Origin of the sequence: Streptomyces sp. NPDC056231, from assembly GCF_048270745.1 — a bacterium.
GTDB lineage: Bacteria > Actinomycetota > Actinomycetes > Streptomycetales > Streptomycetaceae > Streptomyces.
Window position 1 is genome coordinate 67,085 of sequence record NZ_JBLVKW010000023.1, and the last position, 43,061, is coordinate 110,145.

Here is a 43,061-nt window from a genome sequence, read left to right on the forward strand (position 1 = left end):
CCCGATGACCCCGCCCCCCGCCCGCCGTCGCCGGACCGGCGCGAACGACGCCGCACCTGCCCACAACCTTCCGCGACGTGGTGCGGTCCGCCGCGCCCAGGCGATCACCACGTACGGCGTCGGGTCGCTCATCGCCGTCGACCATGAGTCCTTCGTCGTCTCGGGGCTCGACGGGGCCGAGCAGAGCTGGAGCCTCCATGAGTCCCCGCGGATCCACGAACGGCGCCTGGCCCGACTGCTCGACGTCGACTACTTTCGGCTGCCGCCCGCTTCCGACGACACCAGCAAGGACGGTCTCCGGGTCCGACGATTCCCCTTGATGCACTCCTGTCCCGAGTGCAACGACCTGCAGCGGCACCGCGACTTCAACCCGCCCGCCGGTAGAAGCGTCTGCGGCACGTGTGAGGTCGACCTGGTCCCATCCCGTTTCGTCGTCGCCTGCGAGGCAGGACACCTCGGCGAGTTCCCGTACTGGCAGTGGGTGCACCGCTCCACAGACCGTGGTGCCACGACGGCGGCACAGTGCGGGGGGAAGCTCAAGCTGCGCACGTCCGGGCGCACTTCCTCGCTCCGCTCCATCCTCGTCTCCTGCACCTGTGGGCAGGCTCCCGAGGTCTCGATGGAGGGCTCCTTCCGCAGGAGCGCGCTCAAGGACCTGGGCCTCAAGTGCCTCGGCCCCCGCCCGTGGCTCGGTGCGTCCGCCCCCGCTCAGGAGTGTGGACTCCCCCTGCGCACGCTGCAGCGCGGTTCGTCGGCGGTGTGGCAGCCGGTACTGAAGTCGGCGCTCTCCATCCCTCCGTGGAGTGACGGCCGCGCGGATCCGCTCGCCGAACACTGGGATGCGCTCCGTGAGTACGACGAACGCGAGCACGTCGAGATCTATCTCAGGGGTGTTTTCAAGGGGAAGTGTCCGGTACCGCTGGACGAGGTGATGGCGCTCCTCGACGCGGAGCGTGAGGAGGACCCCGACAGTGAGGCGGCTCCCACCTTCGACCACCGCTACCGCGCCCTGCGCAACAAGGAGTACGAACGTCTCCGCTCGGGCAACGACGAGAGCGAGCACTCCCGCGACGAGGAGTTCATCTGCGAGACCCCGCTCGGCGACTCGTCCCCCCTCGGCCCTCTCGGTGTCACCGGCCCCATGTTGGTGAAGAAGCTCCGCGAGGTCCGCGCCCTCAAGGCGTTCACCCGGCTCGCGGACCCCGACTCGACCATCGAGGGCAACGAGGCCTCGCTCTCCGTATCGGAACTGACCTGGCTCCCCGCCATGGAGGTCCGCGGAGAGGGTGTCTTCCTCCGACTCGACGACGACCGACTCGACGCCTGGTCACGCGCGACCGCCGTAGCGGCACGGGCCGAGCGGATGCGCACCGCTCACCGCAGGGTCATGGAGCAGCGCGCCGCCGATCCGAGCCGGGTCCCGCCCTCCCCGGCCTCCCCCCGCATGGTGCTGCTCCACACCCTGGCCCATGTCCTCATCAACGAATGGAGCCTCGACGCAGGCTACCCCGCTGCCGCACTTCGCGAGCGTCTCTACGCCGACGACGACATGGCGGGGATCCTCGTCTACACCGCAACGAGCGACTCCGCGGGCAGCCTCGGTGGGCTCGTCGCCCAAGGCGAGCCGGACCGCCTCGCTCAGACGATCCGCTCGGCCGTATGCCGCGCCGAGTGGTGTTCCTCCGACCCGCTCTGCGTCGAGTCCGAGGCATCCGGCACCGGCGGCACCAACCTCGCCGCCTGCCACGCCTGCGTGATGCTGCCGGAAACAAGCTGCGAGCACAACAACATCCTGTTGGACCGTGCGTTGCTCATCGGTACCCCGGACGATCCACACCTGGGCTTCTTCGCGAACGTGCTGGAGCAGTGATATCCGACCGGACGTGGGACACCGACACACATCGGTGCCTTACACCACCCACGCCTCAGTAGGCTCGGGGACTGGACGGTTGCTGGCGCTTCGTTTCCAGTCCCCGCGCTTCAGAGCTGAGGGGGACCTCGGACTGGCGGATCGACAGCCTCACTCAGCTCACCACGATCATCGCGGACTGGCTGTCAAAACGCTGCTGAGCTCGGTCCAGGATCTCTTCCTCGTCGCAGCCGTGCGCCCGAAGCCAGTGAAGGAAGTCCGTGATGACATCGATCACCGCTTCCTCAGCCAAGGCCATGTTCAGCCGACTCGGCTTGGGCTCGCCTGCCGACTTCACCGCTGCATAGAGATCCAACAGGGCTTCAGCCCGCCTGACACCGGGTACTGCGACATGGCCGTTTCGCGCGGTCGGCACTGTAGTCAGCTCGCACCACGTCACCTTCCGGTCAGCGAAGAGTTGAACGCCCCAGCGGTCGGCCATGCCGGTGATGAGCTCCATGCCCCGACCCGTTTCGCAGTTGACGCCTTCGTGGAGGAGCGTGGGCAGAGCGCGAGTGTCGGGGTCATGGACCTCGATGCGCAGATCGGTGCCCTTCATGGAAACGGCAAGGGTGGTGGGGGTGCCGGGACCGACGTGGATGATCACGTTGGAAACGAGTTCGCTGACGCAGAGTTGGGCCACGTCGATGAGTTCGTCCAAGCCCCATAGCCGCAAGTGGGCCCGCAGTACGCGTCGTAGAGCCACCACTTCCTCAGGCTCTGCCAGAAAGTGAAGGTCCAACGGCTTTCGTGACATACACGCTTCCCGAATCACGAAGACCCCTCTCGTCGCATGCTGTCTCCCCCTGACCTCACATGATCAGCGGAGCGTTACACGCACTCACAGTGAGTTGCGCCACTGGAAGGATGGCTGAGCGTATCCCCTCATGCAATGTGCACGGCGAGATTCGCTCCTTCGGGTGATTGGCGGCTGCCGCCCGATCCGATGGGATGGAAACTCCTTTACGAAAAGGGGAGTTGAAGTGTCCGGTTCACCCACAGCACGTCGCCGTCGACTGGCGATCGAGCTCAAGAAGCTCCGTGACGAGAGCGGCCTGACCTGCAACCAGGTCGGCAAGGAACTCGACTGGAGCGGCTCCAAGGTCAATCGACTGGAGACCGGCCAGGGTCGGGTGCAGCCCTCGGACGTGGACGCTCTGTGCCGCTTCTACGGGACACCCGACGAGCTGCGCGACCTGCTGAAGTCGCTCGCGAAGGAATCGAAGACCAAGGGCTGGTGGCACGCCCACGGTGACGCGGTGCCTTCCTGGTTCTCGGTGTACGTGGGCTTGGAACAGGCCGCCTGCAGCCTGCGCACCTACCAGGGAGAGTTCGTCCCCGGCCTGCTGCAGACGCCGGAGTACGCCACCGAGATGAGCCGCGTCACACCCGACCTCCGCCACGAGGAAATCCAGCGCCTCGTCGATGTACGCATGCGTCGCCAACAGTTGCTGACGGCTGCGAAGGGGCCGGACTTCTGGTCCGTGATCCACCAGAGCGCGCTCATGCATGTGATGGGCAGCCGAGAGGTCATGACGGCGCAACTCGAACGTATTCTGAAGATGTCGAAGCTGACGAACGTCACGGTGCAAGTACTGCCGTACGACGCCGGGCCGTACCCCACAACCGGGCCGTTCACCGTGCTCGGCTTCCCCGAGCAGGAGGACCCTGATGTGGTGTACAGGGAGGGTCTCACCGACTCGATCTATCTGGAACTCCCAGCAGATGTCAGCGTCTACACCCGAGCTTTCGACCATCTCAGGGCCCTCGCTCTGAGCCCGCAGAGATCAGCTGCGCTGATCCGTTCCGCCATGGAGGAACACTCACGATGAATCTGCCTCCCACAGTCCCGCAGTGGCGCAAGAGCAGCTACAGCAACGGCGCAGGCGGCGAGTGCGTCGAGGTCGCGGACCTGCATGCAACGGTTGGTGTACGGGACTCCAAGCGGCCCCATGGGCCCCGCATAGCCGTACGTCACAGCGCGTGGGCAGGCTTCGTCGCATTCCTGCGCACCCACTAGGTCGAGGTCCGATCGAGCGTGGCGACCGCGGTCAGCGAACGTCGAGACTCCGGCGCGTCTGAGCGATCGCGTATTGCGCCTCTGCCCCGAGCGCCGCGGATTCGCTCATGGTCTGCGACACCCGCAGGTACGTGGCGACGGTGTCCGCGTCGTCGAGCCACAGCTCGGCGTGCCAGCCTCAGTGATCACGAGGCTGCCGTCGAGGCTCACGCGGATCCGGCAGTGGATCGACGAGGTTGCCGTCCTGCCCGAGAGGGCCGTCGACGATCGCGAGAAGGTCGAGTACGACCTGGGTAGCCCGAGGGTGTGGATCGACACGTAGTTCAGGATCGTCTCCCGGCTGACCAGGGGGATCCGGGCCATCCGGGCGAGGCCGAACTCGCGGGCGAGGAGGCCGGCGCCGCGTCTTCTAGGGCTCGTGCCAGCCGCTGCGATGTGACGAAGTGCACCGGCGCCTGCATGTTGCCGTCCTCGACCGGCCGGGCCGCCATCGGCTCCACCGACTTGCGCCGCCGCACAACAGCAGCCCGCGCAGCCGAAGGACGTTCCGTCGCGCCGAGTTGACGGACAACCGCTGTCTACGGTTTCCTGCACCCCCCCGAAGACCGATGACCAGTTTTGACGGCGCCTGTTGCCAGTGCGCACCGTAGGGGCGATTTCAGGCCACAACACAATGCCCCTTACGCTGCGACATGTCGGTCAGCAACGGTCGGCCGGAAACAACGAAGGGCGACACCATGACCTCAGAAGCCAACACACAGGGCACCATCGATGCCACAACTGCCTTGCTGCAGGCGGAACTCCCGCGCCTGGAAGAGCACCAGCAGGCACTGGAGAAGGAACTCGCGACTGTCACCGAACGCCTGGAGTCGGTGCGCAGCGCTCTGACTGCTTTGCAGGCGCTGTCCACCGCTCCCCCGGCACCGGCAACTGCGGTGGTCGACAGTGAGCCCAGCGCTGCCCCTGCTCCGTCGGCAAGCGCTGACACCGTGACGGAGGCGGAGAACGTCGCCGCTCCCAAGATTCCGCGGCAGGCGCAGGGAAGCACCGACTCTGCCGTCGAGGAAGCCTCGCAGGAGAAGGCGGCAGCAGCCCCTGCACGTCGCACGGCCCGGAAGGCACCCGTTGCCAAGGGCCGCAAGCAGGCGCCCGCCAAGCAGAAGGGCGAGCCGGCCAAGAAGGCCGTTGCTGCCAAGGCCGCCAAGCCCGCGAAGACCGTCAAGCCTTCGAAGGCCAGGGCGCCGAAGAAGGCTGCGCCCGCCGCACCGGCAGTCGACGACAGCGGCAGCCTCACCGAGATGGCCATGAAGGTCCTGGCCGCCTTCGGTGACACTCCCGTCCGTGCGCGTGACGTCACGGAGGCCCTGGGACGCGAGCTCACCCCCGGCAGCATCAACACCGTACGCAGCACACTCGACCGGCTTGTCGGCACCTCCCGCGCCCACCGTGCCGGCCGCGGCCTCTACCAGGCCCCCGGCAACTGACGCCTCCCTCCGGGAGAAGCCGCGCGCTCGCCCTCGTTACGGCCCGGAAGCCGTAACGAGGGCGAGGGGTATTTCTCAGTGGGCGGTTCGTGTTTCACCAGACCGCGAACAAGTCGGCCCCAGAGAGCCTCATCAGCCGCGGGTGACCTGCGCGGCATGCCTTCTCGGCGGCGCATCCTGCATGCGAATCCCCTGGTGGAACAGGCCGCGGACACCGATGAACAGCGCCCACACCAAGAGGGGGAACGCCGCTGCCCGCTCCATGCCTCCCATACCGAGTCCGAGATAGCGGTGGGAGAGGAAGAGCCCGAAGGACGCGATCGCCGTTGCTCCCAGCAGACTGGTCACCCAGCGCAGCAGAGCCGGCTCATCGTCCGCCAGACCGACTCCCGCCAGCACCAGGCCGATGTTGCCCATGGCCATGATGAGCAGCGCACCCAGGACATGCTGATTCTCGTGGACGTCCGCAGGCGCCAGCCCGGCCAACACGAATCCCACGCCGGCGCAGGCCAACAAGCACCGGGCCACGATCGCGGTCGCACCTCTGCGCCAGAGAGCCCCGGCGAGGACGACACCGACGACGAGGAGCGCTCCCAGAACGACGAACGAAGCGTTCATCAGGCCGTGTTCGGGCGAGCAGATATAGCGTGGTTCAGGCTCCGACTGCATGGCGCAGTGAGCATTGCCCAAGTCACTGATGTTGTTGTGTGCCCAGCTGTACGGTCTCGACCAGGCGGCCTCGACGACCTTGTGCGTCCCGAAGAACTGCATGACGCCTGCAATCCACGCAAGACAGCCGATCCGGTGTCTCAATGCCCTTCCTCTTCCCTTCGATATCCACACGGCGTGCGGCCCGATGGATGGTCGTGTGCCGACGCCGGTACCGGAGAGCGAACACGACCTGGCCGCTGGTCGGTCGGGTCACCGTGGAGGCGATCCGCATGAGCGACGACTTGCCGGCTCCGTTCGGGCCGAGCAGGCCGAGCATTCCGGTCTCCAGCCGCATGGTCATTCCGTCCACGGCTCGCTTGCCGCCCCGGTACACCTTGGTGATGTCGACCAGTTCCAGCATGATGTGCCCCTACGCCCCGAGGTCCCGGACGCCGGTCAGCGCTGCCGAGGCGGCCGCCTGGCTTCCTGTCAGCTTCGTGGCACGGCCATTGCGCAGGACCTTCACCGACTTCGGCACCTCGACTCGGAAGCGCACATCACAGTTGGCGAACCGCCCGCAGCCGGCCTGCAGGTCGAGCGTGTCGTCCGTGAGCTTCCAGCTGGAGTGCGGCTTCGCCCCGGGCTGGACATCGAACCACCGGGTGACTTCGACGTCCTCACGGTCGCTCGCGACGAGGTCCGTGGGAAGGTCATGGGACCGGACGTCGAGCGTCTTCCCGTCGAACGAGAAGGTCTTCTTCTCGGGTGTCGCATCGTCGGCCTCAGCGCAGCCCGTGAGAACGACCACCGAGGTCAAGGCAACAGCGGCCAGGACGCTCCTTGAGAAACTGCGAGAGAACACACACGCCTCCGGGTAGCTCAGTAGACCGCTTCAAGCATGGTTTTTCTGAGCCCGGCAGACATCTGCCGTTCGGCAGATATCCGGCGACCGGTCAGTGGTCGGTGAGGGTCCCGGCAGGCGAAGGCACTGACAGCGTCCCCGTGACCCGCCAGCCGTCGGCGGAAGGCCCGGCCGTAAGCGCCCCACCGAGGAACCTGAACCTTTCGTCCAGGCCGACCAGCCCCGTACCGCCACCCTTGCGGTCCGGGAGCAGCGGCTTGTCGCCACTCCCGTCGTTCGTGACAGAGACCTGCAGCACGGCCCCGCTCATCTGCTCGACGGTCACCGTGACCAGGCGGGCCGAGGCCGCATGGCGCCGGACGTTGGTCAAGGACTCCAGCACCAGGGCGTACGCAGTCTCGTCGATCTCCCGAGGCAGTGCCCCGATCAGCTCTTCGTCAAGGTTCAGCTCGGCAGTGACAGAACCGGACTCAGCGAACCTGCGGACCAGGTCGGGAAGGTCCGCCAAGCCGTACACGCGGGTCGACGGCTGAGCCGGTTCCTGACCATGCGCGTCCTCACGCACATCCTCCGCCTCGCGCAGGCTCTGCAGAGTGCGGTCCATGGAGTCGAGCGCGCGGAGGCCTGCCTCCTCCACCCGGGCCAGCATTGCCTGGTGCTCTTCCGGGTCATAGGCCGACTCCTGGGCAGCCTGCACCTCCAACACCATGCCCGTTATCTCGTGGGCGACGAAGTCGTGCAGGACTCTGGCCATGTGGAGTCGTTGCTCCCGGCGGGCCTGCAACACCGCCTGTTGCCGACGGCTGTCCGTGGACCGCAGATAGCTGCCGACGCCGACAGCGCAAGCCACCGGTACCAGCGTGACGAGCACCATGATCACCGAACCTGCGGTCCCGGACTCCGGGTTGCGCAGGGTGAAACGCAGAGGCAGGGCGAGCGTGGTGAGGGTGGCCGCCAGCCCCGCGGGAAGTAGATAGCGAGTCTGCGACCGCCGGATGAGACGCCCGGTGAGGATCAGCAGCCCGCCGAATTCGAAGGGCATCCACAAGAGGGTCAGGCCCTGCTTGCCGATGTACGCGATGTCCACGAGGAGGGAGACCGCCACGACAACCAGCGCGGCCGTGTTCTCAGTGATCCTTCTCCACGGCCATCGGAGCAGCGGCACCGATACGGCAAGCAAGGCCGATGCGGCAAGGAGCAGCGCGATGGCCGGGCCGAGCAAGGCCGGCAATCCCAGGCAGACGACCGCCGCCCCGATGCCCAGGCTCCGCCAAAGTCCCCGTGCCGCGCTGCTCGTTGTCATGGCCGTCAGCCTACGCAGAGGCCTGGGCCGCGGCGGTCGTCGGCGTTTGACGCCGGGCTGGAACACCTCGCAGGCCACTTCGGCGGCCCGCAGGTCCACTGCACCCGCGAACAGAACCCGTTGAGTTTCGGATCAATGGGCGATGTGTCTTCGTCGGCCATGATGCGTCTTCCGGATGTGACGACGCAGGGCCGTCATTTCGTTGCGTATCCCATCTCCCATGCCAGCACCGCGATTCCGACCCGGTTCCGCACGCCGAGTTTCCGCTGAATGCTGGCGACATGCGTCTTCACCGTGCCCGGAGAAACGAACATCTCGGTCGCGATGTCGGCGTTGGTCAGCCCTTCGGCGACCTTCCCGGCGATTTCGATCTCCCTCTTGGTGAGGGGACTGACGGGGGCCTCTCGCCCGGCTGCCGTGCCCGGTCCGCGACCGGGGCCGGTGACGTGCCTGAGCAGCCGTACCGTGATGGAAGGGCTGATCAGACTGTCACCGGCAACCGCTGCTCGCACGGCCTCCACGAGTAGCGCCGGTCCAGAGCGCTTGAGCAGGAAACCCGAAGCCCCGTAACGCAGTGCCGGATACACATACTCGTCCAGATCGAAGGTCGTCACGATGACCACCCTGCCCCGGAACTCGGTTGCCGGGGCGAGCAGGTTGCGTGTGACTTCAAGCCCGTCCATGCGCGGCATACGGACGTCCAGGAGAGCGACGTCAGGTCTCAGCCGCTTGGCCGTCTCCAGGGCATCCGCGCCGTCGGCGGCCTCGCCGACCACCTCGATGTCCGTCTGACTCTCGAGAATGCGCCGCATACCCCGGCGAACCATCTCCTGATCATCAGCGATGAGCACACGAATCGTCACGGCGCCATTCTTACAGGCGAAGTGCTGTGAGAATCCGCCGATATGAAGGGCTCACGAACCGTCCGCTCAGCGTGGTCGGGACGTGGCGACCAGGCGTCCCGCATGGTCCATCACGGAGATGGACCGGATGTCGGGAAGGTGCAGGGCACTCGCCCCCGTCACGGCGGCGCGGCCGTTGGGAGTGATCGCCCAGGTGGCTGCCTGCTCCTTGCGGCCGTCCGCCGACGAGACCTGGAGGATGAAGGGTCCTGGTGCTCCTGCGGGCAGGTCGGCCAGAGTCACGCTCACCGCAGTGCCCCATGGCTTGGCCGTGAGCGTGGCACGGCCGGACACGGAGTACCCGGCCGCCGAGGTGAAGGCCGTAGCCGGGCCGGTCGAGTGGCGGAACGGCAGCATCGACCCCAGTCCGAGCCCGGCAACCACGATCAGAGCCGCAGCCAACGCCAGCCACTGCCGACGAGCCCGGCGCCTGCGTGCGGCATCGGCGGCGCGGACCTGCTCCAGCAGACGGCCGAGCCCGGCCGACGAAGCCGGTGGCGCCGCATCGGTGCCGGCCTCGCGCGTGACCTGGGGACGGGGCGCGGACATACCCGGGGTGCGGCGGTAAGCCCCTGCTTGTGCAGGCCGACCGGGCCCGAAAGCGGATACGGCGGCAACGATCACGATCTTCATCCGAGGCCTCTGGACCGCAGCGACCGGACAGGTTCTCGGGCGTCTCGGCCCCGGCCGGGCACGTGGCGTATGGGAACGTCACCTGCCGTGGGCCGGGCGAGTTCAGCGGACGGCCGCTGAGCGGCGAAGGTGGTCCACCAGGGCGAGGAAGAGGAGGAAGTTGGGGATGTCCTTCACCTGCTTGCTCGACCAGGAGAGCCACTTGCCGGACTTCCGCAGCGCCAGTACGCCGTTGTCGACGCGCACGTCCTCGATCTCCGACCAGGTCGCGGCACCGCGCTTGGCCGTCGCGACGCCGCCACGGTTGAGGGAGATGTCGCCGAAGGTGAACTGCTGCCCCTGCTCCAGCATCCGGAGCATGCCCGGCAGCTGTGCTCCGGCGATCTCCTGCTGGATGAACGGCCCCCACCGCTCAGGCTCGGCGTAGAAGTTGGTGACCTTCCGGACCGTGCCGTCCCCCTTATGCAGGGTGTACCGGTATCCCGTGCCGACGTAGACGCCGTTGACGTACGACTCGGTGACCTCCTGCAGCACCATCATCGAGTCCCAGCGGAACGCGACCGGTTGCCCCTTACGGTCGGTCTCGATCAGCCCGTGCTCGAAGAAGTACAGCCGCCGAGCGGCGGCCTTGCGGGAGAAGTTGGGGGTCTGCATCGTCATCCAGACGAACCAGATCCCGGGCAGCACGAAGCAGAACAGCCCGACGACGATCAAGAAGAAAAGGTTGCAGATCATCAGCGCGCTCTGCCGTTTCGGCAGGACCGTGCCGCGGTGCTCGCCGAGGCCCTCGGCCGTGGCGAGGCCCGCTATGTCATCGGGGATGAGGTCGTTCATGGTGTCGCTTCGCTCTCGGGACGGGGCGGGTATCGACGCTGTCGCCGCCGGGGCTCGCGCAGCGTAACGGATGGGGTCAGTTGCCGAGTTTGTCGGTATCGACGACGTCGCCAGGGCCTTGATGTCCACCGGCTGTTCGAAGTCGGTGAACATCAGCGTGCCGGGCTCCGTCGCAGCCCAGTCGGGTGTCACCCGGATGGCCTGACCGTCCGCTGGCGGTGCGGGGGGCGGACCCTCACTTCGACGAAGAGGGCCCCGAGACGTTGGTCCGAGGCCCTCTTCGTCGAAACGGGTGTCGAGACTTGAGCTCGCGCTCTCAGCTCGACGACTTGAGTCACCCGCCGAGGGGTCTTACTTCTTCACGGGGTCCAGGCAGAGAACGAACTTGTCGTCGTCCCACTCCTGCGCAAGCGCGGCCTCACCGACAGTGCACGAGTTGACGTCGAAGGTGTTCTCGACGACCTTGAGGACCTTGTAGTTGGCGTCCTTGTTGTCGCAGCCCTTGGTCTCCACGTCGGGGTTGTTCTCAGAGCCGGTGACCTTGACGCAGTCCCCGGCCGCGGCGCGTACCGGGGAGTCGAAGACGTAGCCGATACCGAGCTTCACCACCACCGCGACGACGATCAGGACGACAACACTGAGAACCTTCTTCAGCTTGCCCTCCTTGGCGGGTGCAGCAGCCGTCGACGCGGCCCCGGGTATGGGCGACCCCGGGACCTGAGGGAACTGCGGGTCTTGCGGGGCGGCGGGGGGCGTCGGAGCGCTCATCTGCGGACTTCCTGGAGCTTGCAGGGGTATCGAACGCGCGCACGCTACACGAAATGTAAGAACCAGGTAAACGTGGGGGTGTGAGACAGCCTTCGCAGGCAGATCGGACGCGCCCAGATGTGGGCGTCCGTAGCGGAGGGGATCAGTGGCAGGCCGGCTCCTGGTGGGTCGGGTCCTGGCATCGCCTTCCCCCGTCGACGCAGCACCGTGCCATTCGCGTGCCGGATCGTGCGGGGAACCAGGACCGGCAGCAGGTGCGGCCAGGGTTCCAACGTCACTCCGCCGCAGGTCATTGCAGCGGCTGTCGCGGAGGTTCGAGACTTCGGAGAGCTGAACAGCACCGCACGCACCGCGCGGCAGACCGACACGGCCAACTTCTGGTTCGACTCCTCGCCGGCCCTGTGGACCAAACCGATTCGCGTCGCGCTCGCCGCCACCTCCCGCCGGCCGCTGCTCAAGCAGGCCGAACTCGTCGCCCTGGCCAACGCCACGCTGGTGGACACCCAGATCGCCACCTCCGACAGCAAGTACACCTAACCGCTGTGGCGCCCCGTCACCGCGATCCGAACCGGCGTCGGCGAGATACCTGCCGACCCGTCATGGACCCCACTGCACACCACCCCGGCGCACCCGGACTACCCCAGCGGCCACAACACCTACGCGGGCGCGGCGGAAACCGTGCTCACCGCCCTCGTAGGACCGCGCACGGCCCCGTTCACCCTGACCAGCGTCACCGCACCGGGCGTCGTCCGCACCTACACCGCATGGCACCAGCTCACGCTGGAGAACATGGACGCACGGGTCTGGCTGGGCATCCACACCCGACTCGCGGACGAGGCCGGGGTCAAACTGGGTACCGATGTCGCCAAGTACGGCCTGAACCACGCCCAGTCGCTGTTCCAGGAGCACTGAACCGGTTCGCGTCGGCGTGGCCAGCACTGCGGGTCTCGACCGCGCCGGACTCGACCCATTGCCCGGGCTCCAGTTCCCTGTCCATGGCCGTCACCATGGCTGCAGCGCGGTCGCGCTGGTCCAGCAGCAAGCCGCGCAGCCGGTGCAGGTGCGCGACCGCGTCGGTGGTCGGGTCGTCGACGAGATCCGCGATTTCGCGCAATCCGAAGCCCAGCCGCCGGTAGGCGAGCACTTCCCGCAGTCGTTCCACGTCGCCCGCCGAGTAGGCCCGGTACCCGGCCGCGGTCCGCGCGGAGGGCTGCACGAGGCCGATCCCGTCATAGTGATGCAGCGTGCGGACGCTCACGCCGGCCGGCTCGGCCACACGTCCCACGGTCAGTTGCTCTTCCACTCCCCCGACAATGCGGCATGACGCCACGTGAGGGTCAAGCGGCCCCGAAGGGCTCGGCGGTGGAGGCCGTCATGCGGCGTCCACCGCCGAGCCCTGTCGTGTGCGCCGCTTCCCCGTCCCCACGGGGCGGCACCCTCAGGAGCCGCCTCCGCTCGGGACGGGCCCCCGCTTGTGGGGCGGCCTCCGGATGAATCCCGGGGTCGCGTTCCGGTCAAACGGTCGGGGCAGGCTGGGGCTCCAGCACCTTGATCGGGGATCGGTGCAGGCCTCTGCGGTCGTAGAAGCGGGTCATGCCGAAGCCGAACAGCAGCGCCACCACGAAGCCCACGCCGATCATGATCCAGCCACGGCCGAGCCCGGCCTCGGCCTGTGCCCCGAAGTAGAGGATGGACCTGACACCGTCGACCACCTGTCGGAAGGGCTCGAACTCGGCGAGGAAACGGTAGAAGTCCGGAAGGGCCTCCAAGGGGATCGTGGCGCCCGCCGACGGAATGGCAAAGCCGACCAGCACCAGCATGGACACCAGCTGGCCGGGCATCCCGAAGACCGCGAGCAGAGCCAGCGCGGTGATGCCCATCGCAGTGGTGGCGCAGGCCCCGTAGATCCACAGGAGCGCCAGGTGCGAGGCGTCGATGCCGACGATCCCCACGGCCGCCACCAGTGCCAGGGCGGAAGTCACCAGCGACAGGCCGGCCATGAGCACGCAGCCGATGGCGAAGTGACGCGTACGGCTGATGCGCTCCGCGGGCTTCACACGGCGGAAGGGGCCGTAGTCGCTGGCCGCGTACCCCAGCATGGCGTCCAGCTGGGTGTGGATCACATTGGCGCCCAGCATGCCGCCGAGGACGAGCACCAGGGTGTAGAAGAACGCGCTCAGCCCGAGTCCGCTGTGGGTGCCGATCTCATGGCCCTCCTGGACCGTCACCGTGATCGGGTCGGCGATCAGCAGCTGCTCGGCCGTGCTCGGCTGCTCGGCCTTCACCGCATGGCCCGCCTTCGGCTTCGCGTGCCCGCTCACCTCGGCCTTCGCCGCACGGGCTGCCTGCAGCTTCGCCTGCCGGCTCAGCTGCTTGCCCAGCTCGGTGGAGGTGGTGTGAGCCACCTGCCGGTTGATCTCGGAGGCCATGGAGGAGCCGAAGCTTCCCGAGGCGGGGTTGGTCAGCACCTGCAGGGTGGGGCGCTTCGGGTCCTGCTGCTGGGGGACGGCCAGCGCGGCCACGGATGCCGAGAAGTTCTCGGGGATCACCAGGGCGCCGTACGCCTTGTCCTTCCCCAGCATGTCCTCGGCCTCGCTCCGGCTGACCTGCTTCCAGGCGACCTTGCCCTTCAGGTCCGGGGATTGGGCGATCTTCGAGGTGATCTGATCACCCAGGTTGATCTGCTTCCCGCCCATGTTCATGCCCTTGTCGGCGTTCACCAGCGCGATCGGCAGATCGTGCATGGAGCCGGTCGGGTTGTTGTTCGCACCCAAGTACAGGAGCGAGAGCACGAAGGACAGCAGGCCGAGGATCAGCGCGGACGGGATCCACAGGCTCCGCCGGCGCAGCACCTTTCGTCCGGGCGCTCGATGAGGATGCATCGGCTCAGACATGGCGCCTCCCTTCGAAAAGGGGCGCCATAGAGGCACTTTCATGACAAATGACTCTTGTATGACATGAGACCGGCAAGTCTGCTCCAGATGCGATGTCGCGCCGCGGTGCGCGTAAGACGTGCGACAGAAGACGGTCCAGCCCTCGGGCCGGCGGGCCCACGCTGGAAACCTTCACTATCCAATGACTAGATACTCACACTATCCAGCATCGGCTGTCGAACTGAGAGGCAGCGATACTGGTCACAGCACGGAAATCGAGGGAGCGCATGAGGATCTCGGAACTGAGCCGACAGTCGGGGGTGCCGGTCGCGAGCATCAAGTACTACCTGCGGGAGGGGCTGATGCCCGCGGGCCGCGCGATGGGGGCCACCCTGGCGGAATACGGCGAGGAGCATGTTCAGCGCCTGCGGCTGATCCGGGCGCTGACAACGCTGGGCGGGTTGTCCATCGCCGCTGCCCGTGAGGTGCTCGCCGAGATCGACCAGCCGCATGATGATCCGCGCGGCATGCTCGGCGTCATCCACTACGCCCTGCGCACCCCGGCCGATGCCACCGGAGCGACCGGCGCCGAGGAGCTGACGGAGCGCGTCGACAGCCTCGTGGAGGCCATGGACTGGGACGTATCGGAGGCCTCGCCCCACCGCCTCGCGCTGGCAGCGAGCCTGCGCGAGCTCAGCCGCCTCGGAGTGGACTTCGGCGTGGACGACCTTCTCCCGTACGCCAGGCTGGCCGCCGCCGTGGCGCGGCTGGACCTCGACCAGCTCGACGGCATCGAGGACCGGATGGCGCTCGCCGAACGGGCCGCGATTCTCACCCTGCTCCTCGAACCGGTCCTCGCCCTGCTTCGGCGGCTCGCCCAGGAGGGCGAGTCACGTCGCCGCACAGCGGAGGCCGCCGCACCGCACACCGCATAGCCCGGAGCCCGAGCCCTCCCGGCGCGGACCTGGCCTCGCCTCGGCGCCCCGGTGGGACACCTACGTCTCCGACCTGGTGCGCGATTGACGATTTTGCTCAGAGCCCGCTGGCGGCCAGCCACTGGCTCGCGGTCCGGGGGTCAGGCCGAGGAGCGTCTGAGCGGAGCGTTCGGCGGCTTCGCAGTCGCGCCCGCCTGCCACCGCGCAGCCCGGAGCCTGAGCCCGGCGCGGGCCTGACCTCGGGGTGACCGATCTGCGGCCGACGCCCCGAACGTGACATATAGGTCATATGTGACAACATGGCCTATGTGGCAATGGACGAGAACTGCTTTGCTGAACCCTCGACTGGGAGGGCTCAGACAGGCGAGAGGAGTGCATCGTGATCGCCAAGCTGCTCGGCAAGCTGTCCTTCACCCGCCACTACGGTGCGTACGGGGAACACGACTGGGGTGCGTACTAGCCGCGACGACGGGGTCTGACCACACTGCCGGCGGGAGCCCCCGGGCGCCCGCCGGCTCCCGGCCACGCTGCCGACATATCGGCCTGGACAGGTACGAGAGTCAGGGGCGATCTCATGGGCCGAACGAATAAGCCGCCGCGGTTGCCCGAAGGCAGCTTCGCGGCCTGGAGCCGCGACCGGCTGGCACTGGCGCGCCATGGCGCTGACGAGTGCGGGGACGTCTGGCAGCTGGAACCGGGTGTCTACGTAGCGGCTGCGGCCGGGCCGTGCGAAGAAGTCCTGCACCGCGCGCAGGACTTCCCCAAGCCACCCTCGCCTCTCTTCCCGCCGTTGAAGCGGTCGAGCGGAGCACCGACGTCTGAGGAGCGTGCGCACGCTCACGCCGCCCGCATGCGCCGACTACGCCCGCAGGCGGTTGCAGCCCGGATCGGTGAGATAGCGCCCGGGACCGCTCGATTTGTTGACCAGTGGCCCACGGGCCAGGACGTCGAGATTCTGCCCCCGGTCCGGCACGCCCTGGAAGAGATCGGCGTGCGCTACCTCTTCTCCGAAGACGCTCCCACCCTGCTGCCCTTTGCCTCACAGCTCTTCATGGCCCGGGAGGTGCTCGTACGCCCCTCTCGCTGGGTATGGCCGCGCTGGGTCCCCACACCGGCACGGCGGTTCCGCACACGGCAGCAAGTCGCCTTCACCAACGCTTTGCGGCCCATCATCCGCCGGCGCCGTTCATCGGGCCGGCTCGGCGACGACGTGCTCGGAGAGATGCTCCAGACCTCCCCCCGCTACGGCCTCCTCCCGGAAGAGGCCATCCTCGACACTCTCCCCGGAATCACCGTCGCCACCTTCGAGACACCTTCCCGGGCAGCCGGATGGGTCCTGCTCTACCTGGCCCGGTACCCCCAGGCAGCGGACCGCGTCGCGGCCGAAGCCGCTTTGCTGCCCGCGGACCCGGCCGCGACGACCAGCACCCACCTCGACAGCCTGCAATACACCCAGGCACTGGTACGCGAGGTGCTCCGGCTGCGCCCCCCGAGCTGGCTGCTGACCCGGCGCGCCCCGCGACAGACTCAGCTCGCGGACTACACCATCGACGCCGGGTCCACCGTTCTCGTCTGCCCCTACACCGCCCACCGCGACGCACGGGAACACCCCGAGCCGGACCAGTTCCAGCCCGATCGCTGGCTCGATGATTCCGGCTCGCCGGCGAAACCCGGGGTCTTCCTCGCCTTCGGTACCGGGCCGCATGGCTGCGAGGGAGCTGCTCTGGCCATGGCGATGCTGACGCTCCTGACTGCGCAGACCGCCCGCTGCTACCACGTGAGCGAGCCGCCCGGACCGGAACCCAGCTACCAGGTCACCACCTACGAAGGTCTCGCAACTGCCGGCTTGCACCTGCGTGCCACCTTGCGCAGCTGAGGGCAGTCCCTTTCGGTGACAGGCCGCCTGCCGGGGTCTTGAGACCTACGGCACCACGACAGTCAGTGATGTGCCAGTCAGCTCGAACCCGAGCTTCTCGTAAACGCGGCGGGCTGGATTCGCATCGCTCACGACGAGCGAGACCTCGGCCAGCCCGTCGGCCGCAGCAACGCTGAGCACCTGGCGGAGCAGATCGGCGCCAAGGCCTGCGTAGCGGGCTTCGGGGCGGCGGAACACGTCCGCGATCCAAGGCAGGCCGTCGCGGTCGGTGAGGATCGCCCCAGCAACCACGCGGTCCGTCTCGTCCACCACCAAGGCGCTGCACGGAAGGACCGGCCCGAGGACGGAGCCCGCCAGCATAGGCGTCAGCCGCTCGCTGAGAGCTTCCTCGTCGCTGCCGTGGTGGTGGTCGGGATGGTCGGCAGGAAATGCGGCTCGCCATGCCGGGAACACCTCATCGGCATCGCGGTCGCAAGGAACAGCCCGAAGTCCGTCGCCCAGGGCGCGCGATGACCAGTCGGCCGGTGGCGGACACGCGACCAAGTCAATCCGCATCTCGTGGGCGTGCCGCATCACCCGGGCACCACGGCGCACCAACTGCTCACCGAGCTCCACAGATCCCGAGACCGCCCATCCGGACATGTCGGAGACGATGGTTTCCACGGGGTCCGGGCCGACCACTTCGGCCAGGTCCGCCCATGGGTGCCCCTCGCGAACCCCCTGCAGATAGGTCAGGACCGGCACGCCTTGCCCATTGGTCAGGGTCTGGCGCTGCTCGTCGTTCTCAGTCACTCTTCACCTTTGTAGATCACGTGTACCTCGACGTGGGCATTCTGCAGTTCCGCATCCGGTGCCACAACAGAAATTCCGCAGCCGCAGCCCACATCGCGCGTACTCGATGCCGCGGCGCCGGTCAGGCGAACCAGACCGAGCTGTGCCGATGGTTCACCGGTGGCACGTCGACCATGTCCGTTGTGTCGAGCGCGAGTTCGCCGGTGGAGGTGTTCACCAGGCGTCGGATGATTCCCACCTGCGTGCGGAGGCGTTGTCGGGCCCGGCGCTCCTCCAGGGCGGACCATCGCGAGACCCCGCGGTCGCGGTTGTGGCGAGGGAAGCAGTAGACATCCACCCGTCGCCGGACAGCGTCGGCCCTGGGCCGGTGGGACTCGTGCGCCGCCGCGGCCGAACAGCGGGCGTTGTAGCGGAGATCCCGGAGTACCAATGAGTGCCACGGGGCACCCGGCAGGTCACTGCGGGACTTCTTCGTCTGCGAAGGCGGAAGGTGATGGGCGGTGCGTGCCATGGGGCTCCGTCGGTAGCCGGCCGCCAGGGATTTCCTGGCGGGCTACCTGAAGCCCATGGGGCCTGTTGAACGGGTGTTGTTCACGCGGCCCACCCTAAGGGCTGTCCTGCCGGTCTTCGTGGGCCCGGAACGCCTGGCACGGATCCACGAAGACCGACAGGACAGGACCTGGACGAGGGGCGGCGAGCAGAGACACTGCCGCGCACTCTAGACATCCGATCTGTCGTCCGATGAAATGACCTCGCCCTCGGCATACGTCGACGCATTCCCCCCACTCCTCCATTAAAGAACCGATCAATGGGCCAGGAGATCTCTCGTGACCAATGAACCCCATCCGCAGAGACGAAGCATCCTCAAGTTCGGCGGCGCCCTCGCCCTCACGCCGCTGATCACGCAGCTGGCCGGGGGATTCCCTGTGGGACAGGCCGTTGCCGCCGGGGTCGCCGCGCCGGCGTCCGTCCAGTGGCCGACCCTGTCGCGCAAGGCGCTGAAGTATGCGATCCCCGCCGTGGACTGGCAGTCGCAGGCCCTGCCGATCGGCAACGGCCGGCTCGGCGCCATGCTCTTCGCCAACCCCAGCGAGGAGCGTATCCAGTTCAACGAGCAGAGTCTCTGGGGTGGCGTCAACAACTACGACAACGCCCTCGCGGGCCAGCCGGACGGCGCTTTCGACACCAGCATGACCGGCTTCGGCTCCTACCGGAACTTCGGAAATGTCGCCGTCACCTTCGGTCGCCTCACGAAGGTCACGGACCCGGGGGGACCGTACCGGACCTCCTCGACAGAGGGCGTCGACAAGACGTACGACGGTAACTCGAGCACCAAGTGGTGCATCGAAGCGCCCGGCTCGAAGGTGCAGTGGCAGGTCGAGCTCCCTGAGCCTGTCGAAGTCGCGTCCTACCGTCTGACGAGTGCCAACGACGTGCCGCAACGCGACCCGCAGGAGTGGACGTTCTCCGGTTCCGCCGACGGCACCACCTGGACCAGGCTGGACAGCCGCACTCTGGCGACGCCCTTCGAGAGCCGTTTCCAGACGAAGGAATTCACCTGTGCCGACACCGCGGCCTACCGCTTCTACCGGTTCGACTTCGCCCCCAAGGCAGGGGTCAGCCACTTCCAGGTGAGCGAGATCGGACTGTCCGGCGTCGACCTCGGCGGGGGCAGCTCGATGTACCTGTCGTCGCCCAGCGGGCACTCCGAGGGATCCGGTTCCGGGACCGGCTCCCGGGCCACGGGCATCTCGAATTCGGTGGACCGCGATCCGGCCACGGCCTGGCGGGTCGACGCCGTCGCACCGGCGGTCGTCTGGCAGGCCGATCTGTCCACCACGACCGCCGTCACCTCGTACTCGCTGACGGCGGCCCCGGACCGTCCGCAGGACGACCCCCGACGATGGGCACTTGAGGCGTCGCAGGACGGGCAGGCCTGGGTGACCCTCGACACGCAGAACCCCGGCGCGCCTTTTGCCGGCCGCGGCGAGACCCGGACCTTCCGGATCACCAACAGCACGGCCTACCGCACCTACCGGCTCACGTTCACCCCCGGTGAGTCGTCCACCGGCTTCCAGATCGGGGAAGTCGTGCTGGAAGGCAAGGGGTTCGACACGCGCATGCAGTCCACGTTCGTCGACTACCAGCGCGCCCTGGACTTCTTCGACGGTGTCCATGTCACCCGTTTCGGCGAGCCGGGGCGGCGCGTCCTGCGGGAGGCCTTCGCCAGCCGGTCCGCGGACATCATGGTCTTCCGGTACACGTCGGACAGCGACCGGGGACTCTCCGGAGTGATCTCGCTGACGTCCGGACAGGATCAGGCCCCGACGACCGTCGACGCCGACGCCCGGCGGATCGCCTTCAGCGGTGTCATGGGCAACGGCCTCAAGCACGCGTCCACCGTCCAGGTCGTACACACCGACGGCGACTTCAGCACCGACGGGTCGGTGCTCCGGTTCACCGGCTGCACGACCCTGACCCTGCTCCTCGACGCCCGCACCGACTACAAGCTCGACGCCGCCGCCGGGTGGCGCGGAGCCGATCCGGAGGCGGCCGTCGCCGCGGCGCTCGGCAAGGCTGCCGCCCGGTCCTACGGCGAGATGCGCGACGAGCACACCGCCGAGATACGCGCCCTCATGAACCGCGTCTCCGTCGCCTGGGGCACCTCCGACGACGCCGTCGTCGCCCTGCCTACCAGCGCCCGGCTGGCGCGTTACGCGGCGGGCGAGGAGGACCCGACCCTTGAGCAGACGATGTTCGACTTCAGCCGATACCTGCTGATCAGTTCCTCGCGCCCGAAGGGTCTGCCCGCCAACCTCCAGGGTCTCTGGAACGACAGCAACTCGCCGGCGTGGGCCTCCGACTACCACACCAACATCAATATCCAGATGAACTACTGGGGAGCCGAGACGACGAACCTGCCGGAGTGCCACGAGGCACTCGTCGGGTTCATCAAGCAGGTAGCGGTGCCCAGCCGCGTGGCGACCCGCAACGCCTTCGGCAAGGACACACGCGGCTGGACCGCCCGCACCAGCCAGAGCATCTTCGGCGGCAACTCATGGGAGTGGAACACCGTCGCGAGCGCCTGGTACGCACAACACCTGTACGAGCACTGGGCGTTCACCCAGGACCTGGTCTATCTCCGCAAAGTCGCCTACCCGATGATCAAGGAGATCTGCGAGTTCTGGGAGGACCGTCTCAAGGAGCGCGAGGACGGACTCCTCGTCTCGCCGGACGGCTGGTCCCCCGAACACGGGCCACGCGAAGACGGCGTCATGTACGACCAGCAGATCATCTGGGACCTGTTCCAGAACTACCTCGACTGCGAAGCGGCGCTCGAGGCGGATGCCGGCTACCGGGCCAAGGTCAAGGACATGCAGGCGCGCCTCGCGCCGAACAAGATCGGCAAGTGGGGTCAACTGCAGGAGTGGCAGGAGGACATCGACAGCCCCACCGACATCCACCGCCACACCTCGCACCTCTTCGCGGTCTACCCGGGCCGTCAGATCACCCCGAAGACGGCCGACTTCGCGGCCGCCGCCCTCGTCTCGCTCAAGGCACGGTGCGGCGAGAAGGAAGGCGTCCCGTTCACGGCCGGGACGGTGTCGGGCGACAGCCGCCGCTCGTGGACCTGGCCCTGGCGGGCAGCCCTCTTCGCCCGCCTCGGTGACGGGCACCGCGCCCAGATCATGCTGCGCGGACTGCTGACCTACAACACGCTGCCCAACCTGTTCTGCAACCACCCGCCCTTCCAGATGGACGGCAACTTCGGCATCTCGGGCGCCGTGGCGGAGATGCTCCTGCAGAGCCACGACGGCGTCATCCACCTGCTGCCCGCCCTGCCGGACGAGTGGAAGGCCAAGGGTTCCTTCACCGGACTCCGCGCCCGCGGCGGCTACGAGGTCAGCTGTGAGTGGCGCGACGGGAAGGTCACGTCCTACAGGATCGTGGCCGACCGGGCGCGGAACCAGGGGAACGTCACCGCGCGGGTGAACGGCGTCGACACGAAGGTGAAGCCGATCAAGCCCTGACGTCGGCCGTCCGCCGGCCGAAGCAGCGCGGCACGGGTCGTCGGCACAGCCGGTCTCATCACCGGCTGTGCCGACCGGTATCCGGGACTTCGAGTTCACGAAACCTCACCCGCCGGCGGACGCCGCCCGAAGCCGCCCTCAGCTGCGTTCGAAGCAGTGCGACTGCCCGATGACCGAGAAGCCGCGGCGCTCGTACCAATGGCGTGGCCAGTCGTCCGCGTCTGCGAGCAGGAACCGCGTACCGCAGCCCGCGTCGGTGGCCATGCGCAGGGCCGTGGTCAGGACCGCGTCGGCATGGCCGCGGCCGAGGTGGGTCTCGGAGGTCATCAGGTCCTCGATCTGGGCGATGCCGGCTGCCGGGTCCAGATAGAGATCCGCCCACGAGGCGATCTCGCCCTCCTCCGTGCGGGCCGCTATGAAGTGCACGGCGTCGGCGCCGCGGCGGCGGGTCTCGCGGCGGTCGACGAGGTGGCGTAGGACCGCGTCGTCGACGTCCGGGAGGAAGCCGCGCCAGCGCCGGGTGAGCGGCTCACGGATCGCGTCGAGGTCCACCTCCTCCGCGTGACCGTCGGCCGGCACGGGGCCCGTGTGTGCCATGACCAGCTCGATGGTGTGGGTGTATCCGGCGCGGATCAGCGGCTCCGCGCACGCCCTCCCCGTCTCGTCGTCGAGGACGAAGAGCAGTCGGAACGGCAGATGCCCCAGCGCCTCGTCCGCGATGCCGGGCAGCGCCTCAGGGTCGACAGGCCCGTCGATGACGACCTGGTTGTTCGCGTGCGAGTGCGCGAAGGCGTCGTCGAGGGCGGCGAATCCGCCCGGGAGGTCGATGGTCCTCGCGGCCTGACCGCGGGCGAAGGCCGAGAGGAACGCATTGATTCGTTGCAGTTCTGGGCGTGACATGGGGCGAGCCTAGGAAACGCGGACCGTGGCCGCCTTCGCTTTTCCGGCCTCACCTCGGGGGATCCAGGACCTCGTACGGGCTCACCGAGCGGGAGGTCCGACGACGTGATCCACACGGGTGTCGGCAAACCGATTCAGCAGCCCCCTTCTGAGTGACTGAACCCGTTCCGTCCGTCATAGGCATAGTCAGCAGAGCACGCTGGTGCGGTACGCGTTCCCCCGCACCGCTCAAGGAGTGCCCTTCATGCGCCTTCGTACCACCGTGGCTGCCGCCCTCGGCGCACTCGCGCTCGTCGTGACTCTGCCGACCTCGGCCGACGCGGCCTCCGGAGACTTCCTCTACCGGTTCACCGGGCTCGACGGCACCCCGCAGTACGCCGGCCTGACCGACCTGGCGAGCCGGGAGTGCATCACGCTGCCCGAGGTCGCCGACCCGGGCTCGTCGAACCCCGCCAGCTCTCCCCGGAACTACACCGACTCCACCGCCACCGTCTTCACCGGCCCCGACTGCGAGGGCGTCTTCTTCACCCTTCGGCCCTTCGGCGGTCACGCCTCCGAGCGGCTGAAGCTCCGTTCTGTCGTGTTCAGCTGATCCTGATCGTCCGATCACGTTCCCGGTTCCGGACGCCCCGGCTCAAGTCGCCTCGCGCTCGCGCCGGGGCGGGTCCGTCAGCGTGCCGGAGGATGAGGGAATGAGGCGGCGGCCGCTGCGAGTTGCAGCGAACATGCCTGCGTCCCGTGTGATCCTCCTGCTGTCCGGAAGCCTGCGCAGCGGCTCCTCCAACGAGACCGTGCTCCGCACCGCGCAGGCCGTGGCACCCCTGCAGGTGCGTACGGTGCGCCCCGAAGGCGGGCTCGCGGCGCTTCCGCATTTCAATCCCGACGACGACAACGAGGCCCTGCTGCCCGCCCCGGTGGCCGCGCTGCGTGCGGCGATCGACGAGGCCGATGCCGTACTGATCTGCACGCCGGAGTACGCGGGGACCCTGCCCGGCTCGTTCAAGAACCTGCTCGACTGGACGGTCGGCGGTACGGAGATCTGCGACAAGCCCACCGCCTGGGTGAACGCCGCCAACCCCGGGCGAGGGCGCGGGGCGGAGACCACGCTGCGGACCGTGCTCGGATACACCGGCGCCGACATCGTCGAGGCTGCCTGCGTACGGATTCCGGTCGACCCGACACGTGTCGGGGAGGACGGTGTCATGACCGATCCGGGGGCTCGCGAGCAGATCGGCAAAGTACTGGATCTGCTGGTCGAGCGGGCTGCGGGGCAATACGCGTAGTGCCGTGACCCGGCCGGGGGCCGCGGCGTGAAAACTCCATGTCAGTGGAGTTCCTCGACCGCTCGACCCCCGGCCGGACCGTGTACGACGACGTGTTGCAACGATCGCGCCGACCCGGATCTCACCGGGCGGCGGATGTGGCGATGCCGGTCAGAACCGCCAGGACGGGCTGTTCGCGATGTCCAGCAGCGCGTCGGCGTCCAGCGGTACCTGCTTCGTCGGTCGATCCGTCCACTGCTGAAGGGCCACGGTCCGGCCGTCCTTGCGCTCCACCCGTACGTACTGGGACTCACGGCCGTCTTCGGGGAACCGCAGTGTCACCGATTCCGCCCGTGCGCCGTCGGCGAGTTCGACCGTCTCGCAGTTCTCCCTCGGCATGACGTCCTGCGGCGCCGACGCACCGGGCCTGGGCGTGAGCTTCGGCAGCGCGATCTCCGCGCAGAACGGCACCTTCGGGGCCTTGTCCGTGTACTCCACGCTGCCGATGAACGTGACCTCTTCGCCGCCGTTGTCCCAGTCCACTTGGAAGGTCCGGCCCTTGAATTCACCGTCCTTGGTGGTCGTCCGGCCCTCGGGGAGCAGTGTGACGAGGGTGTCGGCAAGCCGCTTGCTGCTCCAGCGTGTCGTGTGCTCGATCCCCGGACCGAAGCTGTCGGGCCGCAGCGGGCGAGCCTCGTCGGTGCCGACACCGGCCGGCACCAGCGGGCCGACGAGCAGGTCGGCGGCGGACACGCTCGTGGCCGGACCGGCACCGGGTGCGACCAGGGCCAGTACGGCAACCGCCGCCGCGGAGGTGACGCCCGCGCCGGTGAGCGCGAGACGTCGCCGGGTCCTGGTGCGCCGTCCGGCCGTGACCACGGCGTCCACGGTGGTCCGCACCGGTGGCTCCTCGCCGATCCCGGCCTCCAGCAGATTCCTGACGTCCTGGTTGCTCATGACAGTGTGGCCTTCTCTTGGGTGTGGTGGGTGGACTGGGCGAGCGTCCCGAGTGCGTCGGGACTGTGGTCGTCGCCCAGGAGGGCCCGCAGACGGGCCAGTGCCCGCGCGGTGTGGCTCTTCACGGTTCCGACGGAGCAGCCCATGGCCGCGGCCGTCGCGGCGATGTCCAGGTCGGCCCAGTAGCGCAGGACCACCACGGCACGCTGACGCGCCGGCAGGCCGTCCAGTGCCGCGCGTACCTGGAGCTCTAGTGCCAGGTCCGCGGCGGGCTCGGCATGGTCGGGAAGGTCCCGGGCGGGGTGCTCCCGCCGCCAGCGCCGCCGTGAATGGTCGATGCAGGTCCGGGTCAGCACGCGGTGGGCGTACGCCTCCAGGTTCTGTATCCGTCGCCGTCGTCCCCACACGGAGTAGAGCTTGGTCAATGCCGTCTGCGTGATGTCCTCGGCGTGGTGCCAGTCCCCGCACATCAGGTATGCGGTGCGCCGCAGATGCGGCAACCGCTCCTCGGCGAAACCGCGGAAATCCTCCAGATCCCTGGTACGCAACACATGCCCTCCTTTCGCCTCTGACCACACCGACGGAGCGGACCGGCCGGAGGGATGTCACGGGGCACCGGAAACTTTTCGCGGGAATTCCCCGGCGCCCGGTGACCTCCTCACGGCCTCACGCCGCGGTAGTCCGGTCGAAGACCTGTGAGCAAGTGGCCCCGCCCCCCCCCCCGCTCACCAGCACCGCACAGCGCGGGCCACCCGGATGGCGGCCTGATCCGCCGGGAGAACGCCGACGGGGCGGCGTACGCCGACGTGGTGTCGGAGTACGCCGCCCTGGAGCGGGACGAGCTGCTGCCCCCTACTTCGGGTCGCGGTTGAACACCGACTTGGACCAGACGTAGCCGAGCACGGCCAGCCCCAGGCACCAGACCACGGCCAGCCACCCGTTGTTGCCGATCTCGGTACCGAGCAGCAGCCCGCGCAGGGTCTCGATGGCCGGGGTGAACGGCTGGTACTCGGCGATCGGCTGGAACCAGCCCGGCATGGCGTCGACCGGGACGAAGGTGCTGGAGATGAGCGGCAGAAAGATCAGCGGCATCGCGTTGTTGCTGGCGGCTTCGGCGTTCGGGCTGATCAGGCCCATGCCGACCGCGATCCAGGTGAGCGCCGTGGCGAAGAGCACGAGCAGTCCGAACGCTGCGAGCCACTCCAGGACGGTGGCGTCCGTGGACCTGAAGCCGATGGCCACGGCGACGGCGCCGACGAGGACCACGCTGACGATTGACTGCAGGACGCTGCCGACGACGTGTCCGATGAGCACGGAGCCGCGGTGGATCGCCATGGTGCGGAAGCGGGCGATGATGCCCTCGGTCATGTCGTTGGAGACGGAGACCGCGGTGCCGATCGTGGTGCTGCCGATCGTCATCAGCAGGAGGCCCGGCACGAGATACGCGATGTACTCGGAGCGGTCGGCGCCGCCGCCGCCGATGCCCGCGCTCATCACGTCGCCGAAGATGTAGACGAAGAGCAGCAGCAGCATGATCGGGGTGAGCAGCAGGTTCAGGGTGAGGGACGGGTAGCGCCGCGCGTGCAGGAGGTTGCGGCGCAGCATCGTCGACGAGTCGCGCACGGCGAGGGAGAGGGAGCTCATCGGGCATCCTCCTTGGTCCTGCCGGCCTGGGCCGGCACGTTGCTGCTGGTCAGAGCGAAGAACACATCGTCGAGGTCGGGGGTGTGCACGGTCAGTTCGTCCGCCTCGATGCCGGCCGAGTCCAGCCAGTCGAGGATCGAGCGCAGCTCGCGCTGGCTGCCGTCGCTCGGGATCTGCAACGACAGTGCCGCGTCGTCCCGAGTGGCCTCGCCCAGGGCGGAGGCGGCCGACTGGTACGCCGCCGGATCGGAGAACCGGATCCGGACGTGCCCGCCGGGGATCAGCCGCTTCAGCTCGTCGGCGCTCCCCTCGGCGACGATCTTGCCGTCGTTCAGTACCGCGATGCGGTCGGCGAGTTCGTCGGCCTCCTCCAGGTACTGGGTGGTGAGGAAGACGGTGACGCCGCCGGAGACCAGCTCGCGGATGATCTGCCACATGTTGTGGCGGGCGCGCGGGTCCAGGCCGGTGGTCGGCTCGTCGAGGAAGATGATCCGCGGGTTGCCGACCAGGGTCATGGCGATGTCGAGGCGGCGCTTCATGCCGCCGGAGTAGGTGGAGGCGGGCTTCTTTGCGGCCTCGGTGAGGTCAAAGCGCTCGAGGAGCTCGGCGGCGACCCGCCGTCCCTCGCGCTTGGACAGGTGGTGCAGGTCCGCCATGAGGAGCATGTTCTCCTCGCCGGTGATCAGCCCGTCGACGGCGGAGAACTGCCCGGTGACACCGATCGCGGCCCGCACGGCCTGCGGGTCGGCGGCGAGGTCGTGGCCCGCGACCCGGGCCTGCCCGCCGTCGGCGGAGATGAGCGTGGACAGGATCTTCACGGCGGTGGTCTTGCCGGCGCCGTTCGGGCCGAGCAGCGCGAACACGGTCCCGGCCGGGACGACGAGGTCGATGCCGTCGAGGACGGTCTTGTCGCCGTACGACTTGCGCAGACCGGCGGTGGCGACGGCGGCGGACGGCTGCCGGCCGTCACCCTGACTGGATGTGGGCATGACAGAAGAAGGCATGGGGCCCTCCCATTCGAAGGCGTGGTGAGTGGTGAAGTGGCCTTGGCTGTACGGAGACGGGGCGGGTCAGGCCCGGGCGCGGCGGATGTCGATGTTGCCGTAGCGGGTGCGGGCCTTGACCTCGACGGTCTCCTCGGCCTTGTCCGGGCTCTCGGACGCGGCGAGCGCGTTGCGCACCTGCCCGTTGCCCGAGCTGACGTCGAGCCAGGCGGCCGTGCCCTCGCGGACGCCGACATCGATGGCGCCGTAGGAGGTCTCCAACTGGACGGTGCCGCGGGCCACATCACCCACGCGCAGGGTGCCGTGCGCGGTGGTCGCGGTGACGGAGCCCTCGGCGCGCTGGATGTCGATGTCGCCGTTGGCGCCGCTCACCCGCAGCTCGCCGATCGCGGCGCCGACGGTCGTGGAGCCGTGCGAGTTCTTCAGGACGGCCGAACCGTCCACGACACCGACGCGCAGGCTGCCGGAACTGGTGGTGATCTCGGCCAGGCCCTCGACCCGGTCCACAGTGATCGAGCCGTGCGACGCGGTCAGCTGCAGCGGGCCCGTCGCATCCAGGCGGACGTCACCCGACGACGTCTTCACGCGGACCTCGCCGAGCCGGCCCTCGCCGAGCACCTGGGTCCAGGAACCGGTCGTGTCGACGCGCGAGCCGGTGGGCAGTTCGACCGTCACGTCGACGCTGCCGGTGGGCCCGACGAGGTAGCGCCCCTTGGGTGTCCTGATGGTCAGCACGCCGCTCGCGTAGGTGACCTCGGTCTGCTCGGCGACCCGCACGTCCTTGTCCTTCTTCGGGTCGCGGGGCCGCACCTCGACGACTGTGTCGAGGCGGTCGCTCGCGGAGAACTGGATGGAACCGGCGGCCACGTTGGCGGTGACCGAGATCGGCTGGGGAGTGTCGAAAGAAGGCATGGCTGTCCCGTCCTCTTGGGTCTTCGTGGCGTCCCTGCTGGTGGGACGTGGTGTGGGTGAAGTGGGGGCGGGCGGGGCGCGGCTAGCGCACCCAGCCCGTGAAGCTCTGTCCGACGGAGCGGGTGGTGCGGGTCTTCTCTGTCGTACGTGACTGGGTGCCACCGTCGACCGCGGCCGACACGGCCCGTACCAGCCACGCGTTGACCGACAGGCCCTCGCGGCTCGCGGCCTCCTCGGCGCGCGCCTTCAGGTGGGCGGGCAGGCGCAGATTGACGCGGGCGGTGCCGCCTTCGTCGCCGTCGGCGGGTGCCGGGGCCGGGGCCTTGAGCGGCTCGGCGGCGGGCCCGCTCCTGTCCTCGTACGCCTCATCGCCCGCCGGCCGCGTCACCACGAAGTCGGGGTCGAGCCCGCGCAGTCGTACGTCGACCGACCCGGGGGCGAGTTCACGGGTGATCTCGTCCATCGCGGCGGAGAGCACATTGAGCATCGTCAGGCGGGTCGCCGACTCCAGAGGAGCGGTGAGCCGCTCGGCCAGCTCGCGGGCTTCTTCGCCGCCGGCTTCGGCGGCCACCGCGAGTTCGCGGCGAAGGTTGTCGACATACGGCGTCAGGTCCATGACGTCATAGTGGCACCACTGTGGCGCCATGCGCAAGCCCATAAGGGGAGTGGCCGTCGGCCGTCACTCATCTGGCGGCCCTGACCTGCGGAAACGCTTCAATATCGAGCTGCGCCAATGCGGTGCCACGCGGAGCTTCGACCTCACTGGCGCACCTAGTGGCACCACGTGATGCCACTAGGTGCCAGGGTTGACGTCACACGTGCCCAGGACCGAGACCCCGTGCCGCAGCGGGCGACAGGCGTCATCTTGAACGCCGCGGCCCCGTCAGCGGTAGTCCTCCGGGTGACCCTGTGCGGATCGTGCCGCCCTCAGCCCGTGATCAGGGTCTGGAGCGCCGGTGCGTACAGGTCCGCGAGGTGTTCGGGGGTGGCCAGCGCACCCGCGCCCTCGCGGTGCAGGCTCAGGGTGGCGCCGAGACCGAGGAGGTGACCTGCGATCAATTCGGCGCGCAGGGCGCGTTCGTGGCCGGGGAGGCGGGCGGTCAGCGCCTCGGTGACCTGTTCGTGGAAGCGGTCGCGCAGCAGCGAGCGTTCGTCCTGGTTGCCGAGGGAGAACACGACGCGCAGGAGCGGGTCCGTCTGCTGTTCGCGGCGACGGCGCACGAGCGTGATCACCATGTGGCGGCCGAGCTCGTCCAGCGGGGCGTCGAAGAGCTCCTCGGCGGCCGGGCCGAAGTCGGCGACCGTGTTGAAGAGTTCTTCCTTGCGGCCGAAGTGCTTGACCACCAGGGAGGGGCTGACTCCCGCGTCGGCGGCGATCCCGCGGATGGTCACATCCGCGTACGGGCGCTGGGTGAACGCCCGCCGGGCCGCCCGCAGAATCGCGTCCCGGCCCGTGCCGGCGTCGATGGGGGCCGGAGCCGGAGCGGTGGCCTGGCTGCCGGTCATGCGCCCTCCTCGATCGTGATCGTCCGCGCACCGCCCTTGCGGTCGTCGCGGCTCTCTCCGACCGTACCCGCCCCGGCCGTGCGCCTGCCGGGCAGGAACAGTGTGACCGCCAGCGCCAGCAGCGCCGCGCCCGCCGCGATCAGGAAGACCAGCTGATACGCGTGGAGCGTCGGAGCCGTCCGGCCACCCACCCGGAACGTGAGGTTGGTCAGCACGGCGGCCACCGTCGCGCTGCAGAACGCCTGCCCGATCGACCTCATCAGCGTGTTGAGACCGTTGGCCGCGCCCGTCTCGCCCGGCGGGACCCCGCGCATCACCAGCGCGGGCAGCGCCGAGTACGCGATGGCCGTGCCCGACGCGACGACCGTCGCGCCGGCGATGATCAGCCACAGGCTGTGGCTGGTGAAGTACCGCACCACATAGCCGACGGCGATGATCCCGGCCGCCAGCGTCAGACTGACCTTCGGCCCGTACGCCGCGGAGATCCGTGCCGAGACCGGCGAGAGCGCCACCATCGACACGCCGCCCGGCAGCAGGCACAGTCCGCTGACGACGAGCGAGGCACCGAGCCCGTAGCCGGTCGCCTTCGGTTCCTGCACCATCTGCGCGGTGACCAGCGAGTTCGCGTAGAAGGCGAAGCCGATCAGCAGAGCTGCGACGTTGGCCAGCAGGACGGCCGGGCGGGCCGAGACCCGCAGGTCGACCATGGGCGTCGTCACACGGAGCTCGTACGCGCCCCAGAGCAGCGCCACCACGACGGCGGCGACGAGCAGTCCGACCGTGCGGGTCGACGTCCAGCCCCAGTCGGCGCCCTGTGTCACCGCGAGCAGCAGACAGACCAGGGCGGCGGACAGCCCCAGCGCGCCGACGGCGTCGAAACGGCCGCGCGAGCGCAACGGGGACTCGGGTACGCAGCAGAGCACCAGCACGATGTCGATGAGGCCGATCACTCCCGACACCCAGAACATGGCGTGCCAGTCGAAGTGCTCGACGACGAGCGCGGCGACCGGCAGCCCGACGGCCGCACCGATGCCCAGCGTCGAACTCATCAGGGCGACCGCGGAGAGGACACGCTCGGGCGGGAGTTCGTCGCGCAGGATGCTGATGCCCAGCGGTACGACGGCGAGCGCGGCGCCCTGGAGGGCGCGGCCGGTGATCAGTACGCCGATGTGGGAGCTGACCGCGCACAGCACCGAACCGACGACCAGCACCGCGAGCGAGGTGACGAGCACCCGCCGCTTGCCGTACATGTCGCCGACCCGTCCCAGCACGGGCGTGAAGACGGCGCCGGTGAGAAGGGTGACGGTGACCAGCCAGCTCGCGGCGGCCGGGGTCGCGCCGGTGAGGGCCGGGATGTGCGGCAGAAGCGGGACGACGATCGTCTGCATGATCGCGACCACGACCCCGCAGAAGGCGAGGACGCCCACGGCGAAACGGGGGTGGTGCGGGGTCGGGGTCCGGGCGGCTGCCCCGTCGGGGGCAGATGTGTCCGCGGGCATGCGATCTCCGTGGGGTGGTCGGCGGTGGGGGTGAAGGCCAGGGGTGCACAGACGTTCACCTCTTAGGGTAAACGTTTGTGCACCCCCTGGGGAGCCGGGTGTCCGCCAACCGCGTTAGCCTCGGAAGCCACAGCAAGAGCCACGAGACGAGAAGGCGAAGGTGGCGGCGATGGCAAAGGTTCCTACGGCGGCAGTGGCGGCGAGCGGACTCGTCGGCGGCTACGCGGTCGCACGGTGGACCAAGAAGCGGCCGCTCGGCGGGGTCGCGCTCGCCGCAGCGGGCACGGTCGCCGCGTACGAGTGGAACCGGCAGGCCGGACCGCGTGCGGCCACCGCACTGACCACGGCGTACGTCGCCGCGTTCGCCGGATCGCACCCGCTGGCCAAGAAGCTCGGCGCCTGGCCCGCCGTCTTCACCGTGGCGGGCACGGTCGCCGCCGCGTCGTGGGCGGTCACCCGCCGCGCCGCCTGAGCGCGTTCCCTCGAAGGCGTGCCGGACCCCCGGGCCCTGAACCGGCGGGTCCGGTCAGCGCGGCTGCCTCTGCTCACACCCCGCGTCGCCGCGCCCGGTGACTACGCGCCGAACGCCCGCGACACCGTATAGATCAGCAGGCCCGCCAGGGCACCCACCACCGTGCCGTTGATCCGGATGAACTGCAGGTCACGGCCGATGTGCGCCTCGATCTTCTTCGACGTCTGGTCCGCGTCCCAGCCCGCGACCGTGTCACTGATCAGCGATGTGATCTCCGTGCGGTACGTCGTGACGACATACACCGCCGCGTCCTCCAGCCAGCCCTCCAGCTTCGCCTGGAGCCGCCTGTCCGTCGCCAGCCGCGCGCCCAGTGACATCAGCGAGGCGCGCGCCCGCAGCCGCAGCTCGCTCTGCTCGTCCTCCGCCGCCGCGATGATCATCGTGCGTACCGACGACCAGGCCGACGCGATGAACTCCTGGACCTCGCCGCGTCCCAGGATCTCCGTCTTCAGCCGCTCCACCCGCGCCCGGGTGTCCGAGTCGGTCTGGAGGTCGGCCGCGAAGTCCGTCAGGAACGTGTCGATCGAGGCGCGCGCCGGATGCCCCGGCATGTCCCGCATCTCCGTCACGAAGCGCAGCAGCTCCTTGTAGACCCGCTCCCCCACCCGCTTGTCGACGAACCGCGGCGTCCACCCCGGCGCCCCGCCCTGCACCGCGTCCATCACGGAGTCAGCGTGCAGCACCAGCCAGTCGTGCGCCCGCAGACAGATCAGGTCCACGACCCGGCGATGGCCGCCGTCGGCGACGATATTCTCCAGCATCTTCCCGAGGCCGGGGCCGACCTCCGCCGCGTTCGCCCGCCGGGTGATCGCCTCACCCACCACGGCCTGCACGTCCGAGTCGCGCAGGACCGTCAGCGCGCCGCGCAACGCGGTCGCCAGCTCGGCGGTGACCCGGTCGGCGTGGGCCGGCTCCGCCAGCCAGGCCCCGAGCCGGCCGCCGATGCCCAGCGCCTCGATCCGGCCGCGCACCACATCACCCGACAGGAAATTCTCCCCGACGAAGGAACCCAGAGAGGTCCCGAGCTGATCCTTCTTGGTGGGGATGATGGCGGTGTGCGGGATCGGCAGGCCGAGCGGACGCTTGAACAGCGCCGTCACGGCGAACCAGTCGGCCAGCGCACCCACCATCCCCGCCTCGGCGGCCGCGGCGACGAAGCCCGGCCAGCCGCCCACACCCGCGTTCTTCGCCCAGGTGGCGAGGACATACACGAGCGCGACGAGCAGAAGGAGGCCGGTGGCCGTGGTCTTCATACGGCGCACACCACGCCGCTTCTCCTCGTCCGCGGCCGTGTACGCGAAGGAGACGAGAGGGGTGGGGCGTGCGGGAGCTGAAGCTGCGGTGCCGGAGCTCCCGTCCGCGCCGCCATGTGCCTGCGTGCGCTCGGCCGGTCCACCGCCCGGCTCGCCCGACCTGGTCCGTTCGATCCGTTCCATCCGCTCCACCCGTCCGCGTCCGCGTACGCACCGCCCCCGGCGCCCCGTACGCATTGTCCCTACCTGACGTACTCCCGGGCCGCATGTCGAGTTCCCGGCACTGTGCCCCATCATGAGCCCAGCCCCCATCACCACGAGGAGACACCCCGCCCATGCCCAGGCGCCAGGGAACCGCCCTGCTCATCGCCCTCGTGGCGGGTACCGCCGCGCTTGCCGCATTCATGGCGTACGCCGGGTCCGCGCTGTTCTCCGGTGCCGGGTCGCAACGGGTCGGCGCGCAGCCGGCGGCCCGTCCGTCCGCCGCGCCCGCCCACTCCGCCGGCGTCTGGGTCGCCACCTGGGCCGGGGCGCCCGTGGCCGGGGTGGCCGACCCGGACCCCGCACACGACCTCCTCCGGCGCACCATCCGTAACGTCGTCCACACCAGCATCGGCGGCGACGCGGCCCGCATCACCCTCTCCAACCTCTTCGGTACGCGTCCCCTGCTCGTCGACCAGGCCACGGTGAACACCCGTCCCGTCTCCTTCCGCGGCGCCCCCTCCGTCACCGTCGCCGCGGGCGGACAGGTCGTCAGCGACCCGGTGGTCGTCCCCGTCGACGCCGACTCCGATCTCGTCGTCACCCTCCGCACGCCCACCGCCGAGGGACCCGTCACCATCCACCCGAACAGCCACCAGACCTCGTACCTCGCGGACGAGCGCGGTACCCGGCAGACCAACGTGTGGCGCTACCTCACCGCAGTGGACGTCCGCAACGCCTCCTCCGCCGGAGCAGTCGTCGCCCTCGGCGACTCGCTCACCGCGGGCTCCTGCTCCGCTCTCGACGCCAACGGCCGCTGGCCCGACGTCCTCGCCGACCGGCTGCACGGGCGCTACGCGGTCGTCAACCAGGGCATCGCCGGCAACCGCATCCTGCGCGACGGCCAGGGCCGCGGTCAGCGGGCGCTCGCCCGCCTCGACCGCGATGTGCTGGGCGTCGCCGGCGTGAAGACCGTCATCATCGCCCTCGGCATCAACGACGTGCAGCAGTTCCCGCAGGAGCAGGACCCGCAGCACATCGTGGACGGACTGAAGGCCATGACGGAACGCGCCCACGCGCGCGGGCTGCAGGTCGTCGGGGCAACCCTGATGCCGTACGAGGGGTACCCCACCTGGACACCCGCACAGGACGCCGTACGGATGCGGGTCAACGAGCAGATCCGGGCCGGCGGCGTCTTCGACGAGGTCATCGACTTCGACCGGGCGGCGCGCGACCCGCACCGCCCCGGCCGGCTCCGCCCGGCGTACGACTGCGGCGACCATCTGCATCTCAACGACGCCGGATATCTGCAACTGGGCCAGCAGGTGGACCTGCGGAGCCTGCACCAGGAGGCTCCGGCGTCCGACCTCCTCTGAGAAGGCGTCGCGGCGGGCGGTGCGTCCGCCGCGACCTCAAGCTCCGGACGGACTCATTCGCCCCCGAGCCCCTTCTTCAACTCCCGGGCACGCTCCCTGTCCGCCTTCCTCCGCTTGAGCACCACACCGACCCCGCCCATCAACGCGAGCCCGGTGATCCGCACCCGCGGCGAACCCGGCGAGGGGGTGCCCTCGCCCGTCGCCCGGTCGCCGAAGCCGCCCAGGATGCCGATGCCGCTGACCTTGACATCCAGCTCAGGCGGGACCGTCACCTGCATCCCACCCATGATCGTGAAGCAGCGGATGACGACCTCGCGGTCCTCGAAACGGGCCTCACGCAGATCGATCTCGCCGCCGCCCCACATCGTGAACGCGGTGAACTTCCGGCCCACCGTCCACCTGCCCTTGCGCCGGAACCCGCCCCAGACGGCGAACGCACCATTCGACGTGGCAGGACCGCCGATGCGTTCCGCCCAGTCGGTGCCCGCCGAACCCGCGCGTGCAGGCGCCCCGCCCGCACCCACCGGCGCCACCGCCCCGCCCGGCGCCGGAAGATCGCGGACGAGCAGCTCCAACTCCCCATGCGTACGAGCCTTGTAGGCCGCGTCGAGCCGCTGCTCGAACTCCTGCATCTGCAGGCGACCCTCGGCCACCGCGTCGCGCAGGACCTCGGCAACACGCTCACGCTCGGTATCGGAAGCACGCATGTCCGGAAGTTCGCTCGTCATACCGCGCAGCCTATAAAAACCGCCCGCCCACGTCACCGATCCACCGCGCCCCATCTCCCATGCGCTTCGGGTCCACGGCGTCCCGTCTCCCACGTGCTTCGGGATCCAACTCACTTCGGATCCGACACGCTTCGGATCCCCACGCGCCCCGGATTCAGTGCCCCTCCCGGCAAGCTCTGCCGGTCACGGCACTCGCGCCTCGGCCGACGCGTACATCTTCGCGATCACGGCCTCGATGTCCGGCTCCCGCACCGAAAGATCCACCAGCGGATACTCCGCGGCGATCCGCGCCACCAGCGGAGCCGCCGAACCCGACGCCGGAAAGGCCAGCCACTGCCTCGGCCCCTCCACCTTCACCGTACGCACCGAAGGCTCCGACTCCAGGCAGATCGGCGGGAGTTCACGCTCCAGATCCACAACCAGCGTGCGCTCGCTCTCGCCGACCTCATGCAGCCCGGCGAGCGCACCGTCGTACATCAGACGGCCGTGGTCGATCACCATCACCCGCCGGCAGAGCTGCTCGATGTCCGTCAGATCGTGCGTGGTGAGCAGCACCGTCGTGCCCCGCTCGGCATTCAAGTCCCGAAGAAATCCACGAACCTTGGCCTTGGAGACCACATCCAGACCGATCGTCGGCTCGTCCAGATACAGCACCTCCGGATCGTGCAGCAGTGCCGCCGCGATGTCGCCGCGCATCCGCTGCCCGAGCGAAAGCTGCCGCACCGGCACATCCAACAGCGCTCCCAGATCCAGGAGTTCGACACAGCGGTCCAGGTTCTCCCGGAACCGGGCGTCGGGGACCCGGTACATCCGGTGCACCAGCCGGTACGAGTCGCGCAGCGGCAGGTCCCACCAGAGTGTGGTGCGCTGGCCGAAGACCACACCGATCCGGTGCGCCAGCCTCGTACGCTCCCTGGAAGGGTCGATGCCCGCGACCCGCAGCCACCCGCCGCTCGGGGTGAGGATGCCCGTCAGCATCTTGATGGTGGTCGACTTGCCCGCGCCGTTCGGACCGATGTAGCCGACCATCTCGCCGCGCTCCACCCGGAAGCCGATCCCGTCGACCGCGCGGACCTCGCGCCGCTCACTGCGCAGGAAACCCGTCCTGCGGCGCACCTCGAAGACCTTCTCGACACCGTCGAGCTCGATGAAACCCGTACCCGTAGTCATGCCCCGTCCTCGCTCCGCTCGTCCTCAGTTCCCCGTGCTCCGGTACGAGCGCAGCCCCGCCCGCCACGCCGCCCCCGCGAGCACCCAGCACACCCCCGCCACCACCGGCGGCAGGAACGCCACCCACTCCGGCAGACCCAGCGGGTACTCCCGGCCCAGCACATACAGCGCGGGCAGCCAGTTCACGAAGGCCAGCGGCACCACGAACGTCACCCCGCGCACCAGTTCCTTCGCGAAGACCGTCGGCGGGTACTGCAGCAACGTGTTCCCGCCGTACGTGAAGGAGTTCTGCACCTCCGCCGCGTCCTGCGCGAAGAACTGGAACGCCGCCCCGCCCACGAAGACCGCGCCGAAGACCGCCGCCCCGCTCAGCAGCATCAGCGGGATCATCACCACCTTCAGCGGCGTCCACGCGATGTCCAGAACCGCCAGCCCGTAACCGAGCACCAGCAGCCCCTGCGTGATCCGCCCCAGCCTGCGCAGTGCGAACCGGTCCGCCGCCACCTGGGCCAGCACCGGAACCGGGCGCACCAGCAGCGTGTCCAGCGTGCCGTCCCGGACCCGGCGGCCCAGCCGGTCCATCGACCCCAGCACCAGATCGGCCAGCCCGAACGCGGTGCCCGAAGCCCCGTACAGCAGGGCGATCTCCGGCAGCGTGTAGCCGCCCAACTCGTCGACGTGCGCGAACATCAGCAGGATCGCGACGAAGTCGAAGCCTGTCGCCGCGAAGTTCCCGAACGCCGTCATGGCGAACGAGGCACGGTACGCCATCGTCGACCGCAGCCACATCGCGACGATCAGCCCGTACGCACGAACCCCTTCGATCAGCCTCGACCGCTCGACGAACACCGCATCGGGAACCTCGACAGCCCTCGAGACCTCGGTGACCTCAGCCACCCTGAACCACCACCCTCCGCGTCGCCACCGACTGCACCAACCGCCCCGCCAGCAACAACGCCAGCGCCCAGCCGCCCTGGAAGGCGAACGCCTCCACCAGCCCCCAACCAGTGTGCTTCCCGAGGAACACATCGGCCGGCACCTGGAGCAGCGCCGACCACGGCAACGCCCGCGCCACCTCGCCCAACGCCCCCGGGAACAACGTCAGCGGAAGCAGCAGCCCCGAGAAGAACAGCCCCGCCAGGAACGCGATCTGCGCCGCACCCGCCCCGTCCATCAGCCAGAAGGCGGAGAGCGCCACCAGATAGCGCAGAGCGAAACTGACCACGACCCCGAGCGTCACCGAAACCAGGAACGCCGGCCAGACCCCCGGCGAGCCGGGCAGAGCCAGTGGGAACGCCAGCGCCCCCAGCACCATCGGCACGACGCCACGCGCCAGCAACTGGAACGCAGCCCGCCCCAAGTCTCCGGCCAACCACCACAGTTGAAGATCGACCGGCCGGTAGAGGTCGACCGCCACATCGCCGGTACGGATCCGCTCGACCAACTCGTCCTCGAAACCGCCGCCCATCATCGCGGAGGTCGCCAGCAGCGCCTGCCCCAGCCACACATACGTCAGCGCCTGGGACAGGTCGTATCCGCCGAGGTGCGGACGCTCGTCCCACAGCGCCGTATAGGTGTACGCCAGGATGAAACCGAAGACGGTGTTGGTGAACACCCCCGCCACCGTCGCGATCCGGTAGGTGGCATGGCGCCGGAACCCGCCCGCCGCAACCACCGCGTACAACCGCATCCCCATCACCCCCGCGCTCGTTCGCACTCGTGCGCCCAACCGCGTTGGACACCAAAGCGCACGACCCTAGTGCAGCGGGAACAGCCACCGCGACCGCTTTTCGGCGGCCGATCCGGAACGATCACAGGTCGGCCCGGGGTCGATCCAGGACTCAGACCGACAGAAAAGTGCACTATGGGGGAATTGACCGCAGCCGAGGAGTCTCCACCGATATGAGCGACGAGCCACAGCAGCAGAGCAGGGGGCCCGGCAACGGGAACCGGGCCCCGAGGGACCCCTCTGCCGGCACCGGCGCCCCCGCAGGCCCAGCCGCCCCCGGCGGGAAGAAAAGGAAAAGCAGGAACCGCCCCGGACGCACCGGCTGGCGCCGGGCCGTCCCCACCTGGCGGGTGACGCTCGGCACGCTCCTCATCATCACCCTGGTCCTGATCGGCGGATTCATCGCCGGATACCAGCTCGTCGGCATCCCGCCCGCCAACCCCACCGCCACCGCGCAGTCCAACGTCTACCTCTACAAGGACGGCAGCTTCATCGCCCGCGACGGCGAGATCAACCGGCAGAACATCCAGCTCGCCCAGGTCCCCCTCAGAGTCCAGCGCGCCGTCCTCGCCGCCGAGGACCGGAACTTCCACTCCGAACGCGCCGTCGACCTCAAGGCAATGACCCGCGCCGGCTGGAACACCCTCACCGGCAAGGGAAAACAGGGCGGCTCCACCATCACCCAGCAGTTCGTGAAGAACTACTACCTCGGCCAGGAACAGACCCTCATGCGCAAGGCCAAGGAGTTCTTCATCTCCATCAAGCTCGACCGCGAAGTGAGCAAGGACCAGATCTTCGAGGGCTACCTCAACACCAGCTACCTCGGCCGCAACGCCTACGGCATCCAGGCCGCGGCCCAGGCGTACTACGGCAAGGACATCGGCCACATCACCACCGCCGAAGGCGCGTACCTCGCCTCCCTTCTCAACGCCCCCAGCGCATACGACGTCGTCGTCCACCCCGAGAACAAGGCCGCGGCCGTCGCCCGCTGGAACTACGTACTCGACGGCATGGTCAAGGAGAACTGGCTCAGCGCATCCGAGCGCGCCACCATGCGGTTCCCCGCGCCCAACAAGGTGAAGGCCTCCACCGGACTCTCCGGACAGCGCGGCTACATCGTCCAGGCCGTCAAGGACTACCTCACCACCTACAAGATCATCGACGAGGGCACGCTCGCCACCGGCGGCTACCGGATCACCACCACACTGGAGAAGAAGAAACAGAACGCCCTGGTCAAAGCCGTCAACGACAACGTGATGTCGATGACGAGCACGGAGCGCCCGGCCGACCGCAACGTCCGCGTCGGCGGCGCCTCCATCGACCCCTCGAACGGCCGGGTCGTCGCCATGTACGGCGGCATCGACTACACCAAGCAGTACGTCAACAACGCCACCCGCCGCGACTACCAGGTCGGCTCCACCTTCAAACCGTTCGTCTTCACCTCCGCCGTCGCCAACCGGTCCACCACCCAGCACGGCCGGCGCATCACCCCCAACACCTTCTACAACGGCACCAACCGACGCATGGTGCGGGGCCCGAACGGACCCACCGGGTACGCCCCCGCCAACGAGGACGACATCAACTACGGACCCATCACCGTCGGAGCCGCCACCGACAAGTCGGTCAACGCCGTCTACGCGCAGATGGCCCAGGACGTCGGCCCCGGCAACGTCAAAGACACCGCCATCGCCCTCGGCATCCCCAAGAACACCCCCGACCTGACCGCCTCGCCGTCCATCGCACTCGGCACCGCCACCGCCAGCGTCCTCGACATGACCCAGGCGTACGCGACACTCGCCAACCACGGCAGGCACGGCACCTACACCCTCGTCGACAAGATCAACAAGGACGCCAAGGAACTCGCACTCCCCGGCCGTCACACCGAGCAGACCGTCAGCCGCGAAGCCGCCGACACCACCACCTCGATCCTGCAGAGCGTCGTCGAAAACGGATCGGGAACCGCCGCCCAGGGCGCCGGCCGCCCCGCCGCCGGCAAGACCGGCACCGCCGAGGAGGACAAGGCCGCCTGGTTCGCCGGCTACACCCCGGACCTCGCAACCGTCATCGCCGTCATGGGCCAGGACCCCGACACCGGCGTACAGAAACCGCTCTACGGAGCACTCGGCCTGTCCCGCGTCAACGGCGGCGGCACCCCCGCCCAGATCTGGGCCCAGTACACCGGCGCCGCACTCAGCGGCAGCAGCATCGAAGGATTCGCCCTCGAACTCGAAAGAGGCGCCGGCGAACCCGCCCTGCCCACCGGCGAAGGCACCGGCCCCACCAGCACAGGACCCCCGGCCGAGACACCGTCCGGCCCACCACCGAGCAGCCCGCCCAGCACCCCGCCCACCAGCCCCGCCGACAGCGGCCCCGCCACCACGGCTGCGCCCGCCGACCCCCCGGACGGCGGCAGCGCGGACATCTTCGGCAACGACAACGGCGGCATCGAAGAACTCTTCCCCGAGGGCGCCGACGGCGCCCACCCGCCGCCGAACGAGTGACCTACCGGGCTCAGTGCCCCGACGTCGCCTTCAGCCCCACCACAGCCACCAGCAACAGAGACACAAAGAAAATCCGGGCGGCGGTCACCGGCTCATTCAGCACCACCATGCCGAGCACCGCCGCCCCCGCCGCACCGATACCGACCCACACGCCGTACGCCGTACCGATCGGCAACGACTTCGCCGCCTGCGCCAACAGCACCATGCTGGCCACGATCCCGAACCCGGTGAACACACTCGGCCACAACCGAGTGAACCCATCCGTGTACTTCATCCCGATCGACCAGGCCACTTCCAGCAGACCGGCAACAACCAGCAGAACCCACGCCACGACGGCACCTCCGAACACCACAGACACACGGACATCACGGGTGCGTCGTCTTTGCGGAAACCCGGTACGGCGCGTCTCGTCGGGGTCCCACCAACATAGCAAAGCGCATGCAAAAGGCCTGGTGACCCTCGTCACCAGGCCTTACGCCACACATCTCGCAGACAACAGAGCTACAGATACAGCCCGGTCGAATCCACCGAACCCTCGAACCGGTCCGCCGCCACCGCATGCAGATCCCGCTCCCGCATCAGCACGTACGCCACACCCCGCACCTCGACCTCGGCACGGTCCTCCGGGTCGTACAGCACCCGGTCGCCCGGCTCCACCGTCCGCACATTCTGGCCGACCGCAACCACCACAGCCCAGGCCAGTCGGCGCCCCACCGCAGCAGTCGCCGGAATCAGAATGCCGCCGCCCGAACGCCGCTCGCCCTCAGGCGTATCGGACCGGACCAGTACGCGGTCATGCAGCATACGAATGGGCAGCTTGTCGTCGGTGTTCTCGCTCACGCCCCGAAACCTACCTGCCCGCAGCCGTCCCGCACGCCCCCGGGGTCAGCCTTCTCAGCGCTTCTTGCGCCGCACCGACACCAGCAGCCCCACCACGCCGACCGCCAGCAGCGCCGCCGGAACCACCCGCTCCAGACGCGGCGTGCCATCCTCCGACACAAACTGCGCCTTCACGTCCGACACCGACCGATTCACCGCGACGAACGCCCGCCCGGCCGTCCGGTCCACGGCCTCGGCAGCCTTGGCCTTCGCATCACCGATGATCGTCTTCGGGTGCATCCGCACCCCGATCTCATCGAGCACCACCGCAAGCTGCTCACGCCTGCTGATGATGTCCGCCTCGATCTGCGCAGGGGTCCTGGCATCCGACACTGCGCCGCCTCCGTGGTCCTCGTCCGGTAAACCTTCGTCGCCAGTCTGTCAGCTCAGCCGCCCGCTCACCCGACGGCACCCCTATTACGCTCGGTCCCGTACACCCCACACGCCTCTGAGGAGAACCATGAGCGAGCGACTCCAGCCCGGCGACACCGCCCCCGCCTTCACCCTCCCCGACGCCGACGGCAACGACATCTCGCTCGCCGACCACAAGGGACGCAAAGTCATCGTCTACTTCTACCCGGCCGCCCTCACCCCCGGCTGCACCAAGCAGGCCTGCGACTTCACCGACAATCTGGAACTCCTGGCCGGCGCCGGATACGACGTCATCGGCGTCTCCCCCGACAAGCCCGAGAAGCTCGCCAAGTTCCGCGAGAAGGAAAACCTCAAGGTCACGCTCGTCGGCGACCCCTCCAAGGAGACCCTCGAGGCATACGGCGCCTTCGGCGAGAAGAAGCTCTACGGCAAAACGGTGACGGGCGTCATCCGCTCCACCGTCGTCGTCGACGAGGAGGGCAAGATCGAACGCGCCCTCTACAACGTCAAGGCCACCGGCCACGTCGCCAAAATCATCAAGGACCTCGGCATCTGACCAACGCCACACACCTGTGGCGGGCCCCATATTTTTCACTCCCCACCGGTTTGCGACCGCCATGCCGCTGGACGGCTCGCCCCCGTCGGTGGAGACCTGGGCGGAGGCGGCGGAACCGTGCGCCGCACGGACTCCCGAACCGAAGTTCTGAACCCGGACCCCGTCCCCGGGAACGGCCCGCGCCGCTTCAGCCGATGGGGCGCGGGC

44 protein-coding genes, 2 pseudogenes and 1 riboswitch are annotated in these 43,061 nt (G+C 68.8%); of the genes and pseudogenes, 16 read left to right on the forward strand and 30 right to left on the reverse strand.

What is annotated here, in order from left to right:
- Nucleotides 1-4: 4 nt before the first annotated feature.
- Nucleotides 5-1,870 (forward strand): DrmB family protein, encoded by a 1,866-nt coding sequence (drmB, locus tag ACNPQM_RS19555; RefSeq protein ID WP_418085045.1) that lies wholly within the window; start codon nt 5-7, stop codon nt 1,868-1,870.
- Between the two features lie 154 nt (nt 1,871-2,024).
- Here the strand turns inward: drmB and ACNPQM_RS19560 are convergent, their stop codons facing one another.
- On the reverse strand, nt 2,025-2,666 hold the full coding sequence (locus tag ACNPQM_RS19560; protein ID WP_418085009.1) for an ATP-binding protein: 642 nt from the start codon (nt 2,664-2,666) through the stop codon (nt 2,025-2,027).
- A gap of 226 nt (nt 2,667-2,892) precedes the next feature.
- On the opposite strand from ACNPQM_RS19560, the gene ACNPQM_RS19565 reads away from it, so the two are divergent.
- The 4 genes from ACNPQM_RS19565 (at nt 2,893) to ACNPQM_RS19580 (ending at nt 5,413) form a co-directional block, all read left to right on the forward strand.
- The gene (locus ACNPQM_RS19565) at nt 2,893-3,741 is read left to right on the forward strand and encodes a helix-turn-helix domain-containing protein (protein WP_418085010.1); all 849 of its coding nucleotides are present in this window, start codon (nt 2,893-2,895) and stop codon (nt 3,739-3,741) included.
- Nucleotides 3,738-3,929 (forward strand): DUF397 domain-containing protein, encoded by a 192-nt coding sequence (locus ACNPQM_RS19570; RefSeq protein WP_418085011.1) that lies wholly within the window; start codon nt 3,738-3,740, stop codon nt 3,927-3,929. The genes ACNPQM_RS19565 and ACNPQM_RS19570 overlap by 4 nt, the downstream gene beginning before the upstream one ends.
- A 169-nt stretch (nt 3,930-4,098) precedes the next feature.
- Nucleotides 4,099-4,251: a hypothetical protein gene (locus tag ACNPQM_RS19575; protein ID WP_418085012.1), complete on the forward strand. Its 153-nt coding sequence runs from the start codon at nt 4,099-4,101 to the stop codon at nt 4,249-4,251.
- A 415-nt stretch (nt 4,252-4,666) separates the two neighbouring features.
- On the forward strand, nt 4,667-5,413 hold the full coding sequence (locus tag ACNPQM_RS19580) for a hypothetical protein (protein WP_418085013.1): 747 nt from the start codon (nt 4,667-4,669) through the stop codon (nt 5,411-5,413).
- Between the two features lie 132 nt (nt 5,414-5,545).
- Here the strand turns inward: ACNPQM_RS19580 and ACNPQM_RS19585 are convergent, their stop codons facing one another.
- The 8 genes and pseudogenes from ACNPQM_RS19585 to ACNPQM_RS19620 form a co-directional block, all read right to left on the reverse strand.
- Nucleotides 5,546-6,184 (reverse strand): DUF998 domain-containing protein, encoded by a 639-nt coding sequence (locus tag ACNPQM_RS19585; protein ID WP_418085014.1) that lies wholly within the window; start codon nt 6,182-6,184, stop codon nt 5,546-5,548.
- Nucleotides 6,185-6,305: 121 nt separating this feature from the next.
- Nucleotides 6,306-6,485 (reverse strand): annotated as a pseudogene (locus tag ACNPQM_RS19590) (ATP-binding cassette domain-containing protein); the annotation flags it as partial.
- A gap of 9 nt (nt 6,486-6,494) precedes the next feature.
- Entirely contained in the window at nt 6,495-6,926 is a 432-nt protein-coding gene (locus tag ACNPQM_RS19595) for a hypothetical protein (protein WP_418085015.1), read from the reverse strand.
- Nucleotides 6,927-7,017: 91 nt separating this feature from the next.
- A complete protein-coding gene (locus ACNPQM_RS19600; protein ID WP_418085016.1) occupies nt 7,018-8,229 on the reverse strand; it encodes a sensor histidine kinase in 1,212 nt (403 codons plus the stop codon).
- A gap of 194 nt (nt 8,230-8,423) precedes the next feature.
- Nucleotides 8,424-9,092 (reverse strand): response regulator, encoded by a 669-nt coding sequence (locus tag ACNPQM_RS19605; RefSeq protein ID WP_418085017.1) that lies wholly within the window; start codon nt 9,090-9,092, stop codon nt 8,424-8,426.
- Nucleotides 9,093-9,158: 66 nt separating this feature from the next.
- A complete protein-coding gene (locus tag ACNPQM_RS19610) occupies nt 9,159-9,680 on the reverse strand; it encodes a hypothetical protein (RefSeq protein WP_418085018.1) in 522 nt (173 codons plus the stop codon).
- 186 nt (nt 9,681-9,866) lie between these two features.
- Nucleotides 9,867-10,598, reverse strand: coding sequence for a DUF6585 family protein (locus ACNPQM_RS19615; RefSeq protein WP_418085019.1), 732 nt, complete (start codon nt 10,596-10,598; stop codon nt 9,867-9,869).
- A gap of 351 nt (nt 10,599-10,949) precedes the next feature.
- Complete coding sequence (locus ACNPQM_RS19620) at nt 10,950-11,366, reverse strand: LppU/SCO3897 family protein (RefSeq protein ID WP_418085020.1); 417 nt, start codon at nt 11,364-11,366, stop codon at nt 10,950-10,952.
- 228 nt (nt 11,367-11,594) lie between these two features.
- Between ACNPQM_RS19620 and ACNPQM_RS19625 the strand changes: the two genes are divergently transcribed.
- Both ACNPQM_RS19625 and ACNPQM_RS19630 read left to right on the forward strand, forming a co-directional pair.
- Nucleotides 11,595-11,903 (forward strand): hypothetical protein, encoded by a 309-nt coding sequence (locus ACNPQM_RS19625; protein WP_418085021.1) that lies wholly within the window; start codon nt 11,595-11,597, stop codon nt 11,901-11,903.
- Nucleotides 11,904-12,044: 141 nt separating this feature from the next.
- A complete protein-coding gene (locus tag ACNPQM_RS19630; protein ID WP_418085022.1) occupies nt 12,045-12,278 on the forward strand; it encodes a hypothetical protein in 234 nt (77 codons plus the stop codon).
- A gap of 67 nt (nt 12,279-12,345) precedes the next feature.
- On the opposite strand, the pseudogene ACNPQM_RS19635 reads toward ACNPQM_RS19630, so the two are convergent.
- Nucleotides 12,346-12,642 (reverse strand): annotated as a pseudogene (locus tag ACNPQM_RS19635) (MerR family transcriptional regulator); the annotation flags it as partial.
- A 238-nt stretch (nt 12,643-12,880) separates the two neighbouring features.
- On the reverse strand, nt 12,881-14,260 hold the full coding sequence (locus tag ACNPQM_RS19640; protein ID WP_418085023.1) for a YhgE/Pip family protein: 1,380 nt from the start codon (nt 14,258-14,260) through the stop codon (nt 12,881-12,883).
- A 266-nt stretch (nt 14,261-14,526) separates the two neighbouring features.
- Between ACNPQM_RS19640 and ACNPQM_RS19645 the strand changes: the two genes are divergently transcribed.
- Nucleotides 14,527-15,174 carry a MerR family transcriptional regulator gene (locus ACNPQM_RS19645; protein ID WP_418085024.1) on the forward strand — a complete coding sequence of 216 codons (648 nt, stop codon included), beginning with the start codon at nt 14,527-14,529 and terminating at the stop codon, nt 15,172-15,174.
- Between the two features lie 574 nt (nt 15,175-15,748).
- Nucleotides 15,749-17,050, forward strand: coding sequence for a cytochrome P450 (locus ACNPQM_RS19650; RefSeq protein WP_418085025.1), 1,302 nt, complete (start codon nt 15,749-15,751; stop codon nt 17,048-17,050).
- Between the two features lie 45 nt (nt 17,051-17,095).
- On the opposite strand, the gene ACNPQM_RS19655 is transcribed toward ACNPQM_RS19650, so the two are convergent.
- The gene (locus tag ACNPQM_RS19655) at nt 17,096-17,842 is read right to left on the reverse strand and encodes a GNAT family N-acetyltransferase (protein ID WP_418085026.1); all 747 of its coding nucleotides are present in this window, start codon (nt 17,840-17,842) and stop codon (nt 17,096-17,098) included.
- A gap of 121 nt (nt 17,843-17,963) precedes the next feature.
- Nucleotides 17,964-18,353, reverse strand: coding sequence for a hypothetical protein (locus ACNPQM_RS19660; protein WP_418085027.1), 390 nt, complete (start codon nt 18,351-18,353; stop codon nt 17,964-17,966).
- A gap of 316 nt (nt 18,354-18,669) precedes the next feature.
- Here ACNPQM_RS19660 and ACNPQM_RS19665 point away from each other — a divergent pair, with 316 nt between their 5' ends.
- A complete protein-coding gene (locus ACNPQM_RS19665; RefSeq protein ID WP_418085028.1) occupies nt 18,670-21,873 on the forward strand; it encodes a glycosyl hydrolase family 95 catalytic domain-containing protein in 3,204 nt (1,067 codons plus the stop codon).
- A gap of 138 nt (nt 21,874-22,011) precedes the next feature.
- On the opposite strand, the gene ACNPQM_RS19670 is transcribed toward ACNPQM_RS19665, so the two are convergent.
- Nucleotides 22,012-22,773, reverse strand: a complete 762-nt coding sequence (locus tag ACNPQM_RS19670) for a GNAT family N-acetyltransferase (RefSeq protein ID WP_418085029.1) — start codon at nt 22,771-22,773, stop codon at nt 22,012-22,014.
- 244 nt (nt 22,774-23,017) lie between these two features.
- On the opposite strand from ACNPQM_RS19670, the gene ACNPQM_RS19675 reads away from it, so the two are divergent.
- Both ACNPQM_RS19675 and ACNPQM_RS19680 read left to right on the forward strand, forming a co-directional pair.
- Nucleotides 23,018-23,365, forward strand: a complete 348-nt coding sequence (locus ACNPQM_RS19675; protein ID WP_418085030.1) for a hypothetical protein — start codon at nt 23,018-23,020, stop codon at nt 23,363-23,365.
- 133 nt (nt 23,366-23,498) lie between these two features.
- Complete coding sequence (locus tag ACNPQM_RS19680; protein WP_418085031.1) at nt 23,499-24,056, forward strand: NADPH-dependent FMN reductase; 558 nt, start codon at nt 23,499-23,501, stop codon at nt 24,054-24,056.
- A 150-nt stretch (nt 24,057-24,206) separates the two neighbouring features.
- On the opposite strand, the gene ACNPQM_RS19685 is transcribed toward ACNPQM_RS19680, so the two are convergent.
- From ACNPQM_RS19685 to ACNPQM_RS19720, 8 genes are all read right to left on the reverse strand, one after another.
- A complete protein-coding gene (locus ACNPQM_RS19685) occupies nt 24,207-24,992 on the reverse strand; it encodes a hypothetical protein (protein ID WP_418085032.1) in 786 nt (261 codons plus the stop codon).
- Complete coding sequence (locus ACNPQM_RS19690; RefSeq protein ID WP_418085033.1) at nt 24,989-25,540, reverse strand: SigE family RNA polymerase sigma factor; 552 nt, start codon at nt 25,538-25,540, stop codon at nt 24,989-24,991. Before ACNPQM_RS19690 ends, ACNPQM_RS19685 begins: the two co-directional genes overlap by 4 nt.
- A gap of 304 nt (nt 25,541-25,844) precedes the next feature.
- Nucleotides 25,845-26,636: an ABC transporter permease gene (locus ACNPQM_RS19695; RefSeq protein ID WP_358857727.1), complete on the reverse strand. Its 792-nt coding sequence runs from the start codon at nt 26,634-26,636 to the stop codon at nt 25,845-25,847.
- Nucleotides 26,633-27,640 (reverse strand): ATP-binding cassette domain-containing protein, encoded by a 1,008-nt coding sequence (locus tag ACNPQM_RS19700; RefSeq protein WP_418085034.1) that lies wholly within the window; start codon nt 27,638-27,640, stop codon nt 26,633-26,635. Before ACNPQM_RS19700 ends, ACNPQM_RS19695 begins: the two co-directional genes overlap by 4 nt.
- 66 nt (nt 27,641-27,706) lie before the next feature.
- Nucleotides 27,707-28,552 (reverse strand): DUF4097 family beta strand repeat-containing protein, encoded by an 846-nt coding sequence (locus ACNPQM_RS19705; RefSeq protein ID WP_418085035.1) that lies wholly within the window; start codon nt 28,550-28,552, stop codon nt 27,707-27,709.
- Between the two features lie 82 nt (nt 28,553-28,634).
- The gene (locus ACNPQM_RS19710) at nt 28,635-29,168 is read right to left on the reverse strand and encodes a hypothetical protein (protein WP_418085036.1); all 534 of its coding nucleotides are present in this window, start codon (nt 29,166-29,168) and stop codon (nt 28,635-28,637) included.
- Nucleotides 29,169-29,479: 311 nt separating this feature from the next.
- A complete protein-coding gene (locus ACNPQM_RS19715) occupies nt 29,480-30,058 on the reverse strand; it encodes a TetR family transcriptional regulator (RefSeq protein WP_418085037.1) in 579 nt (192 codons plus the stop codon).
- Entirely contained in the window at nt 30,055-31,557 is a 1,503-nt protein-coding gene (locus ACNPQM_RS19720; RefSeq protein ID WP_418085038.1) for an MFS transporter, read from the reverse strand. The genes ACNPQM_RS19715 and ACNPQM_RS19720 overlap by 4 nt, the downstream gene beginning before the upstream one ends.
- 169 nt (nt 31,558-31,726) lie before the next feature.
- On the opposite strand from ACNPQM_RS19720, the gene ACNPQM_RS19725 reads away from it, so the two are divergent.
- Entirely contained in the window at nt 31,727-32,029 is a 303-nt protein-coding gene (locus tag ACNPQM_RS19725) for a hypothetical protein (RefSeq protein WP_266985198.1), read from the forward strand.
- A gap of 101 nt (nt 32,030-32,130) precedes the next feature.
- On the opposite strand, the gene ACNPQM_RS19730 is transcribed toward ACNPQM_RS19725, so the two are convergent.
- Nucleotides 32,131-33,525, reverse strand: a complete 1,395-nt coding sequence (locus ACNPQM_RS19730) for a DUF445 domain-containing protein (RefSeq protein ID WP_418085039.1) — start codon at nt 33,523-33,525, stop codon at nt 32,131-32,133.
- Between the two features lie 152 nt (nt 33,526-33,677).
- Here ACNPQM_RS19730 and ACNPQM_RS19735 point away from each other — a divergent pair, with 152 nt between their 5' ends.
- Nucleotides 33,678-34,919, forward strand: a complete 1,242-nt coding sequence (locus ACNPQM_RS19735) for an SGNH/GDSL hydrolase family protein (protein ID WP_418085040.1) — start codon at nt 33,678-33,680, stop codon at nt 34,917-34,919.
- A 53-nt stretch (nt 34,920-34,972) separates the two neighbouring features.
- Here the strand turns inward: ACNPQM_RS19735 and ACNPQM_RS19740 are convergent, their stop codons facing one another.
- The 4 genes from ACNPQM_RS19740 to ACNPQM_RS19755 form a co-directional block, all read right to left on the reverse strand.
- Nucleotides 34,973-35,626: a DUF1707 SHOCT-like domain-containing protein gene (locus ACNPQM_RS19740; protein ID WP_358857804.1), complete on the reverse strand. Its 654-nt coding sequence runs from the start codon at nt 35,624-35,626 to the stop codon at nt 34,973-34,975.
- Between the two features lie 204 nt (nt 35,627-35,830).
- Nucleotides 35,831-36,817: an ABC transporter ATP-binding protein gene (locus ACNPQM_RS19745; RefSeq protein WP_418085041.1), complete on the reverse strand. Its 987-nt coding sequence runs from the start codon at nt 36,815-36,817 to the stop codon at nt 35,831-35,833.
- 24 nt (nt 36,818-36,841) lie between these two features.
- Nucleotides 36,842-37,714 (reverse strand): ABC transporter permease, encoded by an 873-nt coding sequence (locus ACNPQM_RS19750; protein WP_358857717.1) that lies wholly within the window; start codon nt 37,712-37,714, stop codon nt 36,842-36,844.
- Nucleotides 37,707-38,507, reverse strand: coding sequence for an ABC transporter permease (locus tag ACNPQM_RS19755; RefSeq protein ID WP_358857716.1), 801 nt, complete (start codon nt 38,505-38,507; stop codon nt 37,707-37,709). The genes ACNPQM_RS19750 and ACNPQM_RS19755 overlap by 8 nt, the downstream gene beginning before the upstream one ends.
- A gap of 212 nt (nt 38,508-38,719) precedes the next feature.
- On the opposite strand from ACNPQM_RS19755, the gene ACNPQM_RS19760 reads away from it, so the two are divergent.
- Nucleotides 38,720-41,047, forward strand: coding sequence for a transglycosylase domain-containing protein (locus tag ACNPQM_RS19760; protein WP_418085042.1), 2,328 nt, complete (start codon nt 38,720-38,722; stop codon nt 41,045-41,047).
- A gap of 10 nt (nt 41,048-41,057) precedes the next feature.
- On the opposite strand, the gene ACNPQM_RS19765 is transcribed toward ACNPQM_RS19760, so the two are convergent.
- From ACNPQM_RS19765 to ACNPQM_RS19775, 3 genes are all read right to left on the reverse strand, one after another.
- Entirely contained in the window at nt 41,058-41,378 is a 321-nt protein-coding gene (locus tag ACNPQM_RS19765) for a DMT family transporter (RefSeq protein ID WP_358857714.1), read from the reverse strand.
- Between the two features lie 39 nt (nt 41,379-41,417).
- A riboswitch (guanidine-III (ykkC-III) riboswitch) is annotated at nt 41,418-41,489 on the reverse strand.
- A 59-nt stretch (nt 41,490-41,548) separates the two neighbouring features.
- Nucleotides 41,549-41,887, reverse strand: a complete 339-nt coding sequence (locus ACNPQM_RS19770; RefSeq protein WP_030923137.1) for a GroES family chaperonin — start codon at nt 41,885-41,887, stop codon at nt 41,549-41,551.
- A 54-nt stretch (nt 41,888-41,941) separates the two neighbouring features.
- A complete protein-coding gene (locus ACNPQM_RS19775) occupies nt 41,942-42,259 on the reverse strand; it encodes a DUF3618 domain-containing protein (protein WP_418085043.1) in 318 nt (105 codons plus the stop codon).
- 127 nt (nt 42,260-42,386) lie between these two features.
- On the opposite strand from ACNPQM_RS19775, the gene bcp reads away from it, so the two are divergent.
- The gene (gene bcp, locus ACNPQM_RS19780; RefSeq protein ID WP_358857712.1) at nt 42,387-42,854 is read left to right on the forward strand and encodes a thioredoxin-dependent thiol peroxidase; all 468 of its coding nucleotides are present in this window, start codon (nt 42,387-42,389) and stop codon (nt 42,852-42,854) included.
- The last annotated feature ends 207 nt before the right edge of the window (nt 42,855-43,061 follow it).

Bases quoted from the DNA above. Each gene is read 5' to 3' on its own strand.
- drmB (WP_418085045.1), top strand. From the start codon at position 5: ATGACCCCGCCCCCCGCCCGCCGTCGCCGGACCGGCGCGAACGACGCC.
- ACNPQM_RS19560 (WP_418085009.1), bottom strand. From the start codon at position 2,666: ATGTCACGAAAGCCGTTGGACCTTCACTTTCTGGCAGAGCCTGAGGAA.
- ACNPQM_RS19570 (WP_418085011.1), top strand. From the start codon at position 3,738: ATGAATCTGCCTCCCACAGTCCCGCAGTGGCGCAAGAGCAGCTACAGC.
- ACNPQM_RS19580 (WP_418085013.1), top strand. From the start codon at position 4,667: ATGACCTCAGAAGCCAACACACAGGGCACCATCGATGCCACAACTGCC.
- ACNPQM_RS19585 (WP_418085014.1), bottom strand. From the start codon at position 6,184: ATGCAGTTCTTCGGGACGCACAAGGTCGTCGAGGCCGCCTGGTCGAGA.
- ACNPQM_RS19600 (WP_418085016.1), bottom strand. From the start codon at position 8,229: ATGACAACGAGCAGCGCGGCACGGGGACTTTGGCGGAGCCTGGGCATC.
- ACNPQM_RS19610 (WP_418085018.1), bottom strand. From the start codon at position 9,680: ATGTCCGCGCCCCGTCCCCAGGTCACGCGCGAGGCCGGCACCGATGCG.
- ACNPQM_RS19615 (WP_418085019.1), bottom strand. From the start codon at position 10,598: ATGAACGACCTCATCCCCGATGACATAGCGGGCCTCGCCACGGCCGAG.
- ACNPQM_RS19620 (WP_418085020.1), bottom strand. From the start codon at position 11,366: ATGAGCGCTCCGACGCCCCCCGCCGCCCCGCAAGACCCGCAGTTCCCT.
- ACNPQM_RS19640 (WP_418085023.1), bottom strand. From the start codon at position 14,260: ATGTCTGAGCCGATGCATCCTCATCGAGCGCCCGGACGAAAGGTGCTG.
- ACNPQM_RS19645 (WP_418085024.1), top strand. From the start codon at position 14,527: ATGAGGATCTCGGAACTGAGCCGACAGTCGGGGGTGCCGGTCGCGAGC.
- ACNPQM_RS19650 (WP_418085025.1), top strand. From the start codon at position 15,749: ATGGGCCGAACGAATAAGCCGCCGCGGTTGCCCGAAGGCAGCTTCGCG.
- ACNPQM_RS19660 (WP_418085027.1), bottom strand. From the start codon at position 18,353: ATGGCACGCACCGCCCATCACCTTCCGCCTTCGCAGACGAAGAAGTCC.
- ACNPQM_RS19670 (WP_418085029.1), bottom strand. From the start codon at position 22,773: ATGTCACGCCCAGAACTGCAACGAATCAATGCGTTCCTCTCGGCCTTC.
- ACNPQM_RS19675 (WP_418085030.1), top strand. From the start codon at position 23,018: ATGCGCCTTCGTACCACCGTGGCTGCCGCCCTCGGCGCACTCGCGCTC.
- ACNPQM_RS19680 (WP_418085031.1), top strand. From the start codon at position 23,499: ATGCCTGCGTCCCGTGTGATCCTCCTGCTGTCCGGAAGCCTGCGCAGC.
- ACNPQM_RS19685 (WP_418085032.1), bottom strand. From the start codon at position 24,992: ATGAGCAACCAGGACGTCAGGAATCTGCTGGAGGCCGGGATCGGCGAG.
- ACNPQM_RS19695 (WP_358857727.1), bottom strand. From the start codon at position 26,636: ATGAGCTCCCTCTCCCTCGCCGTGCGCGACTCGTCGACGATGCTGCGC.
- ACNPQM_RS19700 (WP_418085034.1), bottom strand. From the start codon at position 27,640: ATGCCTTCTTCTGTCATGCCCACATCCAGTCAGGGTGACGGCCGGCAG.
- ACNPQM_RS19705 (WP_418085035.1), bottom strand. From the start codon at position 28,552: ATGCCTTCTTTCGACACTCCCCAGCCGATCTCGGTCACCGCCAACGTG.
- ACNPQM_RS19710 (WP_418085036.1), bottom strand. From the start codon at position 29,168: ATGGACCTGACGCCGTATGTCGACAACCTTCGCCGCGAACTCGCGGTG.
- ACNPQM_RS19715 (WP_418085037.1), bottom strand. From the start codon at position 30,058: ATGACCGGCAGCCAGGCCACCGCTCCGGCTCCGGCCCCCATCGACGCC.
- ACNPQM_RS19720 (WP_418085038.1), bottom strand. From the start codon at position 31,557: ATGCCCGCGGACACATCTGCCCCCGACGGGGCAGCCGCCCGGACCCCG.
- ACNPQM_RS19725 (WP_266985198.1), top strand. From the start codon at position 31,727: ATGGCAAAGGTTCCTACGGCGGCAGTGGCGGCGAGCGGACTCGTCGGC.
- ACNPQM_RS19730 (WP_418085039.1), bottom strand. From the start codon at position 33,525: ATGGAACGGATCGAACGGACCAGGTCGGGCGAGCCGGGCGGTGGACCG.
- ACNPQM_RS19735 (WP_418085040.1), top strand. From the start codon at position 33,678: ATGCCCAGGCGCCAGGGAACCGCCCTGCTCATCGCCCTCGTGGCGGGT.
- ACNPQM_RS19740 (WP_358857804.1), bottom strand. From the start codon at position 35,626: ATGCGTGCTTCCGATACCGAGCGTGAGCGTGTTGCCGAGGTCCTGCGC.
- ACNPQM_RS19745 (WP_418085041.1), bottom strand. From the start codon at position 36,817: ATGACTACGGGTACGGGTTTCATCGAGCTCGACGGTGTCGAGAAGGTC.
- ACNPQM_RS19755 (WP_358857716.1), bottom strand. From the start codon at position 38,507: ATGCGGTTGTACGCGGTGGTTGCGGCGGGCGGGTTCCGGCGCCATGCC.
- ACNPQM_RS19760 (WP_418085042.1), top strand. From the start codon at position 38,720: ATGAGCGACGAGCCACAGCAGCAGAGCAGGGGGCCCGGCAACGGGAAC.
- bcp (WP_358857712.1), top strand. From the start codon at position 42,387: ATGAGCGAGCGACTCCAGCCCGGCGACACCGCCCCCGCCTTCACCCTC.